This window comes from Pseudomonas sp. HMSC065H01 (assembly GCF_001815235.1).
GTDB lineage: Bacteria > Pseudomonadota > Gammaproteobacteria > Pseudomonadales > Pseudomonadaceae > Pseudomonas > Pseudomonas aeruginosa.
Map to the genome: position 1 here is coordinate 214,275 of NZ_KV819873.1, position 55,519 is coordinate 269,793.

At 64.5% G+C, this 55,519-nt stretch carries 55 protein-coding genes and 1 pseudogene (1 of these 56 running past the window's edge); 42 read left to right on the top strand and 14 right to left on the bottom strand.

Annotated features, from left to right (window positions below; translation table 11 throughout):
* The 8 genes and pseudogenes from HMPREF3014_RS13660 to HMPREF3014_RS13695 all read left to right on the top strand — a co-directional run.
* Nucleotides 1–309 (top strand): annotated as a pseudogene (locus HMPREF3014_RS13660) (conjugative transfer ATPase); the annotation flags it as partial.
* A 24-nt stretch (nt 310–333) separates the two neighbouring features.
* Entirely contained in the window at nt 334–1,098 is a 765-nt protein-coding gene (locus HMPREF3014_RS13665) for a DsbA family protein (protein WP_023087294.1), read from the top strand.
* A 190-nt stretch (nt 1,099–1,288) separates the two neighbouring features.
* Nucleotides 1,289–1,765, top strand: a complete 477-nt coding sequence (radC, locus tag HMPREF3014_RS13670) for a RadC family protein (RefSeq protein ID WP_086937317.1) — start codon at nt 1,289–1,291, stop codon at nt 1,763–1,765.
* Nucleotides 1,766–1,928: 163 nt separating this feature from the next.
* Nucleotides 1,929–2,375, top strand: coding sequence for a TIGR03757 family integrating conjugative element protein (locus tag HMPREF3014_RS13675; protein WP_023087292.1), 447 nt, complete (start codon nt 1,929–1,931; stop codon nt 2,373–2,375).
* Nucleotides 2,372–3,319 carry a TIGR03756 family integrating conjugative element protein gene (locus HMPREF3014_RS13680; protein WP_023087291.1) on the top strand — a complete coding sequence of 316 codons (948 nt, stop codon included), beginning with the start codon at nt 2,372–2,374 and terminating at the stop codon, nt 3,317–3,319. Before HMPREF3014_RS13675 ends, HMPREF3014_RS13680 begins: the two co-directional genes overlap by 4 nt.
* Nucleotides 3,320–3,328: 9 nt before the next feature.
* Nucleotides 3,329–4,723 (top strand): integrating conjugative element protein, encoded by a 1,395-nt coding sequence (locus HMPREF3014_RS13685; RefSeq protein WP_023087290.1) that lies wholly within the window; start codon nt 3,329–3,331, stop codon nt 4,721–4,723.
* Nucleotides 4,720–5,079 carry a hypothetical protein gene (locus HMPREF3014_RS13690; protein WP_023087289.1) on the top strand — a complete coding sequence of 120 codons (360 nt, stop codon included), beginning with the start codon at nt 4,720–4,722 and terminating at the stop codon, nt 5,077–5,079. Before HMPREF3014_RS13685 ends, HMPREF3014_RS13690 begins: the two co-directional genes overlap by 4 nt.
* Before the next feature lie 13 nt (nt 5,080–5,092).
* On the top strand, nt 5,093–6,616 hold the full coding sequence (locus HMPREF3014_RS13695) for a conjugal transfer protein TraG N-terminal domain-containing protein (RefSeq protein ID WP_023087288.1): 1,524 nt from the start codon (nt 5,093–5,095) through the stop codon (nt 6,614–6,616).
* A 6-nt stretch (nt 6,617–6,622) separates the two neighbouring features.
* Here HMPREF3014_RS13695 and HMPREF3014_RS13700 read toward each other — a convergent pair whose 3' ends face one another.
* Genes HMPREF3014_RS13700 through HMPREF3014_RS13710 form a run of 3 tightly spaced genes read right to left on the bottom strand, consistent with a single transcriptional unit; the run spans nt 6,623 to nt 7,784 of the window.
* The gene (locus HMPREF3014_RS13700) at nt 6,623–6,982 is read right to left on the bottom strand and encodes a DUF3742 family protein (protein WP_023087287.1); all 360 of its coding nucleotides are present in this window, start codon (nt 6,980–6,982) and stop codon (nt 6,623–6,625) included.
* A gap of 26 nt (nt 6,983–7,008) precedes the next feature.
* Nucleotides 7,009–7,467, bottom strand: coding sequence for a type II toxin-antitoxin system YhaV family toxin (locus HMPREF3014_RS13705; RefSeq protein WP_009518525.1), 459 nt, complete (start codon nt 7,465–7,467; stop codon nt 7,009–7,011).
* Nucleotides 7,467–7,784, bottom strand: a complete 318-nt coding sequence (locus tag HMPREF3014_RS13710; RefSeq protein WP_023087286.1) for a type II toxin-antitoxin system PrlF family antitoxin — start codon at nt 7,782–7,784, stop codon at nt 7,467–7,469. The genes HMPREF3014_RS13705 and HMPREF3014_RS13710 overlap by 1 nt, the downstream gene beginning before the upstream one ends.
* A gap of 299 nt (nt 7,785–8,083) precedes the next feature.
* On the opposite strand from HMPREF3014_RS13710, the gene mobH reads away from it, so the two are divergent.
* The gene (gene mobH / locus HMPREF3014_RS13715) at nt 8,084–9,949 is read left to right on the top strand and encodes a MobH family relaxase (protein WP_023087285.1); all 1,866 of its coding nucleotides are present in this window, start codon (nt 8,084–8,086) and stop codon (nt 9,947–9,949) included.
* Between the two features lie 55 nt (nt 9,950–10,004).
* Here the strand turns inward: mobH and HMPREF3014_RS13720 are convergent, their stop codons facing one another.
* Nucleotides 10,005–10,499, bottom strand: coding sequence for a MerR family transcriptional regulator (locus tag HMPREF3014_RS13720; protein ID WP_031633853.1), 495 nt, complete (start codon nt 10,497–10,499; stop codon nt 10,005–10,007).
* A 72-nt stretch (nt 10,500–10,571) separates the two neighbouring features.
* On the opposite strand from HMPREF3014_RS13720, the gene HMPREF3014_RS35105 reads away from it, so the two are divergent.
* The 19 genes from HMPREF3014_RS35105 to HMPREF3014_RS13815 all read left to right on the top strand — a co-directional run bounded on the left by HMPREF3014_RS35105 (nt 10,572) and on the right by HMPREF3014_RS13815 (nt 29,104).
* Entirely contained in the window at nt 10,572–11,006 is a 435-nt protein-coding gene (locus HMPREF3014_RS35105; protein WP_078452152.1) for a hypothetical protein, read from the top strand.
* 154 nt (nt 11,007–11,160) lie between these two features.
* Nucleotides 11,161–11,562, top strand: coding sequence for a hypothetical protein (locus tag HMPREF3014_RS13730; RefSeq protein WP_023087283.1), 402 nt, complete (start codon nt 11,161–11,163; stop codon nt 11,560–11,562).
* An 11-nt stretch (nt 11,563–11,573) separates the two neighbouring features.
* Complete coding sequence (locus HMPREF3014_RS13735; protein WP_023087282.1) at nt 11,574–11,813, top strand: DUF2933 domain-containing protein; 240 nt, start codon at nt 11,574–11,576, stop codon at nt 11,811–11,813.
* Entirely contained in the window at nt 11,810–12,460 is a 651-nt protein-coding gene (locus HMPREF3014_RS13740) for a methyltransferase family protein (RefSeq protein ID WP_023087281.1), read from the top strand. Before HMPREF3014_RS13735 ends, HMPREF3014_RS13740 begins: the two co-directional genes overlap by 4 nt.
* A 170-nt stretch (nt 12,461–12,630) precedes the next feature.
* Nucleotides 12,631–13,494, top strand: coding sequence for a polyphosphate kinase 2 (ppk2, locus tag HMPREF3014_RS13745; RefSeq protein WP_023087280.1), 864 nt, complete (start codon nt 12,631–12,633; stop codon nt 13,492–13,494).
* Nucleotides 13,495–13,526: 32 nt separating this feature from the next.
* Nucleotides 13,527–15,992, top strand: coding sequence for a heavy metal translocating P-type ATPase (locus HMPREF3014_RS13750; RefSeq protein WP_023087279.1), 2,466 nt, complete (start codon nt 13,527–13,529; stop codon nt 15,990–15,992).
* A 31-nt stretch (nt 15,993–16,023) separates the two neighbouring features.
* Nucleotides 16,024–17,331, top strand: a complete 1,308-nt coding sequence (locus tag HMPREF3014_RS13755) for an MFS transporter (RefSeq protein WP_033873214.1) — start codon at nt 16,024–16,026, stop codon at nt 17,329–17,331.
* On the top strand, nt 17,328–17,939 hold the full coding sequence (locus HMPREF3014_RS13760) for a LemA family protein (protein WP_023087277.1): 612 nt from the start codon (nt 17,328–17,330) through the stop codon (nt 17,937–17,939). Before HMPREF3014_RS13755 ends, HMPREF3014_RS13760 begins: the two co-directional genes overlap by 4 nt.
* Before the next feature lies 1 nt (nt 17,940).
* Nucleotides 17,941–18,846, top strand: a complete 906-nt coding sequence (locus HMPREF3014_RS13765; protein ID WP_023087276.1) for a TPM domain-containing protein — start codon at nt 17,941–17,943, stop codon at nt 18,844–18,846.
* A 1-nt stretch (nt 18,847) separates the two neighbouring features.
* Nucleotides 18,848–19,345, top strand: a complete 498-nt coding sequence (locus HMPREF3014_RS13770; RefSeq protein ID WP_003121538.1) for a TPM domain-containing protein — start codon at nt 18,848–18,850, stop codon at nt 19,343–19,345.
* 25 nt (nt 19,346–19,370) lie between these two features.
* On the top strand, nt 19,371–20,732 hold the full coding sequence (locus HMPREF3014_RS13775; RefSeq protein ID WP_023087275.1) for an MBL fold metallo-hydrolase: 1,362 nt from the start codon (nt 19,371–19,373) through the stop codon (nt 20,730–20,732).
* Nucleotides 20,729–22,270: a thymidine phosphorylase family protein gene (locus HMPREF3014_RS13780; RefSeq protein WP_023087274.1), complete on the top strand. Its 1,542-nt coding sequence runs from the start codon at nt 20,729–20,731 to the stop codon at nt 22,268–22,270. The genes HMPREF3014_RS13775 and HMPREF3014_RS13780 overlap by 4 nt, the downstream gene beginning before the upstream one ends.
* Nucleotides 22,267–23,166: a ribose-phosphate pyrophosphokinase gene (locus tag HMPREF3014_RS13785; RefSeq protein WP_023087273.1), complete on the top strand. Its 900-nt coding sequence runs from the start codon at nt 22,267–22,269 to the stop codon at nt 23,164–23,166. The genes HMPREF3014_RS13780 and HMPREF3014_RS13785 overlap by 4 nt, the downstream gene beginning before the upstream one ends.
* Nucleotides 23,167–23,219: 53 nt before the next feature.
* The gene (locus tag HMPREF3014_RS13790; protein WP_003121541.1) at nt 23,220–23,864 is read left to right on the top strand and encodes a DUF6629 family protein; all 645 of its coding nucleotides are present in this window, start codon (nt 23,220–23,222) and stop codon (nt 23,862–23,864) included.
* The gene (locus tag HMPREF3014_RS13795; protein WP_009516033.1) at nt 23,861–24,115 is read left to right on the top strand and encodes a hypothetical protein; all 255 of its coding nucleotides are present in this window, start codon (nt 23,861–23,863) and stop codon (nt 24,113–24,115) included. The genes HMPREF3014_RS13790 and HMPREF3014_RS13795 overlap by 4 nt, the downstream gene beginning before the upstream one ends.
* The gene (locus HMPREF3014_RS13800; RefSeq protein WP_023087271.1) at nt 24,112–25,143 is read left to right on the top strand and encodes a hydroxyacid dehydrogenase; all 1,032 of its coding nucleotides are present in this window, start codon (nt 24,112–24,114) and stop codon (nt 25,141–25,143) included. Before HMPREF3014_RS13795 ends, HMPREF3014_RS13800 begins: the two co-directional genes overlap by 4 nt.
* An 86-nt stretch (nt 25,144–25,229) precedes the next feature.
* Nucleotides 25,230–26,762 carry an ABC1 kinase family protein gene (locus HMPREF3014_RS13805; protein ID WP_079280129.1) on the top strand — a complete coding sequence of 511 codons (1,533 nt, stop codon included), beginning with the start codon at nt 25,230–25,232 and terminating at the stop codon, nt 26,760–26,762.
* A 27-nt stretch (nt 26,763–26,789) separates the two neighbouring features.
* Nucleotides 26,790–27,845, top strand: a complete 1,056-nt coding sequence (locus tag HMPREF3014_RS13810) for a type II glyceraldehyde-3-phosphate dehydrogenase (RefSeq protein WP_023087269.1) — start codon at nt 26,790–26,792, stop codon at nt 27,843–27,845.
* Nucleotides 27,842–29,104: an MgtC/SapB family protein gene (locus tag HMPREF3014_RS13815; protein WP_023087268.1), complete on the top strand. Its 1,263-nt coding sequence runs from the start codon at nt 27,842–27,844 to the stop codon at nt 29,102–29,104. The genes HMPREF3014_RS13810 and HMPREF3014_RS13815 overlap by 4 nt, the downstream gene beginning before the upstream one ends.
* A 161-nt stretch (nt 29,105–29,265) precedes the next feature.
* Here HMPREF3014_RS13815 and HMPREF3014_RS13820 read toward each other — a convergent pair whose 3' ends face one another.
* The 9 genes from HMPREF3014_RS13820 to HMPREF3014_RS13860 all read right to left on the bottom strand — a co-directional run bounded on the left by HMPREF3014_RS13820 (nt 29,266) and on the right by HMPREF3014_RS13860 (nt 40,441).
* Nucleotides 29,266–31,695, bottom strand: a complete 2,430-nt coding sequence (locus HMPREF3014_RS13820) for a phosphoketolase family protein (protein ID WP_023087267.1) — start codon at nt 31,693–31,695, stop codon at nt 29,266–29,268.
* A gap of 106 nt (nt 31,696–31,801) precedes the next feature.
* Nucleotides 31,802–33,130 carry an SAM-dependent methyltransferase gene (locus HMPREF3014_RS13825; protein WP_023087266.1) on the bottom strand — a complete coding sequence of 443 codons (1,329 nt, stop codon included), beginning with the start codon at nt 33,128–33,130 and terminating at the stop codon, nt 31,802–31,804.
* Nucleotides 33,131–33,284: 154 nt separating this feature from the next.
* Entirely contained in the window at nt 33,285–33,737 is a 453-nt protein-coding gene (locus tag HMPREF3014_RS13830; RefSeq protein ID WP_023087265.1) for a MerR family transcriptional regulator, read from the bottom strand.
* Between the two features lie 217 nt (nt 33,738–33,954).
* Nucleotides 33,955–35,088, bottom strand: coding sequence for an acetate/propionate family kinase (locus HMPREF3014_RS13835; RefSeq protein WP_023087264.1), 1,134 nt, complete (start codon nt 35,086–35,088; stop codon nt 33,955–33,957).
* Nucleotides 35,089–35,383: 295 nt separating this feature from the next.
* A complete protein-coding gene (locus tag HMPREF3014_RS13840; RefSeq protein ID WP_023087263.1) occupies nt 35,384–37,051 on the bottom strand; it encodes a DUF3141 domain-containing protein in 1,668 nt (555 codons plus the stop codon).
* Between the two features lie 8 nt (nt 37,052–37,059).
* A complete protein-coding gene (locus tag HMPREF3014_RS13845; protein ID WP_003090284.1) occupies nt 37,060–37,359 on the bottom strand; it encodes a heavy-metal-associated domain-containing protein in 300 nt (99 codons plus the stop codon).
* Between the two features lie 18 nt (nt 37,360–37,377).
* A complete protein-coding gene (locus tag HMPREF3014_RS13850; protein ID WP_023087262.1) occupies nt 37,378–37,704 on the bottom strand; it encodes a DUF2933 domain-containing protein in 327 nt (108 codons plus the stop codon).
* Nucleotides 37,705–38,340: 636 nt separating this feature from the next.
* The gene (locus HMPREF3014_RS13855) at nt 38,341–39,777 is read right to left on the bottom strand and encodes a heavy metal sensor histidine kinase (protein WP_044305157.1); all 1,437 of its coding nucleotides are present in this window, start codon (nt 39,775–39,777) and stop codon (nt 38,341–38,343) included.
* Nucleotides 39,749–40,441, bottom strand: coding sequence for a heavy metal response regulator transcription factor (locus HMPREF3014_RS13860; protein WP_003097513.1), 693 nt, complete (start codon nt 40,439–40,441; stop codon nt 39,749–39,751). Before HMPREF3014_RS13860 ends, HMPREF3014_RS13855 begins: the two co-directional genes overlap by 29 nt.
* 254 nt (nt 40,442–40,695) lie before the next feature.
* On the opposite strand from HMPREF3014_RS13860, the gene HMPREF3014_RS13865 reads away from it, so the two are divergent.
* The 9 genes from HMPREF3014_RS13865 to HMPREF3014_RS13905 all read left to right on the top strand — a co-directional run bounded on the left by HMPREF3014_RS13865 (nt 40,696) and on the right by HMPREF3014_RS13905 (nt 50,040).
* Entirely contained in the window at nt 40,696–42,615 is a 1,920-nt protein-coding gene (locus HMPREF3014_RS13865; RefSeq protein WP_023109461.1) for a copper resistance system multicopper oxidase, read from the top strand.
* 25 nt (nt 42,616–42,640) lie between these two features.
* Complete coding sequence (locus HMPREF3014_RS13870) at nt 42,641–43,621, top strand: copper resistance protein B (RefSeq protein ID WP_005408883.1); 981 nt, start codon at nt 42,641–42,643, stop codon at nt 43,619–43,621.
* A gap of 37 nt (nt 43,622–43,658) precedes the next feature.
* A complete protein-coding gene (locus HMPREF3014_RS13875; RefSeq protein WP_023087259.1) occupies nt 43,659–44,144 on the top strand; it encodes a DUF411 domain-containing protein in 486 nt (161 codons plus the stop codon).
* 33 nt (nt 44,145–44,177) lie between these two features.
* Nucleotides 44,178–44,450, top strand: a complete 273-nt coding sequence (locus HMPREF3014_RS13880) for a DUF2933 domain-containing protein (RefSeq protein WP_006226242.1) — start codon at nt 44,178–44,180, stop codon at nt 44,448–44,450.
* 287 nt (nt 44,451–44,737) lie between these two features.
* A complete protein-coding gene (locus tag HMPREF3014_RS13885; protein WP_196656379.1) occupies nt 44,738–47,044 on the top strand; it encodes a heavy metal translocating P-type ATPase in 2,307 nt (768 codons plus the stop codon).
* Between the two features lie 141 nt (nt 47,045–47,185).
* Nucleotides 47,186–47,572, top strand: coding sequence for a copper homeostasis periplasmic binding protein CopC (copC, locus tag HMPREF3014_RS13890; RefSeq protein ID WP_008063308.1), 387 nt, complete (start codon nt 47,186–47,188; stop codon nt 47,570–47,572).
* Nucleotides 47,573–47,576: 4 nt separating this feature from the next.
* The gene (gene copD, locus HMPREF3014_RS13895) at nt 47,577–48,503 is read left to right on the top strand and encodes a copper homeostasis membrane protein CopD (RefSeq protein WP_023087257.1); all 927 of its coding nucleotides are present in this window, start codon (nt 47,577–47,579) and stop codon (nt 48,501–48,503) included.
* Nucleotides 48,504–48,631: 128 nt separating this feature from the next.
* Entirely contained in the window at nt 48,632–48,916 is a 285-nt protein-coding gene (locus HMPREF3014_RS13900; protein WP_003090336.1) for a CopK family periplasmic copper-binding protein, read from the top strand.
* 233 nt (nt 48,917–49,149) lie between these two features.
* Nucleotides 49,150–50,040, top strand: coding sequence for a LysR family transcriptional regulator (locus tag HMPREF3014_RS13905; RefSeq protein WP_003097524.1), 891 nt, complete (start codon nt 49,150–49,152; stop codon nt 50,038–50,040).
* A 4-nt stretch (nt 50,041–50,044) separates the two neighbouring features.
* Here HMPREF3014_RS13905 and HMPREF3014_RS33505 read toward each other — a convergent pair whose 3' ends face one another.
* Nucleotides 50,045–50,350 carry a helix-turn-helix domain-containing protein gene (locus tag HMPREF3014_RS33505; RefSeq protein WP_003097526.1) on the bottom strand — a complete coding sequence of 102 codons (306 nt, stop codon included), beginning with the start codon at nt 50,348–50,350 and terminating at the stop codon, nt 50,045–50,047.
* A gap of 107 nt (nt 50,351–50,457) precedes the next feature.
* Between HMPREF3014_RS33505 and HMPREF3014_RS33510 the strand changes: the two genes are divergently transcribed.
* The 5 genes from HMPREF3014_RS33510 to HMPREF3014_RS13930 form a co-directional block, all read left to right on the top strand.
* Nucleotides 50,458–51,099: a LysR substrate-binding domain-containing protein gene (locus HMPREF3014_RS33510; protein ID WP_071534919.1), complete on the top strand. Its 642-nt coding sequence runs from the start codon at nt 50,458–50,460 to the stop codon at nt 51,097–51,099.
* Between the two features lie 286 nt (nt 51,100–51,385).
* Complete coding sequence (locus HMPREF3014_RS13915; RefSeq protein WP_196643839.1) at nt 51,386–51,697, top strand: hypothetical protein; 312 nt, start codon at nt 51,386–51,388, stop codon at nt 51,695–51,697.
* 75 nt (nt 51,698–51,772) lie between these two features.
* Nucleotides 51,773–53,080 carry a TolC family protein gene (locus tag HMPREF3014_RS13920; protein ID WP_023087254.1) on the top strand — a complete coding sequence of 436 codons (1,308 nt, stop codon included), beginning with the start codon at nt 51,773–51,775 and terminating at the stop codon, nt 53,078–53,080.
* 15 nt (nt 53,081–53,095) lie between these two features.
* Entirely contained in the window at nt 53,096–54,607 is a 1,512-nt protein-coding gene (locus tag HMPREF3014_RS13925; protein ID WP_023087253.1) for an efflux RND transporter periplasmic adaptor subunit, read from the top strand.
* Nucleotides 54,604–55,519: the 5' end (the start) of an efflux RND transporter permease subunit gene (locus HMPREF3014_RS13930; RefSeq protein WP_023087252.1), read on the top strand. It continues 2,216 nt past the right edge of the window; 916 of the gene's 3,132 nt are visible here — the first part of the coding sequence; its start codon is at nt 54,604–54,606; its stop codon lies off the right edge, out of view. The genes HMPREF3014_RS13925 and HMPREF3014_RS13930 overlap by 4 nt, the downstream gene beginning before the upstream one ends.

A 55,519-nucleotide genomic window follows, 5' to 3' on the forward strand; every position in this document is an offset into this window, starting at 1 on the left:
GACGAGGTGGAGAAGATCGCGCGCTTCCGCGAACTCTCGCCGGCGCAGAAGGCGCTGATGCTCTCGGCACGCAAGGAAGCGGGCAAGTTCACCGAGGGCGTCATCCTCTCCAAGAGCATGGAAGTGCTGTTCCGCGCCGTGCCGCCAAGTCTCTACCTCGCGCTCGCGCAAACCGAGCCCGAGGAGAAGGCAGAACGCTACCAGCTCATGCAGCAGCACGGCGTCAGCGAGCTGGATGCCGCCTTCAAGGTGGCTGAGAAGATCGACCGGGCACGTGGCATCGAGTCGCCGACCCTGGACCTGCCCTGAATCTGCCGTACACCGGAGAACGCCATGGAACAGAAACGTCCTTCCATTCCGATGCAGGTGCAGGCGTTCCGCCGTCGGCACTGGCGGCCCAGCTGGCCTTGGACAGTGGCCGCAGCGCTGGTTGCACTGCTGCTGATCTGGCTCGTGTCCCGTTGGCCCGGGCAGTTCACGCCTCAGACTTCAGCGCCAGTCAGCGAGACGCAGGTGGCTGGGCCTCCGTGGCAGATGGGCAATCCGGAAGGACGCTTCACGCTGACGCTCTACGCGGACCTCGAATGCCCGTTCTGCCGGTCCTATTTCCCAGTGCTCAAGCGTTGGGTGGCCGGCAATGCCGACGTGGCCTTGCAATGGCATCACCTGCCGTTGGCCGCGCATGAGCCGGCCGCGTCCGCGGAAGCGCGCCTGGCGGAATGCGCGGGCGAAGCCGGCGGCCATGCCGCCTTTTGGCAGGCCGTCGAGTGGGTCTATGCCCACACGCGCAGCGACGGCCAGGGCTTGCCCGAGGGCCTGCGCTACCCCGACCTTACGCCAGCCATCGAGCAGTGCATCGCGAGCGAGCGGCCCGACGCGGCGATTCGCACCCAAACTGCGGAAGCCACGCACAGCGGCGTGACCGCCACGCCGTCGCTGCGGCTGCACGATCGCGAAACCGGCAAGGCGGTCCTGCTGCAGGGTCCGATCGAGGGCGATGCCTTGCTGTCGGCCATGGACATGCTCGCGGCCGGCGATCCCGCCGCCACACCTACATCGGAAATGCCTGCCGACGTCGTTGGCGACATGCCCAGGTAGCCCCGGTCTTCAAGGCTACGGCGCAGTCCACTGCGCTGACCGCGACCCGTTCGCCTCGCATCCTGGCCGCGAACGATCACCGCTGCCGCGGTGATGGATGCACCTTGTTCATTCCCAGGAGGGCTTGCCCTCCCAGGGCGCGCGCCCTCCGATCTCACCGTCTGGAGGTTCGCCATGTCTTTCGTCGTCAATCTCCTGCCTGGAGTCGCTTTCCGCCATCGCTGCCCAGCACGAGGACTGGATCATCCAGCAAGCCATCGTGCTGCTGGACAGACGGGTCTTCAAAGCTGGACCGTGCCTCAGCCAACCGGCCGCTGTGCGGGACTACCTGCGCCTGAAACTGGTCGCCGAGCCCAACGAGATATTCGCCGCTGTGTTCCTGGACAGCATGCACCAGGTGCTGGCCTACAAGCCGTTGTTCAGGGGCACGATCAACGCGACTTCGGTGTATCCGCGTGTCGTCGTACAGCGTGTGCTGGAGTTGAATGCCGCCGCGGTGGTCTTCGCGCACCAGCACCCCTCGGGTATTTCCGAGCCGTCGAGCGCGGATCGCATGCTGACCCAGCAATTGCAGGCCGCGCTGGCGCTCATCGATGTGCGGGTACTGGATCACATCATCGTCGGCCAGGGTGCCCCGTTCTCCTTTGCGGAGTCCGGCCTGCTGTAAAGGTTGCACTGCTTCGTTGATCAGCGCGGAGGCTTCGGCCTCCGCTTTTTCTTCGCGGCTACGCAAGCAGGTATGCGGGGTGGCCACGATGCGCATTGTTTGTTGGGGCCGCATGGGGTTCGGCGTTTGACTATGGCCCTGATCAACTTCCGGGGCGCATGACATGCCAGCAGCTTTTACCCGGTTCGCACCAGGCTGGCGAACCCTTGGTCTGGCCGTGGCGCTGCCGGCGTCTCTGGCGGTGTTCAGCCCGGCCACCTTCGCCGCCGACGTGGTGGTCGTCACCGACAGCCGCCACCCGGTCAAGACCATGGGCGGCGAACGGCTGATCGAGCTGGACGAAGCGCCGCGCATCGAGGCCGAGCTTTCTGCGAATCTGCCCACCAACCCCGATCAGGCGACAGCCCTGGTCAAGCGTCGGCTGACCCAGGGAGGCACCGACCTTCAGCGGCGCATCGCAACGGCCTACCAGGGCGTGACCGACGCATGGAGCCTGGGCATCACCACCATCCCAGCTGTCGTGGTGGATCAACGCTATGTGGTCTATGGCGAGTCGGACGTGGCCCGCGCCATCGCGCGGATCGAACAGCATCGGAGGACCGAACCGTGATCCACCCATTCGACCTTCTGCGCCGCATGCGAGCTGCTGTCGCGTCCGTGCTGCTGCTTAGCGCCACGGGCAGCTACGCCCTGAACACGGCAACCATCGTGGGTTCAGTGGCTTCGCCCGATTGCCTGGAATACCGAGTGGTGGGCATCTGCTACTGGCTCTACTGCACCTGGACCGGCTGCACGGTGCGCACGTCCGTCAAGGTCAGGCACTACATCCCCGATGCGGTGGTTTCGTCCTACTCGAACACCGGAGAGAACCCCTGGGTCGAAGTGCGGGCGATGAGCATGCCGAACGCCTCGGCCCAGGCGGGCGGCGACGGCACCACTAACGAAGACCACGAAAACAACCTCGCCAAATTCAAAAACAGTGACGTCATCGGACACCCCGGCGGCGAGGTGTTCAACCAGTTCGCCTCGTCCTCTGGCTACTTCTGCCAAGGCGCGGGCACGGCCTTCATGCCGTATCTGCTCAGCACCCTGGACACGCTGGCCTGGCGCTACAACGTGCCCGAGATGGCCTACCCAGAGGCGTTGATTCCGGGCATGCGCGAGGTCGGTGCGCGCACCACGATGAACCTGTGGGGCAATGTCTATCCGCGCGGTGGCTTCCTGCATCAGACCGACGACCACAAATCCGGGGCCGTCGTGGCCCAGCGTGCTGGCGATGTCGTCACGCGTCGCGGGCAGATTCACGTGTACCAGCCGCTGCTTGCCAACGCCCGCGACGGCTACTGGCCGGCCGGCGCGCTGATGGAAGGTGATGCCACGACCGGCAAGTGGCAGGAGCTGACGCCGCGCCTGTCCAACACCTGCGTGGTGTTCCCCCATAGCGGCACGCTGACCCAGGCCCAGCAAGGCGACTACGCCTGGGCGTTATGGCGTCCCTATGCGTGCTGCGAACGCCGCGGGCAGGTGTTCCTTGGCAGCGTCGATTTCCTCTGAGGTGCCACGATGAAGCGTCCTGAACCGATGAACCTTTCCGCCAAGGTGTGCCACCTGCTGCGCCCGACGGCGCTGGCCGGCACGCTCGCTCTGGTCTGCGGCCTGGCGTGGGCGCAGGTCGGATACCAGAACAGCGGCCCCGTCCTCGGCGATGACGTCATGTACTCGATCGGTGGCGGCAGCGCGGTGTCCATGGGCCGCGCGGCCGGCATGCGCTCCATCGGGGTCGGCGTGGGGTGGAACAGCAACCTGATCTGCGGCGACATGAGCATCCAGACCACGCTGCGCAATCAACTGAACGGCATCACCAATGGCTTTCAGCAGATCATGAGCAACGTGATCCAGAGCGCGACCAGCGCGGTGGCATCGCTGCCGGCGCTGATCATTCAGCGCGCCGATCCGGGCCTGTACAACCTACTGACCAACGGCGTGCTGCAGGCGCGGCTGGACTTCGACCGCTCCAAGCTGACGTGCCGCGCCATGGCGGAAAAGATGGCCGAGACGGCGGGTGGCCAGCTTGGCTGGAGCCAGATGGCCGAAGGTATGGCCTTGCGTGACGCGGTTGGCAGCAACGATGCCGTGTCGGCCGTCGAGCAGGCCGAGACGCGCCGCGGCAACGACGGCGTTCCCTGGGTGGGCGGCAGCAATGCCGGTGGCGCAGGCCAGTCCGCCATCCGGGTGGTCGGCGACGTCACCCGCGCGGGATACAACCTCGTCAATGGTCGCGGCGTGACCGACACGTCCTCCATCTCACCCGCCAGTTGCGCGAGCCTGTCCTGCCAGACCTGGACGTCGCCGCAGCAGGCGACCGAATGGGCCACGCGGGTCCTTGGTGAACAGGTGCAGCGCACGTGCGACTCATGCACCAAGACCGAGACCGTTCCCGGCGTCGGGCTGACGCCGCTGATCCAGGAGGAGTACGAAACCAAGCTGGAGGTCCTGCAGGAGCTGGTTTCCGGCACGCGCAATACCACCTTCGAGAACTTGCGTGAGGCTGGTAGCACGTCGCTACCGATCACGCGCGGCGTCATCGAGGCGCTGCGCGACGAGCCGGACCAGGACTTGCTGGCGCGGCGCCTCGCGTCCGAGGTGGCGCTGTCGTCGGTGCTGGAGAAGGCACTGCTGCTCCAACGCACGCTGCTCACCGGCAAGAAAGAGCCCAACGTGGCAGCCAACGAGTTGGCGGTCGAGGCCGTGAACCACGAGAGCGACACGCTCGACCGGGAGATCCGTAACCTCAAGACCGAGCTTGAGCTGCGGCGCGAGCTGGCGAACAACTCGCCGATGGCGATCATCCAGCGCCATGGCACGCGCGCGGCAGGCTCGCGCGGCATCTATGAGGGCGATCCGGTGCCCGACCGCCTCGACCAGTTGCAGAAGGGCAATCCGGGAGGCCGGCCATGAGCGCGGCACGTATGACCTGGCGCCCCTTGCGCTGGCTGTTCAGCCGGCGTGCGGCGAAAGCACTGCTGTGGGCGGTGGTGCTCGTCGCCGCTGCCGTGGGCGCCAACATCGTCGGCATCTACCTGGTCGGGAGCGTGGCCGGCTGGGAGCGGTGGCTCGCGGCCGCATCGGGCTACTTCTTCGTGTGGCGGTTGTGCCTGTACGGGGCGACGGCCTATGGCTGGGTCTGGATGCGGCGTCGGCTGCTGGCGCGCGAGGACAGCACGCTGGCCCGACGCCGGCTGATTCGCGCTGAGGTCGCCGGCATTGTTGCCATCGTGGCGCTGGAAGCCAGCCTGTTGATGCAGGCCGCTTGAGGGGATCGAGGCCATGACGCTTTTCACGACCGACTACCTGGAGTACTACCTCACCCTCGTGTCCTGGATCGTCAACAACGGCATCTGGGCGGTCCTCGTATCCAGCGGGGTATTCGCGCTGCCTTTCGTCGCCATCATCGTGCAGGAGTGGTTGAAGGCCCGTGCGGAAGGCGCCGACGAGGGCAATAAAGGCGTGCTGAGCGCCGCCCGCATCGAGAACCGGGTCTTCGTCGCCATCGTGGTGGTGATGTTCGCCGGCATTCCGTTCATCGACGTGGACCTGAACACCATCCAGTACGACGGCTCGCGCTCGGCCCAGTGCCAGGTCAGCGTGGCGCAGCCCGCGGATACCGGCTGGTCGCAGTCCTTCAGCACCATCAACAGCCAGTCGGCGAAGGTGCCGGTGTGGTGGGCGTTCATGCACGCGCTCTCGCGCGCCGTCACTGGCGCCTCGGTGGCGGCAATTCCCTGCGGCACCGATCTGCGGCAGATGCGCATGGAGATCGACGCCACGCGCATCGATGACCCGGTGCTGGCTCAGGAAGTAGCGGATTTCTCGCGGGATTGCTATGGGCCTGCACGGGCCAAATTGTTCATGCAGCGTCCTCAGCTTGATGAGCAGCAGATGCACGACGTGACCTGGATCGGGTCCCGCTTCTTCACGGACACGGCCGGCTACTACGACAACTATCGCTCCAGCACACCGCGCACCGACTGGCCTTATGACAGCACCCGCGACGCCGGGCTGGCCCAGGTGTCCGGCGGCGGTGGCTACCCGACCTGCAGGCAATGGTGGGCCGATGGCAGCAACGGTCTGCGGGCACGCCTGCTGGGACAGGTGGACCCGAGCCTGCTCAACCGCCTGGCGGGCTGGGCCGGGTTCCTGAGCCGAGCCGAGGTAGACGACTCGGTGATCCGCACGATCGCGTCACCGCGGCAGCAGAAATTGAACCAGGGCAGCGTCTATACCGACTACGGCGGCCAGATCGACAAGACCCTGCCGAACATCGTGACGCGGGCCACGGGCGATGTCGGGATGGCAGTCGGCGCGATTGCCGCGTTTCCAGCCTTGGACGTCGTGAGACAGGCGCTGCCCATGGTGCTCGCATTGCTCAAGATGGCACTGGTCATCTGTATCCCGCTCGTGCTGGTCGTCGGCACCTATGACCTGAAGACAGTGGTCACGGTCAGCGCCGTGCAGTTCGCGCTGTTCTTCACGGACTTCTGGTTTCAGCTTGCGCGCTGGATCGATTCGACGATCCTTGACGCACTTTATGGCTGGGGGTTCGGCTGGAACCGGCCGCATACCAACTTCGACCCATTGGTGGGGCTGAACAACGCCTTCGGAGACATGCTCCTGATGTTCGTCACGGGCACGATGTTCATCGTACTGCCCACATTCTGGATCATGGCCTTGGCTTGGGCGGGCGTTCGTGCGGGTAACGTGCTGCAGGGCCTCGCTGGTGCCACCGGAGATGCTAAGGCCGCTGGCGGGAGGGGAGGAAGCATTGCAATCAATGCAGTGTCGAAGAAGTGATCACTGCTAGTCGTCCTCGACATGAGGATCAATGCGAAAACCGTCGTAGGTGTATAGGCCGAATCCTGCTGGTCCGTTTCGCCACTCTGGCTCGGGCAACTCTTCGCCTAGGTCGGCGTTGCGGGCCATCCAGGCAACGATCATGACGCACACCAGCAGCATGGCCAACCAGAAAGTGGTGTACAGCAGCACCCCGAGCGCAACCAGCTTGACCACCCACACGAGCGCGGTGGCGCCGGCAGCCGGCACCCCCTTGGACACCAACCAGCTCGATGCCCGGCGTTCGCCGCGCACGTAGGCACGCCATCCGCGACCCAAGGTGCGGCCAAGGCGTTCTGCGGTGCTGATGCGTGTCGTGGTGTTCATGGTCGTCTCCTGCTACTGAGGAATGCCTATTCCAGTTTGCTCCAATCCTGCTTGCTTGCCTGTATCAGCGCGTGCCAGTCGTCTGGTGGGTTCCCGCGTCCGAGCATCTTCTCGAACACGACATACGGGTCCGATTTGCTACCCGAAGACCGCAGGGTCTGTTCATCGTTGACCCAGGCGTACACAATGACCTTCGCCTTCGAGTCGTACCGGAAGAACAGCCGGAACCGCCGTCCGATCTTGGCCCTTCGCCAGTGGCGGTGGGCAGGTCCCAAGGTATTGCCCTGGCGGTACTCGTCGCGTGCCGGATCGCCTGGCACCACATCCAACATCAACTGGCTCAAGGCCCGGAAGAGCTTGACGTTGGCGTTGGACTCGAAGCCCGCCGGATCGTTCTCCTGCGCGCGCCTCGCGGCCGCATGCAGTTTCTGCAACTGCTCGATCACGCAGTCGTGGAAGAGCAGCGTCCAGCCATGCCGTTGCATCAGAGTTCCACTTTCCCGTCGATCTCCTCGTCCAGGTTCACACCGTGGCCAGCATGCTCCAGCATGGCGCGAGCCAGATCCTCGGGCAGGCCCTGGAGGTTCCGACCCGCTTCGATGTCTCGGGCCAGCAGGCTCAGGAACGCGCCGATGGCGGGATCCTCGTGCTCGGCATCGACGCGGGTGACGACGACTTCGCTGCCCCGCAGATCGAACGCGAGCTTGCCGCCGGCATCAACGCCGAGCGCCTGCCGGATAGGCTTGGGCAGCGTGATCTGGCCCTTGGAGGTCAACGTGGCGACTTCGTGGATGGCAGGCATGGCGGCTCTCCTGATTGCAATACCTGGATTGTAAGGAAATTTCCTTACCATGTCAATATGAGGCTTCACGGCGTTCTCCCGAGTCCAAGAATCGGCCCATCGTAGGGCGTGAACAGCCAGCCTTCCTGCATCAATCCGGCCCTGCCGCAACCCGCATTGGCGGTGGACGATCAGGACCCGTCGCTCTATACCCAAAGGCTGTAAAGGGCCGAAATGGCAAGGGAATGGGTTGCAAAGGGAAAGGCTCTATCCCGAAAAGGCAAAAAGGCCTCCCGCTCGGCCCGCGACAGGACACCCGCATGCTCTCTCTGTTCCAGCGAAAACGGCCCGCGGTCGCTACCGCTGCGACGCCACCTCCCGCATCCGACCTCCCGAAAGGGTTGATGCGGCCCGAGTCGGCCGCTTCGCTGCTGGCCACCCCGCGCCGGCAGAAGCTGCTGGAGCACATCTGGCAGCGCACGTCGCTCTCACGCAGGCAATTCGCCACCTTGTATCGGGCGCCACTGGAACGCTACGCCGAGCTGGTCCAGGCTTTCCCGGCTTCCGAGGCGCATCATCACGCTTACCCTGGCGGCATGCTGGACCACGGCCTGGAAATCGTCGCCTACAGCCTGAAACTGCGGCAGTCCCATCTGCTGCCCATCGGCGCCAGCCCCGAAGATCAGGCGGCGCAGTCCGAAGCCTGGACCGCCGCCATCGCCTATGCCGCGCTGCTCCATGACATCGGAAAGGTGGCGGTCGATATGCACGTCGAGCTTGCCGACGGCAGCACCTGGCACCCGTGGCACGGCCCGCTGCGCCAGCCATACCGATTCCGCTACCGCGAGGATCGCGAATATCGGCTTCACAGCGCTGCGACCGGCTTGCTCTATCAGCAACTGCTCGACCGCGATCTCCTGGACTGGCTCAGCGACTATCCGTCCCTGTGGTCGCCGCTGCTCTTCGTCCTGGCCGGTCAGTACGAGCACGCCGGGGTGCTGGGCGAGCTGGTCGTACAGGCCGACCGCGCTTCCGTGGCTCAGGAGTTGGGCGGCGATCCCGCGCGCGCTATGGCCGCGCCTAAGCACTCGCTGCAACGCAAGCTGGTCAACGGACTGCGCTACCTGCTCAAGGAAGAGCTGAAGCTGAACCAGCCCGAAGCCTCCGATGGGTGGCTCACCGAGGACACGCTGTGGCTGGTAAGCAAGACGGTATCGGACAAATTGCGTGCGCACCTGTTGTCCCAAGGCGTCGATGGCATCCCCGCGAACAACACTGCGGTGTTCAACGTCCTGCAGGATCACGGCATGCTGCAGCCCACCCCCGACGGCAAGGCGATCTGGCGCGCGACCGTGACCAGTTCCACCGGCTGGTCCCACTCGTTCACCCTGTTGCGCCTCGCGACCGCGCTGATCTGGGAGCCAACCGAGAGGCCGGCGCCGTTTACCGGCACGGTGTCGGTCGACGCGGCGGCCACAGCCAAAGAGGCCAATGTGCCCGCCGCCATTCCGCCGGCAGACGCGCAGTTCGCTTCGGAGGGGCAAGGGGTTCCGCCATGGGAGAAAGGTAACTCCTCTCCTCCAGCGGAAGGTGAGCCACTGCCCGACGCGATGGAAGACATGCTTTCGATGGTGGGCATGGGGGATTCACCCGCGACCCGGCAGGATGCTGAAGCACTTTCTGAGCTGGTGTCTGCCGCGCGTACCGACGCGCCACCCTTGACCGCCCCTCAGCGTTCGTCCCCAGCGCCGACGCCCAGGACAAGGCAGTCATCCGGAGAGCACTTCATGGCGTGGCTGAAACAGGCCATCGCTTCCCGCCGGCTCATCATCAACGACGCGAAGGCGCTCGTGCATACCGTGAGCGGCACCGCCTATCTCGTCAGCCCAGGCGTGTTCCAACGCTATGCGCAGGAGCATCCGCAAGTGGACGCACTGGCCAGGCAAGAGCAGCAACAGGATTGGCAGTGGGTGCAGAAGCGCTTTGAAAAGCTCCAACTACACGTCAAGCATCCCAATGGCCTGAACATTTGGACGTGCGAAGTCACCGGGCCAAGAAAGTCCCGCCGCCTGCACGGATACCTTCTGGAAAATTCGAGCCTGCTTTTCCCGGAAACGCCTCCGGGCAATCCCTATCTATCCCTGTTGGGTGAGACCAAACACGGCGACGAGACTTCAGGAAGGTGACGAGGGTCAACATGAACTTCTCAACTTCGCCGGGACTGACTCCCACGCCATACCTTCATTCGGACGGAGTCAAAGGCGTCATCAGCGCAGCGATGATGGGACAAGGCAGCGCCTCTCCCGTCTCTTCGCACCTCACCAGCATGTCCCGCAGAGCGCCTCGCATGCGCTCAAGATCGCCGACCTTCTCGTCGATCTGGTCAAGGCGCCGCCGCGTCACAGTTTGAATGGCTCGGCGATTCCGTCCATCCTCCAGGTCCAAGAGGGATTTCACCTCGTCCAGCGAAAACCCAAGACTCTGAGCGCGCTTGATGAAACCAATCCGCTGGATCATCGAAGCGGGGTAGCGCCGGAAGCTGCCCGCGGTCTTCGGGATCGGCAAGAGCCCGCGTCCTTGGTAGTAGCGGATTGTCTCTACGCCGACACCAGCGACCTTCGCCAGCCTGCCGACCGTCATCCAATCACCAGGACCTTCTTTCATTGAGGGATCCACTGTCTTATTCATGACCAACAAAGAATAACGCAGCACTGCGTAGTTGACCCCTGCGTCCATTTGATCCAAATCAATATCCCGCAGCTCATTTGGGCCTAGGATGACCAGTGTCAATGGGCAAATAGGCCGCACATGCGCACACTTCTCAACCACCGCAGGATTCGCGCCATCGCGTGGATGCTGCTGGGGGTATGGCTGTTTGCGTTCGGGGCCGGGGTGGCCAATGCCTGCCTTCTGGAGTCCCCGCAGCAACACTATCATGCTGCCGGATATGAGCATGTCCCATCGTCCGTGCATGGAAAGCATGAGGGCGGCCATGGTCAGCACGAAGAAGGGACCCACGACCCGTCGAAGGCTCCCTGCCTGAAGCTGTGCGGCGAGGTCAACCAGTCCGCCATTCAGAAAGCGCCAGCCTTAGCGTTCGACCTCGTCGGTTTGGCGCCTCCCTCTTATGCAGACCAACTGCTGGCTCCGACGTTGGCTCTTCAAGCCATTCCATCGAGAGGCCACGAGCGGCCTCCTCCAAAACAGCCTTCCTGGCTGCTGTTTGAGCGTCTCGCGCTGTAGCGCCTCCTTTGAGTTGCCGTGTCGGTCACACCCGGCGCGCGCCTCATATGCCTTGACTCTGTATCCGACTACGGAGTTTTCATAGGGATTTGTCCGCTTGCGGCGACATCTGGTTCGCCCCACTTGCAGGCACCCGTGGCTAAAGGAGAGAGAAATGAAATTCACGCATTCGATCGCGGCCATCGTTGGCACCGCACTGGTCACCTTGTCTGCTTTTGCGCAAGACAACCATCAGGCCCATCACCCTGCAGGTTCGAGTCCATCCGCGGCCGAGACGCCACGGGCGCCGAGCACCGAGGGCATGGATGCGCAACTGAAGTCGATGCAGGCCATGCACGAGCGGATGGCGTCGGCGAAGACGCCTGCTGAGCGCAAGGCGCTCATGGCCGAACACATGCAGGTCATGCGGGCTGGCATGTCCATGATGGGCGCAATGAAGGATGGAGCCGGGTCGGCGCCGCCGGCTGAGCGACAGCGAATGCTGGAGATGCGCATGGACATGTGCCAATCCATGATGCAGATGATGATGGATCGGACGCCTGAGCCGGCGAAGTGAGGAGGACGACCATGACAACTTCTCACCGCACCGGGCCGAGGTTTTGGCGCTCGCGATGGTTCCTGGGCTTTCTGGTCTTTCTGAGCGTGAGCGTGTACCTGCTGCTGACGGAACACCGGGCGCACTACTTGGCCGCGCTGCCGCTGGTCCTTTTTGCTACGTGCGTCATCACCCATGGCCTGATGCATCGCCATGCCGCACCGGGTGATGGTCGCAAGCCGAATTCTTCGCCCCAGGGAGATCGCAAATGAACCACGATACGCCCGCCTATGGGCTTTGGCTGCTCGTCATCGTGAACTCGGCAGTCTTCATCATGTTCGCCTTCAGCTTCTTCAAGCCGCAGACCTCGCGGGACTGGCGAACCTTCGGGACTTTCGCAGCGTTCATCGTTGCCTTGTTCGTCGAGATGTACGGATTTCCGCTGACGCTCTATCTGCTGTCCGGCTGGCTGCAGACGCGGTACCCGAGTCTGGACTTGCTGGCCCACAACAACGGCCATCTCTGGTCCACTCTTCTGGGCGACAAGGGCGATCCGCACTTCAGCCCGCTGCACATCGCAAGCTACGTCCTCATCGGCGGCGGCTTCTGGCTTCTGTCGAGCGCCTGGACGGTGCTGTACCACGCGCAACGGCGCGGACAACTCGCCGTAAGCGGCCCGTACGCCAGGATTCGGCACCCGCAGTACGTGGCCTTCGTGGCCATCCTTCTTGGCTTCCTGCTGCAGTGGCCGACGCTCTTGACGCTGCTTATGTTCCCCTTCCTCGTCGTTATGTATTCGCGGCTGGCAGTCAACGAGGAGAAGGACATGCGCAAGCAGTTCGGCGCCGAGTTCGACGCCTATGCCGCGCGCACGCCGCGCTTCCTTCCCTCCCTCTCGGACACGCGCCAGCGAGGCTGACATGAAGAAGACCCGCTGGCGTCAGCTCATCAATTGACCGTACCTGGCTGCAGACTACGGACAAGGCGATGGCTGCGGCTCCCGCTCGGATGCGGACATGAGCGCCGCGCCCCGCCGGGCGTCGACACACGCAATGCTGATCGCCTGCGACCAGACCTAACGGAGAACCCATGGCAAAGAACAAGAAGGGTGCCAAAGGCGCCAAGCACAAGGCCGATGTGGACGGCACCGGCACTGCCCACGGCTCAGCGCGCGACGAGACAGCGACACGCTCGATCGGCCGCGAGGACTACGAAGCACAGTTGCACATGCTGCAGATCGAACTGGTGAAACTGCAGCGGCATTTCATCAAATGCAACGACCGTATCCTGATCCTCTTGGAGGGAAGGGACGGCGCAGGCAAGGACGGCAGCATCAAGCGGCTGGTCGAACACCTGAGTCCTCGGGAAACACGGGTCGTCGCGCTAGGAAAGCCCTCCGACCGGGATCGCACGGGCTGGTACTTCCAGCGCTACGTCCCGCACCTGCCGGTTGGCGAAGAGCTCGTGGTGTTCAACCGCAGTTGGTACAACCGTGCGGGCGTGGAACCGGTGATGGGCTTCTGTACCGCCGAGGAGCACGAGGAATTCATGAACTCAGTGCCCAAGTTCGAGGAGATGCTGGTCAACTCCGGCATCAAGCTGCTGAAGTATTACCTCGACATCGGCAAGAAGGAGCAGAGCCGCCGGCTCGGGGAACGCCGCCGTGATCCCCTCAAACAGTGGAAGTCGAGCCCGGTGGATGCCGTCGCGCTGAAGCACTGGGACGGCTATACACGGGCGCGCGACGAGATGTTCATGCGCACCCATACGGCCGCAGCGCCCTGGTCTGTCGTGCACGGCGACAACAAACGGTTGGCGAGGCTCAACCTGATCAGAGACATCCTCTCCCGGCTGCACTACGCCGGCAAGAAGCACAAGGTCATCGCTCCCGACCGGGAGATCGTCTTCGAGTTTTCGCAGGACTGCCTGGACTCGGGCCGACTCGCTCGTTGAGACCACGTACACAGCGAACAGGAAGAACATCCATGAAGTCGATCAACGTTGAAGTCGGAGGGCTCGTATCGAGCCTGAGCGCGGAGGGAGTACGCCGCAAGCTGCTGCAGCTTCCCGGCGTCCATCATGCAGATGTCAACTATGTTGCGGGAAGCGCAACGGTCCATCTCGATGAGGGACAACTCAGTGTCGAGGATCTGCGCCAGCGCATCGCCGAATGCGGCTATCACTGCCGTGGCGAGCAGACGCCCAAGCACGTGTGCGCGCCCGCCGCTGGCGTCTCTGCCGACCCCAGCCATGCGGTGCACGGCCATCACGGCGCACCCGCACGTCAGGCGCAAGAGATGGGGCATGAGGGGCACCACGCGCATGCCCCCGCCACGGCCGCACGCGCGAAGGCTGCGGCCACGACGCCCGCCGCCCATGCTGCGCACCAGGCCCACGCAGGCGACCCTGCGATGGCCGACATGATGCACGACATGGGCCACGGGTCGGGCTCGATGCAGGACATGGCCCGGGACATGCGCAATCGCTTCTTCGTGGCCCTGGTCTTCGCCATTCCCGTGTTCTTCTATTCCCCGATGGGGAAGATGTTCGGCGACTTCCAGACGCCGTTCGGGCTGGACGACAAGCTCTTTCTTTTCTTCCTCGCAAGTGCCGCGATCATCTATCCAGGTTGGCCTTTCTACGTGGCGGCGTGGCGCGCGCTACGCAACGGCGTCGCCAACATGGCCACGTTGGTCGTGCTGTCGGTGGGCACCGGCTACCTGTTCAGCATCGGCGCGACCTTCTTCTACGAGGGTGAGGTGTTCTATGAAGCGGCATCGGTGCTGCTGGTCTTCATCCTGCTGGGGCACTGGCTGGAGATGCGCGCCCGCGCGGGCGCATCCGACGCGATTCGCGCGTTGATGGATCTCGCCCCGCCCATGGCCACGGTCGTGCGCAACGGGGTGGAGACCAAGGTACCGACCGCCGAGGTTGCAGCCGGCGAACTGGTCGTGATCAAGCCCGGCGACAAGATCCCGGTGGACGGCGAGATCGTCGAGGGCGCGTCGCAAGTGGACGAGTCGATGCTGACGGGCGAGTCCATGCCGGTCAAGAAGGGCGTGGGCAGCACCGTCGTAGGCGCCAGCATCAACAAGAGCGGAAGCTTTCGCTACAAGGCCACGAAGGTCGGCGCGGACACGGCCTTGGCGCAGATCGTCAAGCTGGTCCAGGAGGCCCAGAACTCGAAGGCCCCCGGCCAGCTGCTGGCCGACCAGGCATCCCAGTGGCTGGTGCTGGCGGCGATCGTGATTGGCCTGCTGACCTTCAGCGTCTGGTACTGGGTGATGGGACAGACATTGCTGTTCGCACTCACCTTGACCATCACCGTGTTCGTGATCGCCTGCCCTGACGCGCTGGGGCTGGCCACCCCGATGGCCATCATGGTCGGGACCGGGCTGGGCGCAATGAACGGCATTCTCTTCAAGAATGCGGCCGCATTGGAGAACGCCACCAAGTTGACGGTCGTGGTGTTCGACAAGACCGGCACCTTGACACTGGGGCAGCCCGATGTCGTCGAGATGGTGGCCGCGCCCGGTGTCGAGGAGACGCGGCTTCTGGCGACGGCCGCCGCGGTGGAGAAGTTCTCCGAGCACCCCCTCGCGCTCGCAGTGCTCAAGCGTGCGGGAGACATGCCGACGGAGGTCACCGAGAACTTCACCAACATCGATGGGCAAGGCGCACGGGCCACTATCGGGGGCGAGACGGTGCTCCTGGGCAACCGGCTGCTGATGCAGTCGGAACAGGTGGATCTGGCCCCCCTTGCCAGCGAGGCGGCGCGGCTGCAAGGCGGGGGGCGCACTGTGGTCCACGTCGCGCGCGGTGGCCGGCTGATCGGCCTCATCGCGATCGCCGATGCCGTGCGGCCGACCTCGCGCGAGACGATCGCCAAGCTGCAGGCACGCGGCGTGAAGGTCGCGATGCTGACCGGGGACAACCAGGCGACCGCCGAGCGCATCGGCAAGGAACTGGGTATCGACATCGTGCTTGCGGATGTGTTGCCCGGGCAGAAGGCCTCCAAGATCAAGGAACTGCAGCAGCAGGGTCACAAGGTCGGCATGGTCGGCGACGGCATCAACGACGCTCCGGCGCTGACGCAGGCCGACGTGGGCTTTGCGATTGGCGCGGGGACGGACGTTGCGATGGAAAGCGCCCAGGTGGTGTTGATGAAGAGTGACCCCTACGACGTGGTCGGGGCCATCGAACTGTCCCGGGCGACGCTGCGCAAGATGCACCAGAACCTCTGGTGGGCCGTGGCCTACAACGTGATCGCCTTCCCGCTGGCGGCCGGGGTGCTGTATCCGTTCACCTTGTCGCCCGAGGTCGCCGCATTGTCCATGTCGGGCAGTTCCGCGATCGTCGCGATCAATGCGCTGATGCTCAAGCGCACGCGCCTGCCGGGGATCAAGCGCGTGACGTCGCGTGCCAGTGTCCCAGCGGCCGCGTCAGCCTGAGCGGCGGGCCACCATGGTAGAGAGCCGCGCCATGCGATCACCGCGCGAATCCGGGCCCACCCGCCAGCAAGACCTCGGCGTCGCGCAGCTGGGTTGGCTCGCTGCGGCCGTATTCGTCGTCTCGGCCGGATATGGGGCACTGATGCCCTTGATCCCCGACTGGCTGCGGCCCTTGATGGGCGACGCGGATCCTGCGGCGCTTGCGCGCCATGTCGGCTACCTCAGCGGCATCTACACGGCGGGCATCCTGCTGGGTGCGCCCCTGTGGGGCATGCTGGCGGACAGGCGGGGGCGTGCCCGCGTGTTGCTGGTGGGCCTGATCGGCTACGTGGCCAGCCTGCTCCCGCTGCTGCGCCCCGAGTCCCTGGGCGTGGTCGGCATCTATGCGCTGCGCGGCGCGACGGGCTTTTTTGTGGCCGCGGTCGTGCCGGTGGTGCCGGCGCTCGTCGCGCAGTACACCCCAGAATCGATTCGCGCCAGGCGCTTTGCATGGCTGGGTGCGATGTCGCTGCTCGGGTTCCTGTTCGGCCCCGGCCTGAACGCCGCTGCAGAACGGCTTGTCGGCCTGGGCTTCTTGAGCGTGCTGGTACAGGGCTCATCGACCACGCTCGTGATCGCACTCTCGGCCGCGCTCGGCGCGCTGATGATGCTGGGCCTGGCCGCAACGCTTCCCGCACCTTCCTCCCTTGGAGAGGCGGACGCAGCCGATCACGACGGAGCACCCCGGAGCCGCTCCCTGGCGCTCTGGATTCTCAACGGTGTGGTCATGTTCGTGCTTGCCGGCTTTGAACTCGGCATCGTGCTGCAGGGCCAGCGCCACCCCGATCTCTCCTCCCGAGAGGTGTCGTTGATGTTCGCCGAGTGCAGTCTGGTGATGCTGGGCGTCAACGCGGTGCTGTTCTTCACCGGCCTGCTGGAGCGCGCCGACCCACGCCGCGTACTGGCCTGCGGCATGGTCCTGGGCATCGCCGGGCTCCTGATGCTGGCCCGCCATGGCAGCGAGATGTGGCTGTACGTCGGCGTGAGTTTCATGGCTGCGGGCACGGGTCTTGTGCTCCCCACCCTGGCCTACCTCGCTGCCGGCACCTCGGCGCGGCGGCTCGGTATAGCGATGGGAGGGCTCGCCGCGGCAGCCGGCCTCGGACAAACACTGGGATCGGCCGCCACCGGATGGCTATTCGGCGCTGTGATGCAGAGCACCTTTGCGTGGCTGTCGATTCCACTGGCCGCCACACTCGCGCTGCTGCTCATTCCGCGGCATTGGTGGCCAGCCAACCCCGTCCTGGTGAGCGCTTCACCGTCCCGCACTTTTCTCACTTCCACGGAAACCGAACCATGAGACTGATCCTGATGTCCCTGCTCGCAGCGCTTGCCCTGTCGCTGAGCGGATGCGGCTACAACGACTTCCAGCGGCTAGACGAGCAGACCAAGTCCGCCTGGTCCGAGGTGCTGAACCAGTACCAGCGGCGCGCCGACCTGATCCCGAACATCGTCGCGACCGTCAAGGGCGAGACCAACTTCGAGCAGGAGACGCTGACCCGGGTGGTCGAAGCCCGCGCGAAGGCGACCTCGATCCAGGCCACGCCGGAACTCGTCAACAACCCCGAGGCCTTCCAGAAGTTCCAGGCGGCACAGGGCGAACTGTCCGGCGCGCTGAGCCGGCTGCTGGTGGTGAGCGAGAACTACCCGCAACTCAAGGCAAACCAGGCTTTTCAAGACCTGCGTGCCCAACTTGAGGGCACGGAGAACCGCATCACCGTGGCGCGTGGGCGCTACGTGAAGGCGGTGCAGGATTACAACGTGCTCACGCGCAGCTTCCCGACCAACATCACGGCCAAGCTGTTCAGCTACGACGTCAAGCCCAATTTCTCGGTCGCCGACGAGAAGGCCATGGCGGCGCCGCCACAGGTCGATTTCGGCGCCTCGGCGCCGGCGGCGCGCCCCTGACATGAGAACGCCCAGAACAGCGGTGCTCTCTCCGGCGGCCCCTCTTCGGCTGGCCCACGCTCTGGCCTGGCTGCTGCTGAGCCTGTTCCTTTCGGTCGCGTCCGCGCAGGAGTTGGTCGCCGTTCCCCCGCTGCAGGCGCGCGTCACCGATCTCACGGGCACGCTCGCCGCCGATCGTGTCGCCGCGCTGGATGCGCAGCTTCGGGCCTTCGAGCAACGCAAGGGCGTGCAGATCGCCGTGCTGATGGTCCGCTCGACGCGGCCCGAACCCGTCGAGCAGTACGCCCTGCGGGTGGTAGAGCAATGGAAGCTCGGCCGTCGCAAGGTGGACGACGGCGCGTTGCTCCTGGTGGCCAAGGACGACCGCACCGTGCGCATCGAAGTCGGATACGGCATCGAGGGTGCGCTGAGCGACGTGGTGTCGCGGCGCATCATCGACGAGGTGATCACGCCGCGCTTTCGCCAGGGCGATTTCGACGGCGGCATCGCCGCAGGCGCCGAACAGATCATGCGGGTGGTCGATGGCGAGGCCCTGCCTGCGGCGGACCCACGGCGGCGGGGGCAGACCAACGACATCGGGCGGGCCTGGCCCTTCCTGTTCGTCGCGGCCCTGATGCTGGGCGGAGTGCTGCGCAACGCCCTCGGCCGCCTTCCAGGCTCCCTGGTCACGGCTGGCGTGCTGGGTGCCGCTGCGTGGCTGTTGGTGGGCACCCTCGCGGTGGCCGCGGTGGCTGGACTGGCGGGATTCCTCGTCACGCTGCTGAGCATCGGCATGGGTGGCCACGGCGGCATGCACGGGCGCCACCGGGGAGGCGGCTGGCCGGGCGGAGGATTGGGCGGTGGTGGCGGTGGATTCCGCGGCGGCGGCGGCGGCTTCGGTGGCGGCGGCGCGTCAGGACGGTGGTGAGATGAACATGCAACGACTTCTTCGCCACCTTGCGACCACGGATCGCGCAGTCCGCCGCGCCTTCCCCCCGCGCGCGCTAGATGCGATCGAGCAGGCCATCCGCACGGGAGAGTTCCAGCATGGGGGCCAGCTGCGCTTCGTGGTCGAGGGTGCGCTGGACGGATCGCCACTGTGGCGCAATCAATCGCCGGGTGAGCGGGCGCTGGACCTGTTCGCACGCCTGGGTGTGTGGGATACGGCGCACAACAGCGGCGTCCTGATCTACGTGCTGCTGGCCGACCGGGCCGTGGAGATCGTGGCCGATCGCGGCATCCATGCCTGTTGCGGTGCCGAAAGGTGGTCGGCTGTGTGCCAGCGCATGGAAGCCCAGTTTGCGCAGGGACGCTTCGAGGCCGGAGCCCTGGAAGGCATCGTGGCCGTCAGCCACCTGCTGGTGCAGCACTTTCCGCGGGGCGCGGACCACGGCAACGAGTTGCCGGATCGGCCGGTCCTTCTTTGAACGACAACATCCTTGGAGACCTACCATGCAACTTCAATTTCTGGGTGCCACCGGCACCGTGACCGGTTCCAAATACCTGCTGCGCCATGGCGACGCGACCATTCTGGTGGACTGCGGCCTGTTCCAGGGATTCAAGCAGCTGCGCCTGCGCAACTGGGAGCCGCTGCCGGTCGCGCCCAAGACCGTCGACGCGGTCGTGCTCACCCACGCCCACATCGACCATAGCGGCTACCTGCCACTGCTGGCGCGACAAGGCTTTCGCGGCCGGGTTTACTGCACGTCCGCGACGCACGAGCTGTGCAAGATCCTGCTCACCGACAGCGGCCATCTGCAGGAGGAAGAGGCGAAGTTCGCCAACCGGCACGGTTTCTCCAAACACCAGCCCGCGCTGCCGCTGTACACCCGTGAGGACGCCGAGCGCTGCCTGAAGCTGTTCGCGCCACGTCCGTTCTCTCAGGACTTCGAGGCGCTGCCCGGACTCACCGCGCGGTTGACGCCTTCCGGGCACATGCTCGGCTCGGCCTTCGTGCACCTCAACGATGGCCGGCGATCCGTGCTCTTCTCCGGCGACATCGGCCGGCCTAACGACCCGGTGCTGCGCCCGCCGGTGCAGGTCCCCGGCGCCGACTACCTGCTGGTGGAATCCACCTACGGCAACCGCAAGCATGAAGCGTCCGACGCACTGGCGCAGCTGGAGACTGTCATCAACAAGACGGCCGCCCGTGGAGGGGTCGTGGTGATCCCAGCGTTCGCTGTCGGCCGAGCGCAGAGCCTGATGTACGGCATCTACCAACTCAAGAAGCAAGGGCGCATCCACCAGCACCTGCCCGTGTACCTGGACAGCCCGATGGCCATCGATGCCACACGGCTGTACCACGCCCATCGCGACGAGCACCGGCTCTCGCCCGAGGAATGCGAGGGCATGTGCCATGCCGCGAAGATCGTCAACAAGGTCGAGGAGTCCAAGGCGCTCAGCGCCGGTCGTGGACCGATGGTCATCATCTCCGCCAGTGGCATGGCCACGGGAGGCCGCGTGGTGCACCACCTCAAGTCATTCGCGCCCGACCATCGCAACACCATCCTGTTCGCCGGCTACCAGGCGGGCGGCACCCGTGGCGCCGCGATCGTGCACGGCGCGTCCACCGTCCGCATCCATGGCCAGGACGTGCCGATCGGCGCCGAGGTGGCCTCGCTCGACAACCTTTCCGCCCACGCCGATGCCGACGAGATCCTCGCGTGGATGCGCGGCTTCACGCAAACACCGCGCCGAACCTTCGTGACCCACGGCGAGCCGGAGGCGGCCGATGCGCTGCGCGCGCGGATCGACCATGAACTGGGCTGGTCGGTTGCCGTGCCCGAGTACCTGCAGACGGTGGATCTGGTATGACGGCGCACCTGCACGAGACCGGCACCGGAGAGGATGGCGTGAACACGCTGCAGGCGTGGCGCACCGGCATCGACACCCATCAGGAGCCGGTGGTCTACATGCGGCGCGACTGCCCTGTCTGCCGGTCGGAGGGTTTCACGACCCAGGCGCGCGTGCAGCTGACGGCCGGCCGCCGCAGCATCGTGGCGACGCTCAGCGTCGTCGATGGGGATTGGCTGGCCGAGAACTTCGCTGGCCTGTCCGAATCGGCATGGGCGTCGCTGGGGGCGCAGCCGGGCCAGCTGGTCACGGTGACCCATGCACCGCCGCTGGATTCGCTCAGCCATGTCCGGGCCAAGGTCTACGGCAATGCCCTGGGCGATGCCGAGTTCAGCGCCATCATCTCCGACGTCGCGGCGGGCCATTACTCGGACCTGCATCTGGCCACCTTCATCACCGCCTGCGCCGGCGATCGCCTGGACCTCGCGGAGACCGTCTCGCTCACGAACGCCATGATTGGCGTCGGTGACCGCATCGATTGGGGGCGCCCGCTGGTGGTGGACAAGCATTGCGTCGGCGGCCTGCCCGGCAACCGCACGACCCTGCTCGTGGTGCCCATCGTGGCCGCCTGCGGCCTCACGATGCCCAAGACCTCCTCGCGCGCCATCACCTCGCCGGCCGGGACGGCCGACACGATGGAGGTGCTGGCGCCGGTGAACCTGGATGTGCCGAGCATGCGGCGCGTGGTCGAACGCACGGGCGGCTGCATCGTCTGGGGCGGCTCGGTACGGCTCAGCCCCGCCGACGACATCCTCATCCGCGTCGAGCGGCCGCTGGACCTGGACAGCGAGGGCCAGCTCGTCGCCTCGGTCCTGTCCAAGAAGGCCGCCGCGGGCTCGACCCATGTGCTGATCGACCTGCCCGTGGGTGCCACCGCCAAAGTGCGCAGCGCGCAGGCCGCGGCGGCGCTCGGTCGGCGCCTGCAGGAGGTGGGCAGCGCCATCGGCCTGCACGTGGCCTTGCGCGTCACCGATGGTGAGCAGCCGGTCGGCCGCGGGATCGGCCCGGCACTGGAGGCCCGCGACGTGCTGGCCGTCCTGCAAGGGACGCCCGAGGCCCCGGCCGACCTGCGGGAGCGAGCGTTGCGGCTGGCGGCGGACATCCTCGAAATGGGCGGTGCAGCGCCCGCCGGCGGCGGCCTGACGCTCGCCACGCAGGTGCTGGCCGACGGCCGCGCCTGGGCCACGTTCCAGGCGATCTGCGCTGAGCAGGGCGGCCTGCGCAGCATCCCGGTGGCAACGCATCGGCACACCGTCGCATCGCCGTCCACGGGACGGGTCTCCCGAATCGACAACCGGCTGCTCGCGCGGGCGGCCAAGCTCGCCGGAGCACCGACCGCCGCTGCCGCCGGCATCGACGTGCATGCGCGCCTGGGCGACCAGGTCGAAGCGGGACAGCCGCTCTTCACGCTGCACGCCCAGGCGCCGGGCGAGCTGGCCTATGCGCTGCAGTTCGTCCGCTCGCGCCCACCGATCTTCCAGATTTTGGAGAACCTATGAAACCTCTCGTTTTTCACCTGCCGGGCGACGAAGACTTCGCCGATGGACTGATCCGGGCGTTGGGCGCGCAGCGGGCTGCCCTGCAACTGCACCGGTTCCCGGACGGCGAGTCGCTGGTGCGGCTGGACGCCGACGTGACCGGCCGCACCGTCGTGATCGTGGCCAGCCTGGCACAGCCGGACGCCAAGGCGCTGCCCTTGTTGTTCGCCGCGGACGCAGCGCGCGACCTCGGCGCCACCCGCGTGTTGCTGGCTGCCCCGTACCTGGCGTACCTGCGTCAGGACCGGCGCTTCAACACGGGCGAAGCCATCACGTCCCGCACGTTCGCTGCGCTGGTGTCGACGGTGTTCGACGGTATCGTCACCGTCGATCCCCATCTGCACCGCTACCGCTCGCTCGGCGAGGTCTACCGGGTGCCGACCCGTGTGGTCCTGTCCGCGCCCGCCATCGCGGCCTGGGTCGCAGCCCATGTGGACCGTCCCGTGTTGATCGGACCCGATGCGGAAAGCGAGCAATGGGTCCAGGAAGTCGCGCGCTTGGCTGGCGCGCCGTTCACGGTGTTGCAGAAGATCCGCCGGGGCGACAAGGACGTGGAGGTCAGCCTTCCCGACACCGCGGCCCTGGCAGACCGCCAGCCCGTGCTCATCGATGACATCGTGTCCAGCGCGCGCACGATGATCCAGGCAATCGCCAGTGTGCGCAGCGTGGGATTGCCGCCACCGGTGTGCATCGGGGTGCACGCCCTGTTCGCCGCCGACGCGTACCACGCACTTCTTGCGGCAGGGCCCCAGCGGGTGGTGACCTGCGACACCGTGCCGCATGTCTCCAACGGCATCAGCGTGGTGGCACCGCTGGCGACAGCGGTGCAGGAACTGATGGAAGCCGGCGCGCCATGAGCCGCTGCGCCGCGCTCGCCATGACGCTCACGATCGAGGGGATATGACTGCCCATGTGCTTTTCCGCACCCGCCAGTTTCACGGCCGCAGCGGTTCTGCTGGGCCTGGGGACCGTCACCATGCGCCGGGCCCGCTCACGGCGCGAACTGCCGTATGCCGCCATCCCGCTGCTGTTCGGGGTCCAGCAACTGCTCGAAGGCATGCTGTGGCTGACGTTCCCCGACCGCGCGCCCTTGCTGAACGTGGCGCTGACGCATCTCTACTCGTTCTTCTCGCACGTCCTGTGGCCGATCTACGTCCCGCTGGCTGCGCTGGCGCTGGAGAGCGTCCGTTGGCGCCGTCGGGTTCTGGTGGCCATTGCAGTCGCGGGCGCGCTCGTCGGTCTGTACCTGCTGGCGATGCTGGTGAAGCTGCCCATCACGGCCCGCGTGGTCGGCCAGCACATCCTCTACGACTCTCCGCACTTCTACGTGATGACCACGATGGCCCTGTATCTGATCGGCACCTGCGCAAGCCTGATGGTTTCTAGCCACCGGCGCGTGGCGGCTTTTGGGGTGGCCGCCTTTGTCTCCGCAATCGCCGCCTACATGTTCTATGCAACCTGGTTCATCTCGGTGTGGTGCTTCTTTGCCGCTGTGCTCAGCTTCATCGTGCTGTGGCAGTTCCGTGAGCCCCGAGCGAGGCTGGCCGTGCCATGACGAATCCTCCGGCCAGATTCAAGCCCGCACTGGCCTACGCGGACTGCGGCCGCACGCAGGGCCCGATGCGCCGCGCGGCGTTCTTCACGGTTCAGTTGCTCGACGGATTCGAGACCATGCGCGATGCGGTCGCCGGCCGGCTGCCGACGGTATTCGCGCAAGCGGAACTCGCGCAAGGCACCAAGACCGGGCACTTCATCGCCGCGTTCTGCATCCTGTCCCTGCACCGGGTAATCGAGGAGGGCTCATGACCGCACAAAACCGTCTGTCCGTTCTGTTCTCCGACATCGCACCGGCGGACCATGTCGCGCTGCAGCAACGGCTTCCGACCCACTGGCACGCGCACTTCGTCCAGAACGAACGCCTGGTGGTATCCGATGTCGGCGATGAAGACACCGAGGTGCTGTGCGTCTTCGTGCGCACGCGCGTTGACGAATCGGTGCTCCGGTTGCTGCCGCGCGTGCGGCTCGTGGCAACGCGCTCCGCGGGCTTCGATCACATCGACCTGCAGGCTTGCCGCCGACGCGGCATTGCCGTGTGCCACGTGCCGGACTATGGGTCTGCCAGCGTCGCCGAACATGCCTTCGCGCTGCTGCTGGGCGTGGCTCGCCATCTGACACAAGCCCACGAGCGGGCGCGCCAAGGTTCTTTCGCTTACCGCGGCCTCACCGGCTTCGAGCTGGAAGGAAAGACGCTGGGCATCGTCGGGCTGGGCCGGATCGGGCGCCACGTGGCCCGTATCGCCCTGGGCTTCGGCATGGAAGTTCTCGCGTACGACCCGGCCCTCGCCCCATCGCTCGACATCACGGCAGCACCCATCGCCGGCGTCCGCGTGGTGACGTGGGAGCAGATCCTGCAAAGCAGCGATGTTCTGAGCCTTCATGTTCCGGCCACGCAGGCCACGCACCACCTTCTCGATGGGCAGGCCTTCGCGCGCATGAAACCGGGCATGGTACTGATCAACACGGCACGGGGTGCGCTCATCGACGAGGCCGCCCTGCTGCACGCACTGGAGGCAGGTACCGTCGCCGCAGCAGGACTGGACGTGCTGGAACAGGAAGGGGATCTGTCTCCCGAAGTGCCCACGGGCTGCGGCGGACTGGGTTGCGATACCGGCTGGTCCGCATCCAGCCCACTGCTGACGCATCCGCGTGTGCTCGTGACACCGCATGTCGGGTTCAATACGTCGGAGGCGATCGCGCGCATCCTCGACGAGACCATCTCGAACATCGCAGCCTGGCATGCGGGCCGCCTGCGCAACAGGTTGGATGAGCTATGACGCGACCGAACCGCCCCGTTTCCACCGTGCGTCTTGCGGGCCGCCCAACGCAACGCTCGGCGCTGCGCCGGGCCACGCAGATCGCTATGGCCCTGAGCGGGTTCCTGCTCTGGGTGGCCTGGCACCGGGGCCTGATGCGCTGCGATACCCACCGGGCGGCCGACCGCTTCGCCGAAGTGCTGCAGCGATTGGGCACGACCTTCGTGAAGCTGGGCCAGCATCTCAGCCTGCGGGCCGACATTCTGGCGCCCGATGCGCAAGAGGCTCTGGCCAGCCTGCAGGCCAATGTGGCGCCGTTTCCTCCCGAGCAGGCGGTCCAGGAGGTCGAGGCGGCGCTCGGCCGCCCATGGCAGCAGGTCTTCGCACGCTTCGACATGCACGCGCTCGCCGCGGCCTCGATCGCCCAGATTCATCGTGCAGCCCTGCCGGACGGGACGGAAGTGGTGGTGAAGATCCGCCGCCCTGGCGCGGCCGAGCAGGCCGAGACCGACATGCGCATCCTGCGCCGCATCGTCCTGGTCATGCAGGGGCTCGTGCCCTCGCTGCGTCGCTGGGGGCTGGCAGCCATCGTGGACGAGGTTGCGGCCAACTTCCGCTACGAGATGGATTTGTCGCGCGAGGCAGCTTCCGTGCGACGTTTCGCCGACGCCTGGCGCGGCTCTGCCGACATCGTGATCCCCGACGTGGTGGACGGCCTGTGCACGCCGAGCGTCATGGTCCAGCAGTTCAGCCACGGAGCTCACCTGCACGGTCTGCCTTCGTCCACCGCGGTGGCGGCCGCGGGCAAACTCGTGGACAGCTACGTCGCCCAGATCTTCCGCGATGGCTTCTTCCACGGCGACCCCCATCCCGGCAACGTCTTCGTGATGGACGATGGCCGCATATGCCTGCACGACTTCGGCATCGTGGGCCGGGTCGACGGCAACATGCGGCGGGCGCTGGTGGCGTTCGCCCTGGCCTTCGTCGAGCAGGATGCCGAATGGGTGGTCGATGCCTGGCTCGACCTGGGCCTGCTCGGCGACGGCACCGATCGGGCCGTGTTCGTGCCTGTCGTGCGTGCCCTGGTCGCAGACTGCGCACAGAGGCCGCTGAAGGACTGGTCGCTCTCAGGTGCTCTCGCGCAGCTCGTGGCGGCGGGCCGAACCCAGGAAGTCCGGCTGCCCAGGGACCTCCTCGTGCTCACGCGTACCCTGTTGTTGCTCGAAGGGACGGTGCGCCTGCTGGCACCCGAGTTTTCCATCATCGAAGCCATCTCTCGCCACACGACCACGGGCGTCTTCGACGAGCCCAAGTCTGCGGCATCGCAGCGTCTGCCCTATGAACTGGGGAACGCGGCCCACGCCCTGCCCTCCCTGATGGCGCGGCGTCTGCACAGCGTCTTGCGGCAGGGTGACCTGCTGCAACTGTCGATCAAGCCGGATGTCAGGATGCTGAGCGGGATCGACCGCCTCGGCCGTCGCGTCGCGCTGGCGCTCGTGACGCTCGGCCTGTACATCGCATCGAGCTTGTTGATGCAGCACGGCGTGGGCCCGCGCTGGGGCGACATGCCGGTACTCGCGCTGCTGGGCTATGCGCTGGCGATCCGGTTCACGTTTTCCATCGCGCGCAGCCGCGGCTGAAGCGCCTCATCAAGCAAGGAGTCAGGCATGAACAAGGTCAGAGTGGCGGTGAACGGATACGGTGTGATCGGCAAGCGGGTGGCGGATGCGGTCGCACTCCAGGAGGACATGGCGCTGGCCGGCGTCGCGGACGTGGTGCACGACTATCGCCTGCAGGTGGCCGCGCAGCGCGCTTTCCCGATTTACGCGGCGACCGCTGAAGCCGCACAATCGATGCGTGCTGCGGGGCTTCCCGTCGCGGGCGATCTGGCCGACCTGCTCGCCAACGCGGACGTCGTGGTCGATTGCACACCCAAGAAGGTCGCCGCGGTCAACAAGAGGGCGTACGACGCTGCCGGTGTGAAGTCCATCTTCCATGGCGGCGAGTCCCACGCGTTGACCGGTCATTCGTTCGTCGCGCAGGAGAACTACGCAACCGCGATCGGCCGCACCTCCACCCGGGTGGTGTCCTGCAACACGACGTCGATCGTGCGCACCCTGGGGGCGCTTCGGACAGCGGGCCTGCTCAAGCGAGCCCGCGGGACGCTGATCCGCCGGGCTTCCGACCCGTGGGAGGCGCATGCGGAGGGCATCATCAACACGCTCTTGCCGGAGAAGACGATCCCCAGCCATCAGGGACCGGACGCGCGCACTGTGATCCCGGACCTGGACGTCGTCACGATCGCGGTCAAGGCACCGCACAACAGCAGCCACCTGCACACCTGGTGGGTCGAACTGACGAGGCCGGCCACGCGCGACGAGGTGCTGGCGGCCTTTCGCGCTGCGCCACGGATCGCGTTCGTGCGATCCTCGGATGGTCTCGTGGCCCTCAACAGCACGGTGGAACTGATGGCCGATCTCGGCCGCCCGCGCGGCGACCTGTGGGAGGTCGCGTTGTGGGAGGACGTGCTTTCGGTCGATGGCGATCAGGCGTACTACACCTACCAGGTCTTCAACCAAGCGATCGTGATTCCCGAAACCATCGATGCCATTCGCGCCTTGAGCGGCATCGAGACCGATCCCCAGGTGTCGATGGCGCGCACCGATGCTTCGCTGGGACTGCAGCGTGATTTCATCCGCGACCGCGTCCAGGTTCGACGATGAGTGAATTCGATGATCCCGCGCTGGTCGGGCTCGGGCTGGCCCTCGCTTCGGGACTTCTGATCGGCCTGGAACGGGGATGGCAGCAACGCGAGCGGCCCGAGGGACATCGCGTCGCGGGCGTTCGCACCTTTGCGCTGATCGGCCTGCTCGGCGGCCTTGGCGGGCTGCTGGCCCAGCGCTGGGGAGCCGGCATGCTCATCGCGCTGCTCGTACTCGTCGGGGTGTATCTGGTGGTGGGCTACCTGGTGACGGCGCATATGCATGCCGTGATGGGACTGACCACGTCCGTCGCCGCCCTGGCGACTTTCGCCATCGGGGCGCTGGCGACCAGTGGCGCTTGGCGCGTTTCGGCGGTCGCCGCCGTGGTCGTGCTGGCGCTGCTGCGTTTCAAGCAGCTCTTGCACGCCGGCGTCGGCAAGCTGTCCGAGGCGGAGATCAGCAGCGGCACGCAGTTGCTGTTGATCAGCGTGGTCGTGCTGCCGGTGCTCCCTGACCGTGGCTTTGGCCCCTATGAGGCGCTGAATCCCTATCGCCTGTGGTGGGCCGTTGTCCTGCTGGCTGTGCTGTCGTTCACTGGGTTCGTCCTGATGCGCTCGCTCGGCAGGAAGCGAGGGCTAGTATTCACAGCGCTGCTCGGGGGAATCGTGTCGAGCACCGCCACCACGGCCACGTTGGCTCGGTGGGCCGGGCAGACGCCAGGGTGGCGTCCACTGGCAGCGGCGGGTGCGGCGCTCGCGTGCGCAGCCATGTTTGCCCGCATGGCGGCCCTCGTCGCCATCGCGGCCCCCGGCATCGGCTGGGGCCCGGTGGTCATCTTTGTGGCCATGGCCGCAGTTGGCGGTGTTGTGGGGACGTTCCTGGCGGCGCGGTCGTCAGCCGAAGACTTGCCCGAACTGCAACTTGGAAACCCGTTGCAACTGCGCTCCGCGCTACAGTTCGCGGCGTTCTTGGCCACGGTGATGCTGGCAGGCCGCTTTCTTGCCGATCGCTTCGGGGATGCCGGAGTCATGCTCACCGCCGCCGCCTCGGGTCTTGTGGACGTCGATGCGATCACGCTCTCGATTGGCCGTCTGGTAGACGAAGGCGCCGTCACCGCCGCATCGGCCACCCTGGCGTTGTTCATCGCGGCGTCCGTCAATCAAGCCACCAAACTTGTCCTGTTAACGTCGTTGGACGGAAAATCGCTTGCGTGGAGAGTGTTCCCGTCGTATGCGGCAATGGCTGCGGTTGGCTTCGCAGTCGCCTTGGCCCTGACCTGACGGAATGCCAGGGGCAACGGGACAATGGCGGTCTTGCGACTCCAGCATGGGCCGCCGCGACATCCGACCACACCCATTCCACCAGACGGCGACCCGCGGCAGGGCGGTCTGTCGCTGCAGACCGCCGATAAATCCGGTCGCGCCATGTGACCAAAAGGGGTTCAAGCCGGGGCCATCACCACGCGCGGGTCGCCATGCCCCTGCACGGCCGCCAACTCCTCGACGCTCAGCAAGCTCACCGGATCGACACCGAGCCCTTGAGCCGCCTCGGCCGCCACGTGCGCCCAAGTGCAACGGTTCGCGAACAGCATGCCGGCCACATCGAGCGTCCCGCCGCGCGCCTGGTAGCCCAAGGCACGGGTCTGCCGCGCCCCTGTATCGATCCGGCGCATCAGGCCCAGCGTCGGCTCGGGTCGCATGTGCGACACGATGACGCGCACGGCGGCAGTCTCCGGGAACAGGCCGCGCAAGGCCTGGTCGCCGGCCACAAAGTCCTGCTCGCGTTCGTCGCGGGGCGCTCTGAAGCGGCCCGGCTCGATGACGCAGGTCACTGCGGTCCGATGTCCAGCGGCTTCGAGGCGCCGCGCCGCAAGCAGGGCCTGCTGCAGCTGGTATGCGCCGATGGCAACCAGCAACACGTCGGGGGCGTCGCAGGGCTTCACCACCCAACCACCCTGATCGACCAAGCGTTCGGCCTGCTCGGCACTCAACTGGCTCGCGACGGCCCGCTTGGGAACGACCAATGTCCAGAACTGGCCGTGCGAGGCGTAGGCCGCGCGCAGCGCCGCAACGGCACTGTTGGCATCGACCGGGAACAACACGCGCGAGGTGTCGGACATTTCGCCCAACAGCGCTTCGGCCAGCGTCGGATCCTGGTGCGACTGCTCGTTCTTGCCGTTCTCCCAGGTGTGGGACGTCACAACCGTGACCACCGACAGCCATCCGGGTGGTGTGCCTGCCTGCGCCTGGTGTCGCGCGAACAGGATTTCCTGGCGCAGCGCGCCCAGCATCTTGACGGCAAATGCCTCGTAAGAGACGACCAAGTTGATGCCGCCCTTGTTGCCCAGCGCCGCGCTGACCACCGCTTCTTCGTTGAGCGCCGTGATCACGGCGCCATCGACGGCCTCCGCCAGGCCCGGTTCGGGCGTGAAGACGCGGTGTTTGAGCAGGTCCAATGTCTGGCCCATGCGGTTGCTGCGCAGCTCGTCCGGATTGCCTACCCGCGGACGCAGCTGTGGGTTGGCTTGGACGAGGGCCGCGAAGGCTCCGTCGAGTGCCGCCATTGGCGAGACCTCGCCCTGGCCCGCAACATGCCACTGCGGAACCGGAAGTCTGGGGGCCGCCACCTGGCGGTGCGCCAGGGCATGGTCCCGCTCCAGGGGACGATGCTGCACTTCGTGCCGGCACAGTAGTGCCACCGCTTCGTCGAGTTCGTGCGACGGCACGAAGAGAGCGCGAGCACCCTCGTTGAACTGCTGAAGCGCTATCTGGTCGACCCGGGGGTTCCCCTCCAGCGGCAGGTTGTGCGCGGCATTGGTTCCAGCACCGGGGAAGCCGAATCCCTTGGGCGCTTCGGCGATGGTGTAGTGGAGGGGTACCGGGTACTGAACGGTGCCCTGCGAAACTCCAGCCGCGCAGGCCGACAACCGCTCCTCCATCGCGTGAACGGCCCAGGCGAACGCGGCGGGGTCGGTGCCGTCGATCTCCATCGGGTCGAAGCCGTTCAGCCGCAGATGCTGGTGGAACCATTCTCGGCCCCCCTGCTGCTGCATGGTGCTGCGCTGTTCGATGCGGCGGCCGTTGAGGATCATGAACGGAGCCACGAAGCCGCTGTCTTCTGCCCGCCACCAGCGCGGCGCCCAGTCACTGCCACGCTGCTCCTCGAAAGCGCCGTCGCTGAGGAACACCACCAGCCGCTCGCCGGGCAAGGGCATGTGCACGTACTGCAGTTCGGCAAAGCCGAGATAGCCGCCCTCGGACAGACCGCCTGCCGTATTCGGGCCGACGTGGCTGCCCAGCGGCGAGGCGGGACGCCCCTGTGCGTCGATCGCGTAGCTATAGAAATCCCGGGCAAAGCGCGTGAGGCCGCTTTCGCTGCGGTCGTATCTCTCGGCGTGGCGCGGCGTCATGTTGCCCACCAGCAGGTTGCAGGCATCAATGCCCGCGACGCAATGGCCCTGGCCCATCAACCAGCCACGCGTCAACCCACTGAGCGCGTTCGCGGCCAGGTAGCCGACATAGGCCGGCACGATGTTCAGCGACCCACCGGTATGCCCCTCCGGCGTCTCCTTGAAATCCTCGGCTCTCATCCCCCGGCCATCGGGATAGACCCGGTCGGCATAGGTCATGTGAACCGTCAACCACATGCCTGCCACGGCCAGGCGGTCCGCCGACCAGAGCGTGCGATACACCGCGGTTGTGTCGCTCGCCTTGCCTTCGGCAACCAGCACCTGTGCGAGATCGTGGACTCGCAGTTGCGTGAGATCGTTGTGGGTGATGGGGCCGTGGCCGCGCGCCCAGCGGGCGAACTCGGGATTAGACTCGCGGAACACGCGGACGCGCTCGGCGACCCAGGGAAGCTCGTGGTTCATGTGGAAAGTCCTTGAGAGCCGGCACGCAGGTAAGCGCGACGGCGAGATTGGGAAGGCTGGCGTCTGCGATCGTCTTTCGCGCGCCAGCGGCACGGCCATCTAGCGTTCATGGCTGGTGTTCTCCATAAAGATCAGAGCGAGTCAAGGGCACGGGCCAGCTTCCGCCGTCGCGTTTGGACGCGACGATCTGGTAGATCCCAGTCCCCCCGGCCTCGAATTCCAGTGCACACGCCGCCATGTACAAGCGCCAGATGCGGAAGGTCACCTCATCGACCTCCCGCAAGGCCTCCTCCCGGCGCGCTTCGAGCCGCTGGACCCAATGACGCAAGGTCAGCGCGTAGTGGGGTCGAAGACCTTCGACGTCATGGATCTCGAAGCCGGAGCGCTCCATCCCTAGCTGGATATTGCTGACGCAGTCCAATTCGCCGTCGGGGAAGACGTAGCGGTTGATGAACTCGGTCGCGACGGTTCGGTTCCAGCCCTCCTCGTCATGGGTGATCCCATGGTTGAGGAAGAGTCCTCCTGGCCGCAAAACCCGCTGGACCACGGCGTAGTAGGCCGCTAGGTTCGCGAGTCCCACGTGCTCGAACATGCCAATGCTTGACACCTTGTCGAAAACGGCCGTGCCTTCGAGGTCACGGTAGTCGCGCAGTTCAACGGTGACGAGATCCTGCAGGCCCTCCGAGCGGATGCGCTCGCGCGCGTATTCGAGTTGCTGTTGGCTGAGCGTGATGCCGTGCGCACGGACGCCATGTTCTCTTGCCGCCCAGCACACGAGCGCGCCCCAGCCGCAGCCGATGTCGAGCAGGCGTTCGCCTCGCTGCAGACGCAGCTTGCGGCAGATGTGCTCCAGCTTGTTGCGCTGAGCCTGGTCCAGCGTGTCATCCGTCGCCTTGAAATAGCCACATGAGTAGACCCTCTCGGCATCGAGCCAGAGTCCATAGAACGCGTTGGACACATCGTAGTGAAAGGAGATCGCGGCCTGATCGGTTTGACGCGAATGGCGATGGGAGAAGCGACGTGCGACGCGCGAGGCCAGACTCCGCGAGGGCTTCAACACGTCCTGGTCGGACACGCGCAGCAGCAGTGCGTCGCGCAACAGGGCCAGTTTGTCGCGCCAAGAGAGCGAAAACCTCTCGAAATGCGCCTTGAGCCCGAGCGCGGTGTACAGGTCTCCCTCAATGTCGATGGTGCCGCGGAAATAGGCTTCCGCCAGCAGCAGCGGATCCGGGCGCAGGACCAAGCGACGCAGCAGACCCGGGTCACGGATGATCAGGGTGTATTCCGGGTGCGATTCGAGCTCGTGCAAGAGCATATCGCCCAGACGCAACGCCGGCGGGCGCTCGATGCCGGCCAGCAGCCGGCGCAAGATCCGTAGCGCGGCGGCATATCCGTCGGGCGATACGGTTCGATCCCGTGTCGTGAGGTGGCTCATCGGGGGCGCCTCACTCGCTCGTGTGCAGCGGATGCTGCGAAGTGGATAGACGACTCACACTTGGCGCTGGCGTGATCGGCACGACCACAACCGCTGCACCGCATGTACGTAGAGCGTCGTGATGCCGGGGAATGTCGACGATGATCAGAGCGATTCATGCGCGTACACGACGGGACTTCGCGCGCACCGAATTGCGCTGAACGTCCGCATCCGCTCCTTCGATCAAACCGCAGACGGAATGGCCATCCGGGACGCCGTCCGGCAGCCGCTTCCAGTCGCGCTCTGCCTGCTGCATGCGGCGATGCAAATCCGTCGCCTCCTTCAGCCGCCGGGCCTGCTCGTCAAGCCGTTTGCTCAGCAGCGCCCGCGCGCGCGGACACGGCGATGCACCGCGCTGGCTCATCTCGACAAACTCTGCAGCGTCCTTGAGCGTGAAGCCGAGGGCCAATGCATTGCGTATGAAACGCACCCGGACGACGCTTCGATCCGAGAATGCGCGGTAGCCGTTCGTGCCCCGGCCATCGGGCACCACAAGCCCCACCCGAAGGTAGTGACGCAACGTGTCCGGTGTGACGCCTGCCGCCTTGGCGCATTCAATGAGTTGCATCACCATCCTCCAGCAAGGTTGTCTTGAATCCCTTCACTTTCGAGCGAGTTTGAACCCAGGTGCTGCACATGGGTCAAGGGCCCGGCGTTTGAACCGCTCCGTTTCTTCCTTCAACGTGCGGTTGGATGGGCAACTGGACCATCTTCGGCGCGAGCATCAACGGGCGTGGCTCCCGGCCCGGGGGACGACTTATCGTGGTCTTGTCCCAGTTCATTGCCTATACCAAACCACTTGCCTGGTCATTCAGCGCTCGGAACGTCTCACGCGCGATCGCTAACTGCTCGCGTGCTTGAACCACCAGCACGGCGACGGCGGATCGGGATGACTGCAACTGGGCGACTTCAGTGTTGGGCGAGTAGGCGCGATTGCGCTCTTCGTTTAGTTCCAGGCCGATGAACTCCAGGCCATCAACGATGCGCCGACGCAACGCGGGCGAATTTTCTCCAGCTCCGCCAGTGAAGGCCACAGCATCGCAACCGCCCATCGCGGCGGCGTAGGCGCCGATGTATTTGCGCACGCGGTACGCGTGAACCTGCATTGCCAGTTGGGCGGCTGCGACTCCTTCTCCCGCGCGCTTCTCCACAATCCGCAGGTCCGAACTCTCACCCGACAATCCTTTGAGTCCACTGTCGCTGTAAAGCGCCGCCTCGATCTGCGCCAACGTCAAACCCAGTGCGCGTGCGACGAAGCCGGGTACGCCAGGGTCGAGGTCTCCACAGCGCGTGCCCATCACAAGACCTTCAAGCGCGGTCATTCCCATAGATGTATCGACCGACCTTCCGCGATCGATCGCGCAGACGCTGGCGCCGCTTCCAATGTGGCAGCTCACGATACGAAGTTCTGACGGCGGCCGTTTCAGCTCGGTGCTGACGGCGGCCAGTACACCCTGGTGGGACAGGCCATGGAAGCCGTATCTCCGTACCCCTGCCGCGCGCCACGATGGCGGAACAGCATAGGAATGGGCATATTCGGGCATGTCGTCATGGAAAGCGGTGTCGAAGACCGCGACGTGGCGCACGCCGGGCCAACGCTCACGGGTCAGGCGTATGCCGGCCAATGCGGCAGGATTGTGATGCGGCGCCAGAGCCGAAGCCTTGCCGATCTCGCGTTCGACTTCTTCATCCACGAGCACCGCGTTGCTCAACAGTGGGCCACCGTGTGCGACGCGGTGACCAATGCCATCGAGCGTTGTGACACCCGCCCTGTGCAAGTGCCGCTCGATCTCCTCGAAGGTCGCAGCATCCACCGCAGGATGATCAATCGCCGAGTCGATCAATGGCAAGGTACGAGCCGACTTGAAAACTCCGAACTTCAGGGTCGCACTGCCGGCATTGATGGCGAGGACGCGCATGTCGGAGCTCCGTCAGCGCCGGTCAGTGCCGACGTCGCCGCCGTTGGCAACGTTCATCAGATCGAATTGCCAAGTTTCGCTCGGCGCTAGCAGCACGCGAGGCCGCCGATCAGGCCCATGCTTCCGATGCTGTAGCGCCGTTGCTGGCGTCGTGATACGGGAGAATCCAACTTTGATCCGTGCCTGGACGACGCTGATAAGCGGAATCGGCCGTGGCAGGCGCATCGCCTCCGACAAGGAGCGTGCTGCTTGCGACCCGTGAGCGTCTCTTTTTGCAGCCACAGTGGAGGGTCGTTCAGTTGGCATAGGCCTGCTCGAACACAAGCTCAGCCCACAGGTCCCGGCTCTTGCGCCATGATTCCATGGCCTGCCCAATCGCGTCTGCACCAGTTCGCTCAAGCTGATACCAAGGATTTTCGACCCGATGGGGATCCTGCGCACCCCACTGCTCAAGCCATCGTTGCACCCATGGCAGCAGCGCCAGGGCCGGGGTCACCTGCTCGGACCAGACCTTGCGACTGACGCGCATGGGGTGCAGCGCGCGAAGTTCACGAGCCGAGTCGGGGGTGACGGCGAAGCGGACCCACGGCGACACCCACTGCGAATAGAAGCGCTCGGTGATCTCCGAGAGTGCTTCGACCTTGTCGAACCCCGCCGGGTTGGCGTCGTAAGGCAGGTCTTCCAGCCGCCGCGGCTGGAACTGCGCAGCGGCGGCCGACTCCGAAGAGGCGCTGTCCTCCAGAACCATCTCGTAGAGTCCAGGCTTGAGTGCCTGGATCGATTCGGCATGATGCAAGATGGCGCGGTGCTCGCGTCGCGCCACCCCCGCGGAGACGAAGATGCCAAGGTGGCCAACATGTTGGTGCAGCAGGTACACCACGCGCTGGCCCGCCGCCACCAGGTCTGCGGTCGTCGGATATACCGCTTTGAGCCAGCCGAGCGCCTGGTGGGGCGGTGTGATGTTGTCGCCGTTGGAGCAAAAGACCACCAGCGGTGCGCCAATGCGGCTGAGATCCGCGCGGCAGTGGCCATCGACCACGACCTCGCCGCTCTCCAGGTGATTACCTACGAAAAGATCGCCTGCGATCGACAACATTTCCTCGCGTGCAAGCTGGTAGAAGCCATTCCACCAACGCTCAAACTCCAGGAAGCGATCGCGCTCAGTCTCCGGCTGCGCGAAGAGCGTGTCGTACTTCTTGAACACGCCCTCGGGCTGCAACGCTTCGAAGTTCTGGACCAACCAGGCACCGTCGAAGCGCCCGGCGCCGAGGTCCGACACCCAGTGCGCCGGCCAGATGCCGCCCGTGAACCCACCGAGCAGCCGCATGGGGTTGACGCCTCTCTCGCCTGCCCAGTACGACAGCGGCGAGCCATTGAGCACTGCCAAGGCGGCACGGTGCTCGCAGTGCGACAGCGCCAGCGTGATCGCCCAACCGCCTTGGCAGTTGCCGTAGACGATCGGGGCCTTGCCTCGGTGGCGCTTGGCCACCATGTCGATGAATGTGGCCAGGGTCTGGACGACTGCGCCCATGGTCTGGCCCTCGACGGGCTCCGGATCGAACACTGCGAAGTACACGGGATGGCCTTCGAGCAGTGCCATGCCAACTTCAGAATCGCGTTTGAAGCCGCCGATGCCAGGGCCGTGGCCGGCGCGTGGATCGACCACCAGCACCGGTGCGGCGCCTTTGCGCACATGTTTCTCCAAGGCGTCGGTGCCACAGCGAGTGACACGCAGGAGCCGGTAGTTGCTCGCTGGCTGCAAGTCGTGGCCGTCGGCCACCTGCTCTGACTCGAAGTGGAGAAGCGGCGGCATACCCGCCGCTTCGTGTTCGGTCATGTTGTTGGCGCGCTGCCTCAGCGCTTCGCCTGACGCGACGGTCCGCCACAGCATGTCGCCCCAGTAGGCGGCAAAGAGCGCAAGCGGTGCGGCGGCCATACCCTGGGAGTTCGTGCGGGTGTCCATGGCGTCGATCAGCGGCAGCAGCAGCCGCCATGCCCCTTTGAACGGGCAGCGGCCGGCGCATGGGAGGCACCGGCACCCGCCGCAATGCCCGGCGAGGAATCAGCGGATGCCTCGTAGCCCGCGGCAGCTAAGGCCGCGATCAGCTCAGGCGTCTTCTGGGCCGTCTGGTCGCCGGTGACACTCGCTGCGCCGCGAGCGAGATCGACATGCACGTCTTGCACACCAGCTACGCGCTTGAGCGCCTTGCTGACCGAGTTCGCGCAGGAGGCGCAGGTCATGCCGGCAACCTTGAGTTCGATGGTTTCCATGATGATGCTCCGGTGGTTTCAGTGGTGGTGCCCGGACTGGCCGACGGATTTCGGGCGGCTCCGGTCGTCTGATTGGCGCGCAGGCGAACCCTCTTCATCGCCCCGAGGCGGCTGATCTTGATGGTCATGACCACCATGTGCGCCGTGACTGCCATGGCCGAAGATGTGTATCAACGGACAGGCGAGGATGAAGAGGAAGGGAAGCAGTTGCAGAAGATGGGCGTTGTGGCGGTAGAACATCCAGGCAACGGCGGCGGCGAGGCCGAGCCACAGCAGCCACTGGTTGATGCGAGACCAGTTCGGGCTGTTTCCTGTGCTCTTACTTCGATCGGGCGGAATATTCATGGCGATGCTCCTTCGTGAAGTTGACCCTTGTCGATTGGCGAGATTCCCGCATTCGAGTGCCGTGCAGGGCGCTGATCAGGCCCATCCATGAGACAGGTATGCCAGAAGAATGGGGCTGAACACCGGAGATTTCCATGGCCCCGGGCTAAAAAGTCCTCGATAGTTTCTGAGCATGATCGACCCGTGCCAAATGTGGCTTGTTAAGCTCAGCATAGAGCTGAGGTAAAGGCAGTACCTTGATCTTGATCAAAAAGACTCTCTGTACCCAGCTACGGGGTACATACCCCGCGCAGCGAACCAGCAGACCAGCTCACCTCAGGGGCTCAGCGCACACCGCCAAGTGAGCGCGCGACAGATGTGCCGAGCAGGCAGACGTTCGGCACCGATCGGAGGCTATCTACGAACGGTGTCCGGAACTGTGACCGGATCGCGGCCGAGCAAAGGCCCTCGCGTGCGGTGTGGACGTAGCGATGGGATACACAAGCGCATGATGTCGGCGCCTGCCGCTAGGACTGGGCACGTGGCAGTCACGGAGAAAAAATGTCCCGCTCGCGTAGCAACGTGGCCGGCCGGGTAGATCCCAGAATCAGGCAAAGAGATACGCCAGTTGGCTGGACGGACCGCAGCGCCCTCGGACTACTGCCGCAGATGGGGCAATACCAAGTCAAACCTGGTGACAAGCTCACTGGAGGTCACGGCAACGGAGCCACCATGTGCCTCCGCAATCGATTTCACGATGGCAAGGCCAAGACCGGCGCCCGCCGTATTTCGTTGCCGTGCCGGATCAACTCGGTAGAAGCGGTTGAAGAGCTTTGGTAGATCGGGCTCAGGAATTCTCTCACCGGGATTGACCACACTGATCGTTGTCCACTGCTCATCCTGCGAAAGCAAGACCGTGATGCTCTTGCCGCGAGGCGTGTGTCGAATTGCATTCGAGAGAAGATTGTTCAGCGCCCGGGTGAGCATTTCCCGATCCGCCGCTATGCTGCCGATCGCCCCTTTAACACCAAGCGTAATGCCGCTATCTTCTGCCAGCGCCTCGAAATAGTCGAACAGACTTCGCACCAATTCGGACAGATCAATGGTAGACAGACGCAAGTTGCGGGGATCATTTTCCGTTTGGGCAAGAAACAGCATGTCCCCAATCATGCGTCCCATCCGATCAAACTCTTCCAAATTTGAATAGAGGATTTCTCTGTATTCCTCGTTGCTGCGCGGCTGGCCAAGCGCCACGTGAGTCTGCGTGACCAGGTTGGTGACGGGCGTGCGCAACTCGTGCGCGATGTCTGCGGAAAAGTGTGATAGCCGGGTGAAGCCTTCCTCGATTCTCGCCAACATATCGTTGAAGGCGAATACCAGTTCCGCCAGTTCGATCGGCACATCCCGAGGATCCAGCCTCACATCCAGCTTTGAAGAGCGAATCGCCCGAATCTCTTCATTGACCTTGCGAATCGGCAGGTGGCCCCACTGCACCGCCAGCCAAGCCACACCGAGCGCCAGACACATGACCAAGCCGGTTGCCCACCAGAGCATGCGCTTGAACTCCGCCAGGAAGTCGAGATGAAAGCCGATGTCCATGGCGGCGACGATGCGGTAGCCGGGCGCCGCTGAATCGTCAGCAGGCAGTTGTATCACCACACCTCGATATGACCTCTGATCCTCCTGCCACACGATCAAATCGTCAGCGGTGATGCGGTTGACCAACTTTTTGCTACTGGCAAGTCTCGACAGGTCAGGGCCGGGCGTGGCATAGATGCTAGTGCCAGACCCATCGTAGACGCCGTACGTCATCCCATGATGTCCTGCGACTGCGTTGGCCAAGTGTTGCTTCAGTTCGTCGCTTGCGATGTCACTTGCAAGCTGGCGCAAGGGCTGAGCCAAAGCGGTTGTCACTGCCTCCAGTTCGTGGGCATCCTGTTGAGCAAAGTGGTGCTCCAACGACCGAAGAATGACCCAGTTGAACACAAGAAACACCAAGGTCGTGGCGATACCAACCAGGGCCGTGACCCTTAATGCAAGCGACGCTGGACGGCTTTGCCGCGGCTTATGGCGCAGGGGCATCATCGGGCGCATCGAGCGTGTATCCCATTCCACGCACGGTGTGGATGAGCTTCGGATTGAACGCATCGTCTATCTTCGCGCGTAGACGGCGGATGGCTACATCGATGACGTTGCTGTCGCTGTCGAAATTCATGTCCCATACCTGCGACGCGATCAGAGAACGTGGAAGGACCTCCCCCTGGCGACGGGCCAGGAGCTCAAGCAACGCGAACTCCTTGCTGGTGAGATTGATGCGTTGGCCAGCGCGCGTTGCGCGCCGGCGCGCCAAGTCCAGTACCAAATCGGCAACCTGGATGCGATCAGGCTGGCTCGGAGCGCTTCCGCGTCGCAGCAGCGTCCGCACCCGCGCCAGCAACTCAGAGAACGCGAATGGCTTGACGAGGTAGTCGTCCGCTCCCAGTTCCAATCCCTTGACACGGTCGTCTACACCGCCACGCGCCGTCAGAAAGAGCACAGGGACCTGTTTACCGGCATCTCGAAGGGCACGCACGATGCGCCAGCCATCGACATCCGGCAGCATGACATCCAAGACCACCAGATCGTATGTCTCGCCCATGGCCAGGTGGTGTCCGTCCAATCCGTTGCGCGCCAGATCCACGACGAATCCCGCCTCCATGAGACCTTGGCGGACGTAATCCGCCGTCTTGTTCTCGTCTTCAACGACCAGCAGTTTCATCGCATGTCCTATGAAATCGCTACGGCGCAGAGCAATAGCCGCTCACGATGTACGCATTCATCCACTTTCAATCAGCAATTTACTGGGTGCCAGCTTCCACGAACATGACACGAACATTACATGAATGTAATTCAAGGGTCATTCGATAGAAAGTGCCCAACCCATAGCATGACCTGCATTGCGTCGAACTGTGCCGCTCAGGATGGGGTGGCGTTTAGAACGACTTCCGAGTCATCTATGGAGGATTTCAGGCCATGCCGCCTCGTTCACCCTTTTTTATCGTGCCCCCACAGGGCCTTTCTCGTCGGCGTTTCGTCCAAGGGTTAGCCGCCGGCGGCGTTCTCGCTGGGCTGTCCACGCCAGCGTTCAAGGCATTTGCCCAGCAAGGCTCCGCGACGCGCGGTGCCGCCCCTGTGCTGAAGGGCACCGAGTTCGACTTGGTGATCGCCGAATCGCCCGTGAACTTCACGGGCAAGCCAGGCGTGGCTACGACCATCAACGGCTCGCTGCCGGCACCGACATTGCGTTGGCGCGAGGGTGACACCGTCACAATCCGTGTAACCAACAAGCTGCGTGAAGCCACATCCATTCACTGGCACGGGATCATCCTGCCGTATCAGATGGATGGCGTGCCGGGCATCAGCTTCAATGGCATCGCTCCCGGCGAGACCTTCACGTACCGCTTCAAGGTTCAGCAGAGCGGCTCCTACTGGTACCACTCGCACTCCGGCTTCCAGGAACTCACGGGCATGTACGGGGCGATCATCATCGACCCTGCTGGCGCCGAGACCATCCACGCCGACCGTGACCACGTGCTGCTGTTCTCGGATTGGACCGACGAAGACCCGATGCGGGTGTTCACCAAGCTCAAGTCCCAAAGCGACTATTACAACTACAACCAACCTACCGTCTTCGACTTCTTCCGGGACGCCTCGCGCGAAGGCACGGCCGCCGCGATCGACAAGCGCAAAATGTGGAACGAGATGCGGATGAATCCGACGGATCTCGCAGATCTGTCTGCCGCCACGCTGACCTATCTGGCCAACGGCGTCACCCCCGCCGGCAATTGGACGGCGCTGTTCCGACCGGGTGAGCGCGTGCGGCTGCGCATGGTCAACGGTGCGGGCAACACCTTCTACGACGTACGCATTCCCGGACTGAAACTCACGGTGGTGCACGTCGATGGTGTTGACGTGGAGCCGGTGACCGTCGATGAGTTCCGATTCGGTCCTGGCGAAACCGTCGACGTGATCGTCCAGCCACGGGATGACGCTTACACGATCTTCGCCCAGGCGATGGACCGGACAGGCTACGCGCGTGCCACGCTGGCCGTGCGTGAAGGTCTTCAAGCTCCCGTGCCTGCCCTCGATCCGGTCGAATGGCTGACCATGAACGACATGATGGGCGGCATGATGGGGGGCATGGACCATGGCGGGTCCGGCCAGGCCATGGAGATGACCGGGATGACGGGCATGACGGGCATGACGGGCATGACGGGCATGACCGGGATGACCGGGATGGGCTCGGGTTCGATGTCCGGGATGGATCATGGGGCGATGGCTGGCATGAACCACGGCGCCATGAACCACGGTGGCATGGCGATGGATCACAGCCAACACGCCGCGGCGGCGGGGGGACTGGCCGTGCCCAGCACTACTGCTCGCCACGCTCGCACCGAGTATGGTGCCAGCACGGACATGCGCGTTGACATGGCGCGCACCAACCTCGATGACCCCGGCATCGGACTGCGCAACAACGGTCGGCGCGTGTTGACCCTCGCGGATCTGCATACCCCGTCGGGGCCGCTGGACAAGAGAGGCCCTGGCCGGGAGGTCGAACTGCACCTTACGGGCAACATGGAACGCTACGCATGGTCCCTGGACGGGCTGGAGTTCGGAAAGTCCACGCCGGTGCACTTCAAACACGGCGAGCGGCTGCGGGTCATTCTGCACAACGACACCATGATGACCCATCCCATGCACCTGCACGGCATGTGGAGCGAGCTGGAAAGCCCCGACGGTCGCTTCCTTGCGCGCCGCCACACCCTGCCGGTGCAGCCGGCACAACGCATCAGCTTCCTGGTGACAGCCGACGCGCTCGGCCGCTGGGCGTGGCACTGCCACCTGATGTTCCACATGGATGCCGGCATGTTCCGCGAAGTCGTGGTGTCTTGAACCCAGCGCACAAGGAAGACCAAGAATGTCCAAAGCACTCCCCACTCGCGCACTGGCCACGACGCTTCTGGCCCTGGTAAGCGTCGCCGCCCAGGCACAAGCACAGAACGACCATGCAGCGCACGGCCAGGCCGACGCTCAAACGGCCGCGCCATCCACTCAGACCGTGGCTCCTGCCGCCGACCCGCACGCGGGTCACGCGACGTCGGCGAGCGGCTCGACCGCGGCCCCGGCCATGGATCACGGCAACATGCAGATGCAGGGCGGGTCGGCGCCTCCTGACGCCCGCGATCCGCACGGCTACTCCAATGGCCTGACATTGGGATCGGGCGACTACGCCGTACCCGGTGTGCCGCGGCTGATGCTGGCCGACGAACACAGGTTCTTTTCGTTGCGCGGCGAAACCCTGGAACGCCGCTTCACGCGCAAAGGGGACGATTCCACGGCCTACGACCTCCAGGCGTGGTATGGGACGACCTACAACAAGGCCGTCGTGAAGGCCGAAGGCGATATCGCCAAAGGAAAGCTCGAAGAATCGCGTACCGAGCTTCTCTGGGGGCACGCCGTCGCACCGTACTGGGACACCCAGCTCGGCGTTCGGGTGGATAACGGAGAAGGCCCGAGCCGTCAATGGTTGGCTTTCGGCATCCAGGGCCTCGCCCCCTACTGGTTCGAGCTGGAGGCGACGGGCTACGTGGGAAGTGGTGGACGTACGGCGCTGCGTGTCGAAGGCAGCTACGAGCTGCTGCTGACCCAGCGACTGATTCTGGAGCCTCGCGCCGAGTTGCAGTTCTATGGCAAGGACGACCCGGAACGCGGTATCGGCAAGGGCCTGGCCGAAGCGTCTGCTGGCTTGCGCCTGCGCTATGAATTCAGTCGCCAGTTCGCCCCCTATATCGGCGTGGAACGGGCGGGCAGCTTCGGACGCACCGCGGACTATGTGCGTGCCGAAGGCGGCCGTGCCCAGCAGACGCGCTGGGTGGCTGGCGTGCGATTCTGGTTCTAGAACCTAGCGGGTTTGATCATCTGATGAGAGGCAATCTATGAACATGCACTACGACAGAAGCCAGGGCAAAGTGCCGAGACGCCAGGCATTGATCGCTGGCTTGTTGGTGATGGCACTCGCAGGACCGAGCCTGGCGCAGAGCCGACCGATTGCCAAGGTCTGGAAGGACCCGAGCTGCGGATGCTGCAAGGACTGGGTCTCACACCTGCAAGGCGCAGGCTTCGATGTGCAGGTTCTCGACACCGGGAACACCGCAGCGCGCACGCGGCTGGGCATCCCACAGAAGTACGGTTCTTGCCACACGGCGCAGATCGGCGGCTATGCCATCGAGGGTCATGTGCCTGCCTCGGACATTCAACGCTTGCTGCGCGAAGCCCCGCAGGCCATCGGCCTCGCGGCGCCGGGCATGCCGGTCGGTTCGCCCGGCATGGATGGTCCGGCCTATGGTGGACGCAAGGACGCCTACGACGTGCTGCTGATCGGGAAAAGCGGTAGCAGCACGGTCTATCAGTCGCATCGCTGACCATCCATCAACCCTTCTTCGTGGAGATATGCCATGCAGCATCAGCACACACAGACCCCCAGCGATCGTCCCCGGTTCTGGCGATCGCGCTACGGCGTGGCGTTCCTCATCATCGCCGCTGTCGCCGCGTATTTCCTGCTCAAGGAGCACACGGCGCATGTTGCCGGCTATCTCCCCTTCCTGCTGCTGGCGGCTTGTCCGCTGATGCACCTGTTCATGCACCGTGGTCACGGCCACGGCGGACACGATCATGCCGCGCGTCAGGGTGAGGAAGGTGCCGCAGCCTCCAAGGAGCAGAAGCAATGAGTCGAGGCACTCGCACCGTGCGAGCACGCGACGCCGCGCTTGTCTCCTTGCGCGCCTGCGGCCTGCTGCGATCACCAGACACCAACGGTTAACGGCGGAGGCCACTTGTCACTATGAATTCACCCAGTAAGTCTTCAGGACAGGAGCACGCAGGCATGGCGGCGGGTGCCACAACGTCCGGCCCGCATACGCACCACCATCACGCCAGCCATGCTGGAAGTGACGATGCGGGCGGGTCCTCAAGCCACACGCAGCCCGATGCCGCGACGCGAGATCCGGTGTGTGGCATGGCGGTCACGGCGGCGTCGCAGCACCGCTCCACGCACTTGGGGAACACGTACTTGTTTTGCAGCACCGGATGCAAGGCCAAATTCGACGCCGATCCGGCGCGATATGCCAGCGGTGACGCGGGCATAGGCACAGGCAGCGGCCATGCACCGCATCACCATGCCAGCACCGCAGTTTCACCGGCCCCGGCGGCATCGCCAACCGCGCCCGGAACCGTCTACACCTGCCCGATGCACCCGGAGATCCGCCAGGATCATCCGGGAACCTGCCCCAAGTGCGGGATGACGCTGGAGCCTCTGCTGCCCGACCTCGATGACGACAACCCGGAGTTGCGTGACTTCTCGCGTCGCTTCTGGTGGACCTTGCCGCTGACGCTCGTGGTCCTGGCGCTGGCGATGCTGGGCGAGCGGCTGCACCTGATGGACATGGCTACACAGAGCTGGGTCGAGTTGGTGCTGTCGTTGCCGATCGTGCTGTGGGCCGGCTGGCCCTTCTTCTCCCGCGGCTGGCTGTCCGTGGTCAACCGCAGCCCGAACATGTGGACACTGATCGGCCTGGGAACGGGTGCGGCATTCATCTACAGCGTTGTGGCAACCGTTGCGCCGGAAGTGTTTCCAGCTTCCTTCATGTCCATGGGACGGGTCGGCGTGTATTTCGAGGCCGCCGCCGTCATCATCTCGCTGACACTGCTCGGCCAGGTGCTGGAACTCAAGGCCCGCTCCCAGACTTCGGCGGCCATCAAGTCGCTGCTGGGGCTGGCGCCCAAGACCGCGCGGCGCATCAATGCGGACGGCAGCGAGGAAGACGTGCCGCTCAGCCATGTGCACGTCGGCGACCTGCTGCGCATCCGACCCGGCGAGAAGGTGCCGGTGGATGGCATCGTGCACGAGGGCAGCAGCTCGATTGACGAATCCATGCTGACCGGCGAACCGCTGCCCGTCAGCAAGCGCGTGGGCGACAAGGTCATCGGGGCCACACTCAACACCAGCGGCGCGCTGGTCATGCGTTCGGAGCGGATCGGCTCGGACACCGTTCTGTCGCAGATCGTCCAGATGGTCGCCCAGGCGCAGCGTTCCAAGGCACCGATGCAACGCATGGCCGATGTCGTTGCCGGCTACTTCGTGATGGCCGTCGTCGCCATTGCGGTCACGACGCTCTTTGTATGGGGATTCTTCGGGCCACAGCCCACCTGGGTCTATGGACTGATCAATGCGGTGGCCGTCCTGATCATCGCCTGCCCGTGCGCGCTGGGTCTGGCCACGCCGATGTCGATCATGGTCGCAACGGGCCGTGGCGCCACGCAGGGCGTGCTGTTCCGCGATGCCGCGGCGATCGAGAATCTTCGCAAGGTCGATACCCTCGTCATCGACAAGACAGGAACCCTGACCGAAGGCCGACCTGCTTTCGATCAGGTCGTCGCAGCGCCCGGCTTTACGAACGATGAGGTGCTGCGTCTTGCGGCCAGCCTGGACCAGGGCAGTGAACACCCCCTGGCCGACGCCATCGTGCAGGCCGCGCGTGCCCAGGGCCTCCAACTCGTGAAGCCTCAGAGCTTTGAATCGGGAACCGGCATCGGCGTGCGCGGAAAGGTTGAGCACCGGCAACTGGCGTTGGGCAACACAGTGCTGATGGAACAGTCTGGCGTATCGGTGGAACCGCTCGTACCCCAGGCCGAAGCTCTGCGCGGCGAAGGGGCCAGCGTCATGTACCTGGCGGTGGACGGGCAGCTCGCGGGCTTGCTCGCCGTATCCGATCCGGTCAAGGGCAGCACCCCCGAGGCCCTGGCCGCGTTGAAGGCTGCGGGCCTGCGGGTCATCATGGCCACCGGGGACGGGCAGACCACCGCCAAAGCCGTCGGTGCACGCCTGGGCATCGACGAGGTGCATGGTGAGGTCAAGCCGGCGGACAAGCTCATGTTGATCGAGCGGCTGCAGAAAGAAGGACGCATCGTCGCCATGGCCGGTGACGGCATCAACGACGCGCCGGCCTTGGCGAAGGCAGACGTGGGCATCGCCATGGGAACGGGAACCGACGTGGCGATGAACAGCGCCCAGGTCACGCTTGTCAAGGGCGACCTGCGTGGCATCGCTGTCGCTCGCACGCTCTCGGTGAGTACCGTGCGCAACATGAAGCAGAACCTCATGTTCGCCTTCCTCTACAACGCGCTGGGCATCCCCATCGCCGCCGGGGTTCTCTATCCCCTCACGGGCTGGCTGCTGTCGCCGCTGATCGCAGCATTGGCGATGAGCCTGAGTTCGGCGTCCGTCGTTGGCAACGCCTTGCGCCTGAGAGCGAGCCGACTGTGACCGGATTTTCTTTCTGAACCTACAGGAGCCTGCTATCGCCCAGCGAACCGTTTCTTTCGTTCCACGCCGTTGCGAAGGTGCAAGCCTTATCTCGGCATTTCGTTCTTAAACCACACCTCACACATCCAGGTAGAAACTTCTATGACCCGTTCACATTTCATCGCCAAGCTCGTCGCGCCGATCGCTGCTGGTCTGTTCGCCACCGCCGCATTCGCGCATCCTTCGCTGGTGTCTTCAACGCCGGCCGACAAGTCGCAGGTTTCCGCGCCAGCCACCATCGAGCTGAAGTTCTCCGAGACGCTGGTGCCGCAGTTCTCCGCCGCGAGCCTTGTCATGACTGGCATGCCGGGAATGGCGAGCCATGGCCCGATGAAGATCAACGCCAGCGTCGCGGGTGCCGGCGACGGCAAGACCATGGTCATCACGCCGGCACAGGCGCTCCAGCCCGGTGACTATCGCGTCGAATGGCGTGCCGTCTCCTCGGACACGCATCCGATCACGGGTAACGTCACCTTCAAGGTGAAGTAAGCCCATGGCCGGGGATTGGTTGACCATCGTCCTGCGCCTGGCGCTGTATCTGGACCTGGCGGCGGCTTTTGGCGTCGCCATGTTCGGTCTCTATGCTTTGGGCAACGACGAGCGATCCTCGACGATCTCGCGCCGCTATCGCGTCCTCATTGGCGCATCCGCTGCCATCGGCATTGCCCTGTCGATGTGGGGCATGACGGTCATGGCCAAGGCCATGTCCGGCGCCCAGAGCTACGCGGAGCTGTCAACGCACGTCTTCGACATGCTCATTACGGGCACGCACATGGGCATCGCCTGGTGCATTCGCATCCTCGCGCTGTTGGTGTGTTTGCTCGTCGCAATGTTGAAATTGAACGCTACCTTGCGATTTGCAGTGATGGCGCTCTCCACCGGCGTGGCGCTGGCGACCCTTGCGTGGGCAGGCCACGGCGCGATGGACGACGGCGTTCGCGGCTACATCCATCTTGCGTCGGATATCACGCACCTCTGGGCAGCGGGCGCTTGGGTGGGCGCATTGGTGGCGTTCTTGATGCTGGCATCCCACAAGCGGGATGTCGCGCAAGACCCGGTAGCGGTCCTCAGTCGGACGTCGAATGGCTTTGCTCGCATAGGTACAGCGATCGTGGCTGCACTCGTCGTGAGTGGAATTCTCAATTACCTGTTGATCGCCGGACCATCGTTTGATCCGCTCATCTCGACGCTGTATGGCCGGCTGCTGATGGTAAAGCTCTTGCTTTTCGCAGGCATGCTGGCGTTGGCTGCTGCCAATCGGTATCGGTTGAGCCCGAGCCTGGAGGCAGCTTTGAAGGCAGGCAATCGCGCACAGGCAGTCATTAAGCTTAGGCAGAGTCTGTTCACGGAGGCGACCTTGGCCGTTTTGGTTCTGGCGAGCGTTGCATGGCTTGGCATCTTGTCTCCCACTGGAACCTAGTCCTTCATGGGCGGCAGATGACAGCACATGAATTGAATGTAATGCACGGGTAAGCGCTCTGTAGACCGCCTGCTTTTACATTTAACGACGCGGCGCAAGTTGTCGTCGTTTTTACAAAGGAGTCGATCATGAAATCGCAAATTGTCATTGCCGCCCTGTTGAGCGCTCTCTCCGTGCCAGCCTTCGCCGGTCATGCAGCAGCCCAAGCAGCCAAGGAAATGGTTCCCTTGGCTGACGGGGGAACGCTGTACATCTTCAAGGACGGAAAGATGGCACAGGAAAGCCGCTTCGGGCGCGCCGTCTATCTCAATGTCGGAGCTTCGGTGTCGACGAAGGATGGGCGCAACATCGCGATCACCAGCAATGAAGTCGCTCGCCTCGGGTCGCTGCTACAAAAAGAGCACGGCGGATGACGCCGCGGGTGTGCGGTGCTTTTCAAAGCTTCTGCACAGTGTGACAGAGACGCGCGCCCCGATCGGGCGCGCGCGCGCTTGGGACGCGTCACGAGCAACCACGAGCGCTCAAGATGCCAGTTTTTGCGATGTCAAGCGCATCAACTTCCCTGAAATGGATCCAGCCTCCCCGTCCACCGTGATTCGTCCACGGGACATCTGGCGCGAATGAGAACTTGCGAGGAGCCCGATTTATGGAGTTGCGTCATCTACGATGCTTTGTCGTCTTAGCAGAGGAGTTGCATTTCACGCGGGCGGCCGAGAGGCTGCATATAGAGCAACCCCCCTTGTCTCGCGCGATCAAGGAGTTGGAAGATGAGCTTGGGGTCACGCTGTTTGACCGCGACCGCAGGGGCACACGGCTGACCGTGGCGGGGGCGGCATTCTTGCAGGACACCCGCCGACTCTTCACTGTCCTGGAGCAAGCGCGTGAGAATGCCAGAGCCATTGCCGCGGGCCTGAGGGGCAGCCTGCGCATTGCAATTTCCGATGGTGCGATGGACCCACGACTATCGGCGTTCCTAGCTCGTTGCCGCGCGGAAGAGCCCGAGGTCGAGATACGTCTCTCCGAGGTACCGCTGACCGAGCAGATACGGGGCCTACGGTCTGGCGACTTCACGATCGGATTTGCACACGCGGCGGATGTTGGCGAAGGCATCGTGGCTGAACCGATCTGGCGAGACCCGATTGTGATCGCCGTGCCAGCGCGGCACTCGCTTCTTGCGCACAAGCAAGTTCCGCTGAACGAACTTCAGGGTCACCCACTGGTTCTGTGCGACAAACTGGCCTGCGAAGGCTACTGCCGAGAACTAAATCGGCTGCTACAGGTTCTGGAACACAGACTCAACGTTGTCGAAGAAGTGTCGTCGCTGGACATGATGCTAACGCTCGTCGGCGCAGGCTATGGGATTGGTTTCATGACGGCGACCAAGATTCCCATCAGCCAGAGGCCGGACGTGGTGATTCGCCCTCTGGCGCAGGACACGGCGGTAATCACAACCTATCTGCTTCGGCCAGAAAGCAGCAACTCATCGGTTTCGCTGGATCGCTTCATCGAACGTCTGCGAGGACCTCCGGATGACTAAAGCGTCAATGCCTATCTGAATCGTGCGCCGCGGCACGAAGATTGCGTTCGGCTGCGCTGACGAGTTCCGCAGCACTGAGCTTGAGTCCGGCGGCGATTCTTAAGATCAGAGCGAGAGTGGGCATGTGCTCCCCACGCTCTATTTTGCCCATGTGCGATCGCTCGATCCCTGCTTTCGCAGCCAGTTCTTCCTGAGCAACACCTTGCGTCAGCCGGGCGACACGAACGGCCGCTCCGAATGCCAACGCTGGCTCGGCGTCGAAAGTGGTAGTTCCTGGGGGACGGCCTCGTCGGACAGTTCGCTTCTCCATCCTTGGAAGCGTCGAACAGTCCAAACAATTTAACCACGTTAAGTTTAACTCAAACTAGCTATCATGAAGACTTTCCATCCTTGTCTTATCGCTTCTTGGGGCCTCTCATGCACGACGCCACCAGCCCACGCCCACAGCTCAGGCTCGCCATAGCGCCTGGTGTGGCCTCTTCGTACCTAGCTGCATTGCTTGCCCTGCAGCGCGCGGAGGAGCCCGAAGTTTCTATGGAATTTAATGAGGTTACGACGAGCGATCTCATTACAGGCCTCTACAAACGGCGCTTCGACGTCGGCCTTTCTTTGAAGCAGGTGAGCGATTCTTCGCTGAAGAGTCTTTCTATTTGGTTTGAGGCGACAGCTCTTGCCACGCCGCTGCGATACCCACTGCTCCGGCAGCAGTCAATCAGAATAGACGAACTTAAGGAGCACTCCGTGTTTCGATGGAAGGCCGAATATTCTCCTTCGCTGGACCAGTACCTGTCCTCCATGTCATCAACGGAAAGGCCGAATGTCCAGCATGTCAGTTCTTTTGAGATGTTATTGCTCTGGGTCGCAGCTGGATATGGCGTAGGGATTTCTTCGCGATCACGCATCGAAACCGCTAGCCAGTGCGGAATCTGCACGCGCCCAATAGCCGATGGCCCCTACGAGGTCATTACGCACCTGCAGCGACTCTCGGGGCAGACGAATCTTGTAGCTGATCGATTTGAGCTTAGAGCCTTGCGAGTTGCCGAGGCGCGTAAAGCATGACAACCACGTGCGGTGGCCGCCCTTGCCGGTGGATTTGCAGCGGGTGCCGGTTCGGGCCAAGGCGCCGTCCAGACGCATCAATTCATCCTGGAAACTGACCTTGATCAATTCAACTCCCTACAACTTCCAATAGTATGTCCGCATGATCGGCTTAAGGCGCCTTCTCGCAAGATGGAGCCGCTGGATTACCAGCGGCCTAGTCGTAACCTTGCTTTTCTCGCAGGTTGCGATGGCGATGTACGTCTGTCCCAAGCCAGACCCGAGGGCATCTGTGGAAACCACGCAAATGCGTGCCACGATCTCGATGCAGCAGGCTGACAAGTTGCCAATGTCGGATTGCACCGGCATGCCTGATTCCATGGACAGCGAAGCGCCACAGTTGTGCCACGCTCATTGCAGTGGCGATCGGGAGTCGGCGCTTTCATGGCAGGGGCTGGACATTCAGTTTCTCGCGGCGCACGTGATGTGGCTCCCCAACTCGCTGCCCGGGTTGGTTCTCGACCGGGTAGCCCTCAGGCGGCACGTTACCTACATTCCTCCCAATCCCCGCGCGGGCTTTCCCCCGATCTATCTCACGTTTCAAGTCCTGCGGAATTGACACGCCGATCCGTGCTCGCTGCGCAACCACGCGGCAGGCCATGTGATTTCGTGAACACCCATTCCGAGGACAACCATGTTTACTCCCTTTTTTGGCGCCCCCGAGGGGCGCCCATCGGCGTACGGCCGAGGCACAACGCCGGCCTCGATGCGATTGCATCGTCTGAAAGCTATCAGCATCGCGTTGGCGGGCAGTGCGCTTGTTTCGCCTGTAGCCTACGCCCTCGATTTTGCTGAGGCACGCCTTATCGCGGAGCAGCAGAGCCCACGCATCAACGCGCAGCAGTTGCAGGTCAACGTCGCCGAATCCGTGCAGAAGGCAGCAGGCTCGCTGCCCGATCCCAAGCTCTCGCTCGGCATCGAAAACTACCCCATCAGCGGCATGGATCGCTGGAGCATGACGCGCGAATCCATGACGATGCAGCGCCTGGCGCTCATGCAGGAAGTGCCCAACAGGGCCAAGCGCGACGCCCAGGTCGCCAGCGCGCAGGCGCGTGTGGATCGAGAGCGCGCGGCGCTGGTTTTGCAGCGATTGCAGATCCGCCAGGAACTCAGCCTGGCGTGGATCGCCGCGCAGGCGGTGGAGCAACGGGAGATACTGCTGACGGAACTGCTCGCGGAGAACCAGCGCCTGCAAGACAGTCTCCCCGCTCGCGTCGCCGGCGGCACCGCCCAGGCTGGCGACCTGTTGGTCGCGCAACAGGAGGCACTGACACTCACGGACCGCCGTGACGATCTACAGCGGGACCGGGCCAAGGCCAGGGCCGCGTTGCGGCGCTGGGTGGGCTCCAGGGCCGACGAAGCACTGCAAGGCGATCCAGGCCCGCTCACTCGCCCCGTCGCGCAACTGCGCACAGAACTGGCGAATCACGCGGAGCTTGAACTCTATCCGGCGATGCAAAGCATGGCCCGGGCCGAGTCCCACGAAGCCCAATCGGAGACCCGCGGCGATTGGGCCTGGGAAATCGCCTATAGCCGGCGTGATCGCCGATGGGGCGACATGGTGTCATTCCAGGTGACATTCGATCTGCCATGGCAGAAGGACCGACGCCAAGTGCCCATGATCGAGGCGAAACAGCGCGAGTTGGAACGTTTGGACGCCGAACGCGAAGACGTGGAGCGGCGGCATTTGCAGGAGTTGGACGACAGCGCCGCCGAACTCCAAGCGTTGAACAGCCAGATCGACCGCCTGCAGACCACCGGCTTGCAACTGGTACAGAACCGAGCGGCGCTTGCGCTGAGCAACTACCGATCCGCCAAGGGGGACCTGAGCGCTGTGCTCAGTGCGCGCGCCCAGGTGCTGGAGACGCGCATGCGTCTGATCGACCTCGGAGCGCAGCGCGACAGCCTGGTCGCCCGCCTGAACAGCCTGATCGCGGACTGAGTGGAGACCATCGCCATGAACACCTCTTCGAGAAACATCCTTGCCGGCCTGACGCTGGTTGCTGCCGGTATCTCCGTCGGATGGGGCATCGCCCAGTGGCGCACCGGCCATCTCAGCGACTCCACCGCTGCTGCGGGCGCAAGCGCCCCGACAGAGCGCAAAGTCCTGTATTGGTACGACCCGATGGTGCCGACCCAGAAGTTCGACAAGCCCGGCAAGTCGCCCTATATGGACATGCAGTTAATGCCCAAGTACGCGGACGAGGATTCGCAGGACAGCACCGGCATCAGCGTGTCTGCCCAAGCGGTACAGGCACTTGGCCTGCGCACAGCCGAAGTCGTACAAGGCAAGATCGGTGCGGATGTGAACGTCGTAGGCACCGTGCTGCTCAACGACCGCGACGTCAGCATCGTGCAGGCGCGAACCGCCGGCTTCGTCGAGCGTGTCTACGCGCGGGCCGTAGGCGACGTGATCGCGGCAGGCGCACCGCTGGCTGACCTGTTGCTGCCGGAGTGGATCGCCGCACAGCGCGAGTTTCTGTCGGTTCGCGCGCTGGGCGACACATCTTTGACCGCAGCAGCCCGCCAACGGCTGCTGCTGCTCGGCATGCCGCAAGCCCTGATCGCACAGGTGGAGCGCACGGGCGAGCCCAAGGGGCTGTACACGGTCACAACACCTCAAGGCGGCCTGGTGGCCGAGCTGATGGTGCGCCAGGGCATGACGGTTTCCGCCGGGGAAAGCCTGGCCCGGGTGAACGGCTTGGCCACGGTGTGGATCGAAGCGGCCGTCCCCGAAGCGCAGAGCGGGCCGTTGCAGGTCGGCCAAACGGCGCAGGTCCGGCTGGCCGCGTTTCCCGGTGAAGTGCTCAAGGCGCGCATCGTGAGCATCCTGCCCGAAGCCAACCGCGACACCCGTACGGTGCGAGTGCGGCTTGAAATGGCCAATCCCGGCCAGCGCCTGAAGGCCGGCATGTCTGGCCAGATCGCACTCGAAGGCAACGAACAGCCCGCGCTGCTTGTTCCCAGCGAGGCGGTCATCCGCACCGGCAAGCGCGCACTGGCCTATGTGGTCGATGGACCCGGCAAGTTCCATCCCGTGGAGGTCCAGGTGGGCGCGGAGGTAGGCGATCAACTGGTGGTCAACGGCGGGCTCGCGGCGGGACAGCAGGTCGTGGCCTCGGCGCAGTTCCTGATCGACTCGGAAGCCAGCCTGCGGGGCGTGCTGCCTGCAGGTGCCGCGGCGTCCGCGCCTGCATCGGCGCACAACGGGCACGGCACCTCGTCGCCACCGGCCGCGGCCACCAACGCTTTCGTGGTGCGCGGCGTGATCGAGGAGATGTCACCCACCGAGCTGACGCTGGCGCACGAGGCCGTGCCGGCCCTCCAATGGCCGGCCATGACCATGGGCTTCAAGCTGAGCAGCCCGCAGCTCGCCACGGGTCTTTCGGTCCGGCAGCAGGTGCGATTCACCTTCTCCAAGCAAGGTGAGGACTACGTGATCACCGCCATCGAAAAGGTCCAGCCATGATCGCCAAACTGATTCGCTGGTCGGTGGCCAATCGCTTCCTGGTGCTGCTGGCCACTGCCATGCTCACGGCATGGGGCGTGTGGGGCGTTCGCAGCACGCCGGTGGATGCGCTGCCCGACCTGTCTGACGTGCAGGTCATCATTCGCACCAACTACCCCGGGCAGGCACCGCAGATTGTCGAGAACCAGGTGACCTACCCGTTGGCCACCACCATGCTGTCGGTGCCAGGGGCCAAGACCGTGCGCGGCTTCTCGTTTTTTGGCGACTCGTTCGTCTATGTCTTGTTCGAGGACGGAACCGACCTGTACTGGGCCCGCTCACGGGTACTGGAATACCTGAACCAGGTCCAGGGCCGATTGCCCGCCACGGCGAAGCCGGCCCTGGGTCCGGACGCCACGGGCGTCGGCTGGATCTTCCAGTACGCGCTCGTGGATCGCACGGGCAAGAACGATCTGGCGCAACTGCGTGCGTTGCAGGACTGGTTCCTCAAGTTCGAACTCAAGAGCCTGCCCAACGTGGCCGAAGTGGCATCGGTGGGGGGCATGGTCAAGCAGTACCAGGTCGTGCTCGACCCGATCAAGCTGGCGTCCTATGGGCTCAGTCAGGCTCAGGTCCGCGATGCCCTGATGGGGGCCAACCAGGAGACCGGAGGCTCCGTCCTGGAGTTGTCTGGCGCAGAGTACATGGTCCGCGCGAGCGGCTACCTCAAGACCCTGGACGAGTTCCGGGAGATCCCCTTGACGGCACGGGGCGGTGTGCCGGTGCGGCTGGGGGATGTGGCTACGCTCCAGATAGGCCCGGAGATGCGGCGTGGCATTGCCGAACTCGACGGAGAAGGCGAGGTCGCCGGCGGCGTGGTGGTGCTGCGCTCCGGCAAGAATGCACAGGAGACGATCGCTGCCGTCAAGGCCA

What these genes read in the sequence shown, in the direction of transcription:
- HMPREF3014_RS13665 (WP_023087294.1), top strand. Translation starts at nt 334, where the DNA reads ATGGAACAGAAACGTCCTTCCATTCCGATGCAGGTGCAGGCGTTCCGC.
- HMPREF3014_RS13675 (WP_023087292.1), top strand. Translation starts at nt 1,929, where the DNA reads ATGCCAGCAGCTTTTACCCGGTTCGCACCAGGCTGGCGAACCCTTGGT.
- HMPREF3014_RS13685 (WP_023087290.1), top strand. Translation starts at nt 3,329, where the DNA reads ATGAAGCGTCCTGAACCGATGAACCTTTCCGCCAAGGTGTGCCACCTG.
- HMPREF3014_RS13690 (WP_023087289.1), top strand. Translation starts at nt 4,720, where the DNA reads ATGAGCGCGGCACGTATGACCTGGCGCCCCTTGCGCTGGCTGTTCAGC.
- HMPREF3014_RS13695 (WP_023087288.1), top strand. Translation starts at nt 5,093, where the DNA reads ATGACGCTTTTCACGACCGACTACCTGGAGTACTACCTCACCCTCGTG.
- HMPREF3014_RS13700 (WP_023087287.1), bottom strand. Translation starts at nt 6,982, where the DNA reads ATGAACACCACGACACGCATCAGCACCGCAGAACGCCTTGGCCGCACC.
- HMPREF3014_RS13705 (WP_009518525.1), bottom strand. Translation starts at nt 7,467, where the DNA reads ATGCAACGGCATGGCTGGACGCTGCTCTTCCACGACTGCGTGATCGAG.
- HMPREF3014_RS13710 (WP_023087286.1), bottom strand. Translation starts at nt 7,784, where the DNA reads ATGCCTGCCATCCACGAAGTCGCCACGTTGACCTCCAAGGGCCAGATC.
- mobH (WP_023087285.1), top strand. Translation starts at nt 8,084, where the DNA reads ATGCTCTCTCTGTTCCAGCGAAAACGGCCCGCGGTCGCTACCGCTGCG.
- HMPREF3014_RS13720 (WP_031633853.1), bottom strand. Translation starts at nt 10,499, where the DNA reads ATGGACGCAGGGGTCAACTACGCAGTGCTGCGTTATTCTTTGTTGGTC.
- HMPREF3014_RS35105 (WP_078452152.1), top strand. Translation starts at nt 10,572, where the DNA reads ATGCGCACACTTCTCAACCACCGCAGGATTCGCGCCATCGCGTGGATG.
- HMPREF3014_RS13730 (WP_023087283.1), top strand. Translation starts at nt 11,161, where the DNA reads ATGAAATTCACGCATTCGATCGCGGCCATCGTTGGCACCGCACTGGTC.
- HMPREF3014_RS13735 (WP_023087282.1), top strand. Translation starts at nt 11,574, where the DNA reads ATGACAACTTCTCACCGCACCGGGCCGAGGTTTTGGCGCTCGCGATGG.
- HMPREF3014_RS13740 (WP_023087281.1), top strand. Translation starts at nt 11,810, where the DNA reads ATGAACCACGATACGCCCGCCTATGGGCTTTGGCTGCTCGTCATCGTG.
- ppk2 (WP_023087280.1), top strand. Translation starts at nt 12,631, where the DNA reads ATGGCAAAGAACAAGAAGGGTGCCAAAGGCGCCAAGCACAAGGCCGAT.
- HMPREF3014_RS13750 (WP_023087279.1), top strand. Translation starts at nt 13,527, where the DNA reads ATGAAGTCGATCAACGTTGAAGTCGGAGGGCTCGTATCGAGCCTGAGC.
- HMPREF3014_RS13755 (WP_033873214.1), top strand. Translation starts at nt 16,024, where the DNA reads ATGCGATCACCGCGCGAATCCGGGCCCACCCGCCAGCAAGACCTCGGC.
- HMPREF3014_RS13760 (WP_023087277.1), top strand. Translation starts at nt 17,328, where the DNA reads ATGAGACTGATCCTGATGTCCCTGCTCGCAGCGCTTGCCCTGTCGCTG.
- HMPREF3014_RS13765 (WP_023087276.1), top strand. Translation starts at nt 17,941, where the DNA reads ATGAGAACGCCCAGAACAGCGGTGCTCTCTCCGGCGGCCCCTCTTCGG.
- HMPREF3014_RS13770 (WP_003121538.1), top strand. Translation starts at nt 18,848, where the DNA reads ATGAACATGCAACGACTTCTTCGCCACCTTGCGACCACGGATCGCGCA.
- HMPREF3014_RS13775 (WP_023087275.1), top strand. Translation starts at nt 19,371, where the DNA reads ATGCAACTTCAATTTCTGGGTGCCACCGGCACCGTGACCGGTTCCAAA.
- HMPREF3014_RS13780 (WP_023087274.1), top strand. Translation starts at nt 20,729, where the DNA reads ATGACGGCGCACCTGCACGAGACCGGCACCGGAGAGGATGGCGTGAAC.
- HMPREF3014_RS13785 (WP_023087273.1), top strand. Translation starts at nt 22,267, where the DNA reads ATGAAACCTCTCGTTTTTCACCTGCCGGGCGACGAAGACTTCGCCGAT.
- HMPREF3014_RS13790 (WP_003121541.1), top strand. Translation starts at nt 23,220, where the DNA reads ATGTGCTTTTCCGCACCCGCCAGTTTCACGGCCGCAGCGGTTCTGCTG.
- HMPREF3014_RS13795 (WP_009516033.1), top strand. Translation starts at nt 23,861, where the DNA reads ATGACGAATCCTCCGGCCAGATTCAAGCCCGCACTGGCCTACGCGGAC.
- HMPREF3014_RS13800 (WP_023087271.1), top strand. Translation starts at nt 24,112, where the DNA reads ATGACCGCACAAAACCGTCTGTCCGTTCTGTTCTCCGACATCGCACCG.
- HMPREF3014_RS13805 (WP_079280129.1), top strand. Translation starts at nt 25,230, where the DNA reads ATGGCCCTGAGCGGGTTCCTGCTCTGGGTGGCCTGGCACCGGGGCCTG.
- HMPREF3014_RS13810 (WP_023087269.1), top strand. Translation starts at nt 26,790, where the DNA reads ATGAACAAGGTCAGAGTGGCGGTGAACGGATACGGTGTGATCGGCAAG.
- HMPREF3014_RS13815 (WP_023087268.1), top strand. Translation starts at nt 27,842, where the DNA reads ATGAGTGAATTCGATGATCCCGCGCTGGTCGGGCTCGGGCTGGCCCTC.
- HMPREF3014_RS13820 (WP_023087267.1), bottom strand. Translation starts at nt 31,695, where the DNA reads ATGAACCACGAGCTTCCCTGGGTCGCCGAGCGCGTCCGCGTGTTCCGC.
- HMPREF3014_RS13825 (WP_023087266.1), bottom strand. Translation starts at nt 33,130, where the DNA reads ATGAGCCACCTCACGACACGGGATCGAACCGTATCGCCCGACGGATAT.
- HMPREF3014_RS13830 (WP_023087265.1), bottom strand. Translation starts at nt 33,737, where the DNA reads ATGCAACTCATTGAATGCGCCAAGGCGGCAGGCGTCACACCGGACACG.
- HMPREF3014_RS13835 (WP_023087264.1), bottom strand. Translation starts at nt 35,088, where the DNA reads ATGCGCGTCCTCGCCATCAATGCCGGCAGTGCGACCCTGAAGTTCGGA.
- HMPREF3014_RS13840 (WP_023087263.1), bottom strand. Translation starts at nt 37,051, where the DNA reads ATGGACACCCGCACGAACTCCCAGGGTATGGCCGCCGCACCGCTTGCG.
- HMPREF3014_RS13845 (WP_003090284.1), bottom strand. Translation starts at nt 37,359, where the DNA reads ATGGAAACCATCGAACTCAAGGTTGCCGGCATGACCTGCGCCTCCTGC.
- HMPREF3014_RS13850 (WP_023087262.1), bottom strand. Translation starts at nt 37,704, where the DNA reads ATGAATATTCCGCCCGATCGAAGTAAGAGCACAGGAAACAGCCCGAAC.
- HMPREF3014_RS13855 (WP_044305157.1), bottom strand. Translation starts at nt 39,777, where the DNA reads ATGCGCCCGATGATGCCCCTGCGCCATAAGCCGCGGCAAAGCCGTCCA.
- HMPREF3014_RS13860 (WP_003097513.1), bottom strand. Translation starts at nt 40,441, where the DNA reads ATGAAACTGCTGGTCGTTGAAGACGAGAACAAGACGGCGGATTACGTC.
- HMPREF3014_RS13865 (WP_023109461.1), top strand. Translation starts at nt 40,696, where the DNA reads ATGCCGCCTCGTTCACCCTTTTTTATCGTGCCCCCACAGGGCCTTTCT.
- HMPREF3014_RS13870 (WP_005408883.1), top strand. Translation starts at nt 42,641, where the DNA reads ATGTCCAAAGCACTCCCCACTCGCGCACTGGCCACGACGCTTCTGGCC.
- HMPREF3014_RS13875 (WP_023087259.1), top strand. Translation starts at nt 43,659, where the DNA reads ATGAACATGCACTACGACAGAAGCCAGGGCAAAGTGCCGAGACGCCAG.
- HMPREF3014_RS13880 (WP_006226242.1), top strand. Translation starts at nt 44,178, where the DNA reads ATGCAGCATCAGCACACACAGACCCCCAGCGATCGTCCCCGGTTCTGG.
- HMPREF3014_RS13885 (WP_196656379.1), top strand. Translation starts at nt 44,738, where the DNA reads ATGGCGGTCACGGCGGCGTCGCAGCACCGCTCCACGCACTTGGGGAAC.
- copC (WP_008063308.1), top strand. Translation starts at nt 47,186, where the DNA reads ATGACCCGTTCACATTTCATCGCCAAGCTCGTCGCGCCGATCGCTGCT.
- copD (WP_023087257.1), top strand. Translation starts at nt 47,577, where the DNA reads ATGGCCGGGGATTGGTTGACCATCGTCCTGCGCCTGGCGCTGTATCTG.
- HMPREF3014_RS13900 (WP_003090336.1), top strand. Translation starts at nt 48,632, where the DNA reads ATGAAATCGCAAATTGTCATTGCCGCCCTGTTGAGCGCTCTCTCCGTG.
- HMPREF3014_RS13905 (WP_003097524.1), top strand. Translation starts at nt 49,150, where the DNA reads ATGGAGTTGCGTCATCTACGATGCTTTGTCGTCTTAGCAGAGGAGTTG.
- HMPREF3014_RS33505 (WP_003097526.1), bottom strand. Translation starts at nt 50,350, where the DNA reads ATGGAGAAGCGAACTGTCCGACGAGGCCGTCCCCCAGGAACTACCACT.
- HMPREF3014_RS33510 (WP_071534919.1), top strand. Translation starts at nt 50,458, where the DNA reads ATGCACGACGCCACCAGCCCACGCCCACAGCTCAGGCTCGCCATAGCG.
- HMPREF3014_RS13915 (WP_196643839.1), top strand. Translation starts at nt 51,386, where the DNA reads ATGCGTGCCACGATCTCGATGCAGCAGGCTGACAAGTTGCCAATGTCG.
- HMPREF3014_RS13920 (WP_023087254.1), top strand. Translation starts at nt 51,773, where the DNA reads ATGTTTACTCCCTTTTTTGGCGCCCCCGAGGGGCGCCCATCGGCGTAC.
- HMPREF3014_RS13925 (WP_023087253.1), top strand. Translation starts at nt 53,096, where the DNA reads ATGAACACCTCTTCGAGAAACATCCTTGCCGGCCTGACGCTGGTTGCT.